Raw genomic sequence first — 56,141 nt, 5'->3', positions numbered from 1 at the left:
CGTCACTTCGGCCGGGCGGCGGAGGCCAGCTTCGTTAGCCAGCCGACGCTATCCATGCGATTGAAAAATCTGGAAAAAGAGCTGGGCGTTTCGCTGATTAACCGCGGCAACCATTTCGGCGGTTTTACCGCCGAAGGCGAGCGGGTGCTGGCGTGGGCCCGTGAGATCGTCTCGGTTTACCAGGGGCTGAAGCTGGAGGTGGAGTCGCTCAAGCACGGCTTGCACGGCACGCTGCGCCTTGGCGTGGTGCCGCAGTGCAGTATCTCGGTATCGGAAATGCTCAAGGCGGTCAGCGAGCGTTACCCGCATCTCGATTACCGGCTGGCGGTGCTGAGCGCCGATCAGCTGCTGGAGGCGCTGACGGCGCATACCGTTGACATCGGCATCGGCTTTTTCGAGCTGTCGACCTTAAAGGAGCTGCACTTCCAATCGCAACCGCTGGTGGAAACCGGCGTCGAGCTGGTATTTCATCCGCAACACTTTCCGAAGCTGGTGGGCGATACGCCGTTGCCGCTGGAGGCGGTTGCCGCTTTGCCGCTGTGCCTGGCCGAGCCGACGCGTTATTTCCGCCGCTATCTCGATCAACACTTCCGCGACGCCGGGTTGACGTTGCACACGCGGCTGGAGACCGCCTCGATCTTCCAACTGCTGGAGGGGATTTTCGTCGGCCTGGGCTGCGGGTTGTTTCCGCGCGGCCAGCTGCAATCGCCGCTGATGCCGGCGTTGCAGCGCCGTCCGGTGGCCATCGGCGCCATGCCGCGTCATGCGGCGGTGGTGGTCGATATGGCAGAGCGCGCCACGCCGTTGGCGCAAAAATTCTTCGACGCCGCCAGCGAGTGGCTGCGTCAGCAGAATGTCTAAAACGCGGCGTATTGCGGCCGGTAATCAGGCCGCGTAGCGGTCTTCAGTCGGCGGCGATGAAAGATTCGGCATCGCCCAGCGTTTGGCGCAGGCGATTTTCCCAGGCGTAGAGCGCGGCGGTGAGGATCACTTCCAGCGCCTGTGCCTGATTCAGACCGCTGTTGAACAACGGCTGCACGCTCTGCGGGGTGAATTTCTCCGGTGCGCGCGTCAGCTCGGCGGCGGTGTGGATCACCGCGCGTTTGACCGTGTCCTCGGTAGATGCCAATCCCTGAGGCAGCCCGGCGAACAGCGCCTGTACCAATCCGTCATCCTGCAATTCATGCGCCACCGTAGCCGCGCAGTAGCGGCTGCCGTTGATGCGCGAGACCGCCAGCGTCGCCAGCGCTTTCAATCGGCTCGACAACCCGCACCCTTCGGCATTGATGCCGTTAAACACGCCGTTGCGCTCACGCAGTGCGGCGGCATCGTGCGCCAGCAGCAGGTAATAAGATTCGGCGCGCGCCTGCGGGTGGCTCTGATCCAGCACGTCAAGCTGTTCGGCGGCGGCGGCTTCCGTGTCGATTGGCGGCAGTCGCGCAGTCCAGCTTAACTCTTCGGCACTGAAAGCGACGCCATCGGCGTCTTCGACGTTTGGGAAACCGGGCACCACCACCGCCGGTCGGCCGGCCAACGCCGCTACGCCCGCCACCACGCGCGCTTGGTAGCTGACAAAACCGATGACCTGCGAAAAGGTGACGATATCCGCCGGGCTCAGCCCGACGTCGCCAAGCTGCTGCAGCGCTCTGCGGCAAATCAGCGTGGGCTGGCTGGCGAGCTGGCGGGCGTATTGGGTGATCTGGGCGAGGCGGATATTGCTTTCCCGGGAGGCGTCCGGGCTGTGCAGCGGGGCGAGGCGGGCGGCGTAGTGGCTACAGAGCGACTGCACGCCGGTCACCTGAGCGACGGTCAGCGCGGTGCTGAGGCGATCATAGGGTGACAATGTCACGTGTCGTGATAGCGACACCTGGTCGGGAAACAGGGCGTGGTAACCGGCCTGCGAGGCGTTGAATACCCCGGCGCGGGCGCCGAGCGCAGCGTTTAACGCTTCATCGGCGAAGGCGCCCAACCCCAGCAGAAAACGATCGCGCAGGGTAGCCGCCTGCGGCTCCAGCGGCGCATCGCCCCGCACGCTGCTTTGGGTTTCGTGATACCACTGGGCATTATGTTGTCGACGGAGTCGTTCCATAGGGTCAATCCTTAATCATGAGCAACAGCCACCGGTGCGTGCGGCAGCGGCGGCTGGACAAAGAGTCAACATGCCCGCAGGCGGGGCGAAAGGCAGATTTAGCGCAGCTCATCGCAGCACAGCGCGTGGCCGTAAACAGAGAAACCGGCGGCCAGCGTGAGCAGAAACTGCGTGAGGCGGCGATGGCGAAGGCTGTTCATCAGTGCGATATCCTGTCGTATGAGAGGCTCAACGTAGGGGATATCCTCACCGATCGCCCTGGCGAGATAAAATAATGTTACGGACTAATCAATAACTGAAAGGAATAAAATATAAGGATATATAACAAGAATGTAATTTGTATGTGCGCTTTCTCGCTAAGCGGCAGGCACGCGCGGCAATAAAAAACCCGCCGCAGCGGGTTTGCATGTACAGCCGTGGCTCAGAAACGCCCGCCGTCGCGTCGCCAGGCGTCGGCGGTCAGCGCCTCGCCGAAGTGGCTGGCGATAAGTCGCTTGGTCAATTCGTGCAGCGGCGCCGCCAATACCTCGGCGGTGCTGCCGCGCTCGACGATTTCCCCTTCGTGCATCACCAGCACCTGGTCGCTGATATGCTTCATCATGCCGAGGTGCTGGGTGACATAGATATAGGAAATACCATGTTTTTCCTGCAGCTCAAGCATCAGGTTGATGATTTGCGAGCGCATCGACATGTCCAGCGAGGCCAGCGCCTCATCGGCGACGATCACTTTCGGCTGCAGGATCAGCGCACGCGCCAGCGCGACGCGCTGTTTCTGCCCGGAAGCCAGCATGTGCGGATAGTAGTAGGCGTGATCCGGCAGCATGCCGACCTGGCGTAATGTCTGGTTGATGCGCTGCTCGCGCTCGGCGGGTTCCAGACTGGTGTTCAGCCGCAGCGGCGCGTCCAGCAGCTGGCCGATGCGCTGGCGCGGATTGAGCGAGGTGCTCGGATCCTGAAAAATCATGCGAATGCGCTGGCTGCGATAGCGATAATCGCCGAATTCCAGCGGATGATCGTCGATCAGCAGTTCGCCGGCGGTCGGTTCCACCATGCCGGAGAGCATCTTCGCCAGCGTGGATTTGCCGGAGCCGTTCTCGCCGATTACCGCCAGCGTCTGGCCTTCGCGCAGGGTAAAGCTGACCGATTTCACCGCCTCGACGTGCTGGCGGCGGAACAGCCCGGTGCGGTAGCGGTAGGTTTTGCTCAGGTTGCGCACTTCCAACAGCGTTTCCATGTTATTGCTCCTCCATGTTCAGCGGGAAGTGGCAGGCGAAGAAGTGGTTTTTGACCGGGCGCAGGCGTGGTGTTTCGATGCACTTCTTCTGTGCGTAAGGGCAGCGCGGCCCCAGACGGCAGCCGATCGGCAGGTGTTCCAGCGAAGGAATGGCACCCGGCAGCGTGTTCAACCGGCTCTTGTGCGGCAGCGAGCGGCCGAAGTCCGGCATAGCGCGGATCAGCGCCTGGGTGTAAGGGTGGTGCGGCGCCGCCAGCAGCTCTTCGCACTGGGCGCTTTCCACCGTTTGCCCGCAGTACAGCACGTTCACCCGGTCGGCCCACTTGCTCATCATCTGCAAATCGTGGCTGATCAGCAAAATGGTGGTGTTGTTGTTCTGGTTGAGGCGCGCCAACAGGCGGAAAATCTGCGCCTGGGTGGTTGGCTCCATGGCGTTGGTCGGCTCATCGGCGATCAGCAGGCGCGGCTGGTTGGCCAGCGCGATGGCGATCATCACTTTCTGGCACTCGCCTTCGGTCAGCTCGTACGGGAAGCTGCCCATGATGTCGTCGTGATCCTTGATGCCGACGCGGTGCAGCAGTTCGATGGCGCGGCGTTTGCGCCAGTTGAAGCGCTGCCACCAGCGGCCCTTGTAGGTCCAGCCCGGAATGGCCTGCGCCAGCTGGCGGCCGATGCTCTCGGAAGGATCCAGACAGGACTGCGGCTCCTGGAAAATCATCGAGACGTTGTGGCCCACCAGCCTGCGCCGCTCGCGCGGGCTCAGCTGCAGCAGATCGATGTCGTCGAAGCGGAAACGGTCGGCGGTGACGCGCCAGTTGTCTTTGGTTACGCCGCAGATGGCTTTGGCGATCAGGCTCTTGCCGGAACCCGATTCGCCCACCAGGCCGCGCACCTCGCCCTCGGTCAGCGTCATGCTGACGCGATCGACCGCCTTGACCGGCCCTTCGGCGGTCATAAATTCAATCGTTAGATTGCGGATATCGAGTAACGGCATTATTCCACCCCGGCATTGATTGCGCGGCGCATACCGTCGCCTAACAGGTTAACCAGCAGCACGCTGACGAGGATGGCCGCGCCGGGCAGCATCACCGTCCAGGGCGCGACGTACACCAGCTCGAGCGAATCGCCGAGCATCGCTCCCCATTCCGGCGAAGGCAGCTGCGCGCCGAGATCGAGGAAGCCGAGCGCGGCGATATCCAAAATGGCCATCGACAGCGCGCGGGTGAACTCGGTCACCAGCACCGCCGCAATGTTCGGCATCACTGCGTACCACAGGATCTGCAGCGTGGAAGCGCCGTCGAGCCGCGCCGCCACCACGTATTCTTTATCCAGCTCGTCGTGCACCGCGCTGTAGATGGTGCGCACCATGCGCGGCAGCAAGGCGAGCCATACCGCCAGCATGGCGTGTTCAAGTTTAGGGCCGATAAACGCCACCACCACGATCGCCAGCAGCAGCGAGGGAATGGACAGCAGGGTATCGAGAATGTGGTTGAGCACCGCCGAGCGCAGCCCGTGAGTGACGCCGGCGAACACGCCGAGGATCACCCCGCAGAACGCCGCGGCCAGCGTCACCGCCAGCGCCGAGCCGAAGGTGGCGGCAGTGCCGGTCAGTAGCCGGCTGAGGATGTCGCGCCCGAGATCGTCGGTGCCGAGAAAGAACGACACGTTGCCGTAGCGCGACCAGGAAGGCGGCAGCAGCTGATAACCGAGGAACTGCTGATCCAGCGCGTAGGGCGCCAGCAGGCTACCGAACAGCGACAGCAGCAGCAGGGCGATCACGCCGTAAAAACCGATCATCGCCAGCGCGTCGCCGTAGAAAATCCGCCAGGTGTAGCGCAGCGGGCTCGGCATCTTTTTCTCGCGGTATACGTTATCGAAGGGCATACCATTCCTTATGTTTCAGCGGGTTGGTTGCCGCACCCAGAATGTCGGCCAGGACGTTAATGGTGATCACCAGCGTGCCGACCACCATGACGCCGGCGGAGATCGCCGCATAGTCCTGCTGGCGAATGGCGTTGATCAGCCACCGGCCGAGGCCCGGCCAGCTGAACACCACTTCGGTGATCATCGCGAGCGTGAGCATGGTGGAGAACTGCAGCCCCAGCTTGGGCACGATCGGCGGCAGCGCATTGTGCAACACGTGGCGGCGAATGATGGTGAAGCGCGACAGGCCGCGGGTGGCGGCGGCCTTGATGTAGTTTTGGCTCAGCACGTCGTCGGTGCTGATGCGCATCAGGCGCACCACTTCGGTGGTGGGCGCCACCGCCAGCGCGGCGATCGGCAGGATCATGTGGCGCAGGGCGCTGCCGATCATCTCGGCGCGGTACGGCGAGTCCGACAGCCAGGCGTCAATCAGCGCGAACCCGGTGATCGGCTTCACCTGATACAGCAGGTCGAAACGGCCGGAAACCGGCAGCCAGCCCAGGTGCAGCGAGAAGAACAGCATCAGCAGCAGTGCCAGCCAGAACACCGGCATCGAAAAGCCCAGCAGCGCGAAGGTGCTGATGGCGGTGTCCTGCCATTTGCCGCGCAGCACGCCGGCGATGATGCCCAGCGGAATGCCGATAAACAGCGCCAGGGCGAAGGCCAGCAGGCACAGTTCCATGGTAGCCGGGAACACTTCGCGCAGCTGTTCGCTGATCGCCTGGCCGTTGATGCTGGAGACGCCGAAGTCCCAGTGCAGCAGGCTGACGAAGTAGAACTGATAGGCGTCCAGCAGGGCGGCGCCGTTCAGCGGCGCGCGCGGCGTGAAATAGCTCAGGCTGAAGCTGACCAGCGTCAGGAAGAACAGCGTGATCAGCAGCAGCAGAATGCGGCGCAGGGTAAAGATAATCACTTTTTCACCTCCGGCGCGGATTCACGGTACACCCCGGCGAACGAGGCGTTGCCGAACGGGCTCAGCACCAATCCCTTGATGTCGTAGCGGTAGGCCTGCAGCCGCAGGGAAGAGGCCAGCGGCAGCACCGGCAGTTGCTGCTCGAGGATCTTCTGCGCCTTGCGGTAGTTGTCGATGCGCTGAGACAGCTGCTGCGACAACAGCGCGTTCTGCAACACCTCGTCGAAGCCCGGGTCACACCAGTGAGCATAGTTGGTTTGCGAACGGATTGCCGCGCAGCTCAGCAGCGGCCGGAAGAAGCTGTCCGGGTCGTTGCTGTCGGTGGCCCAGCCGGTCAGGGTCAGATCGTGGTTCATCTCCATCAGGCGCGCCTCCTGGAAGCGCCCCTCTACCGGCACGATGGTGACGTTGATGCCCACCTGGCCGAGATCGGCCTGGATCAGCTCGGCGGTTTTCAGCGGGCTCGGGTTGTAAGATTGCGAGGCGGTCGGCACCCACAGCTTCAGGTTCAGCTGGCCGACGCCGGCCTGCCGCAGCATCTCGCGCGATTTGGCCGGATCGTACTCGGTGACGTGCGCGTCGTTGTCATAGGCCCAGGAGGCGCGCGGCAGGATTGAGGCGGCGGTTTCCGCCGTGCCGTAATAGATCGACTGCATCAACCGCTGGTTGTTGATCGCCAGCGAGATCGCCTGGCGCACGTTGAGGTTGTCGAGCGGCGGTTTGCGGGTGTTGAACGCCAGGTAGGCGATATTCATCCCCGGGCGCAGCGTCAGGCGCAGGCGCGGATCGTCGCGCAGGATAGACAGCTGGCTGGCCGCCGGATAGGCCAGCACGTCGCATTCGCCGGTCAGCAGCTTGGAGAGGCGGCCGGTGCCGCCTGCGCCCAGATCGATCACCACCTGCGGCATGCGCGGCAGGCCTTTCCAGTAGGCGGCGTTGCGCGCCAGGCGAATATATTGCCCCGAGCGGTATTCATTGAGCAGGAACGGGCCGCTGCCGACCGGCTCGCGGTCGATCAGCTCCTGGTGGCCTTCGCGCGTCAGCGTGTCGGCGTATTCGGCGGACAGCACCGGCGCGTAGTGGGTCGCCAGGTGCCACAGGAACGAGGCGTCCGGCGACTGCAGGCGGATCTCCACCGTGTAGTCGTCGAGCTTTCTCACGTTCTGCACCGAATCGCCGAACTGCAGGCTGTCGAAATAGGGGTATTCGCCGCCGTTGACGTCGTGATACGGGTGCTTTTGGTCAAATACGCGCGCGAAGCTGAACACCACATCGTCGGCGTTCATCTTGCGGGTGGGCGTGAACCAGGCGGTGGTCTGGAACGGCACGTCCTTGCGCAGATGGAAGCGGTAGGTGGCGCCGTTGTCCAACACTTCCCAGCTTTGCGCCAGCTCGGGGATCAGCCGGTAGGTGTAGGGATCGACATCCAGCAGACGATCGTACAGCTGGGCGGCCAGGGTATCCACCGTCAGGCCGCTGCTGGCCATTTGCGGGTTAAAGGTATTCAGTATGCCGCTGACGCAATAGACAAAGCCGCTCTGGCGAATGTCCGGCAGCGGCGCCGCGGCGGGCGCGGGCGGTGTTGTCGCGGCCAAGGCGGAGCCGGTAAAGCACAACGACACTATCCAAAGGGGTAAACCACGCATAGAGGCTCATGGGTTAATCAGCAATAGCGTTAGTGTATCGCACTCTGACCGGCAGCCCAATCCATTGAGCAAAATCGCTGAGTTTTCTGCTACTTGATTAATCAGGTCGCCCAACGGCGTGAAAAAAATCTTATTTGATATGTTATAACATAACAAAATCATGATACCGTTCCCCGGCAAAGTCACAATAACGCAAGGGGATGTATGAACGAAGTTGCACTTCCACCACGCCGTTCGCTGCCGGACGCTCAGGCATGGCGCGGCGAAATGAGTGATGTCGGGCTCGATTGGGTCGGGATGCAAGGGATCGCACTGCCGCTGGAGCTGGCCGGCAAGCCACTGATGGCCAAAGTCGACGCCGGCATCAACCTGCGCGCCGAAGCGGCGGGCGAACGCGGTATTCACATGTCGCGCCTGTATCTGGCGCTGGATGAATTGACGCAGGGCGAGCTGACGCCGCAGCGCATCGGCCGAACGCTGCAGGCCTTTCTGGATTCGCAGCCGGAACACAGCGATCGCGCCAAACTGGCGATCGGCGGCGAGCTGCTGTTGTCTCGCCCGGCGTTGCTGTCGCCGCAGCGCGGCTGGAAGGCTTACCCGCTGCGCATCGAGGCGACCCTGACGAACACGCTGACGCTGGCGCTGACCGTCGGTGTGCCTTACTCCTCTACCTGCCCGAGTTCGGCGGCGCTCAGCCGTCAGTTGGCGCAGCAACAGTTTCAGTTTGATTTTGAACAGGTGGCGGAGCGGGTCAGCCAACGCCAGGTGAGCGAGTGGCTGTTGGAGCAGGGAATGCCGGCCACCCCTCACAGCCAGCGCAGCTGGGCCTGGGTCACCGTGACGCCCGAGAATGAACGGGCGTTCGAACCGGTGAAATTGATCGACCGCATCGAACACGCGCTGGGCACGCCGGTACAAACGCTGGTGAAACGCCGTGACGAGCAGGCCTTCGCGCTGGCCAACGGTCAGAACCTGATGTTTTGCGAAGATGCGGCGCGCCGTCTGTATCGCATGCTGCGCAGCCAGTGCGATTACCGCGCCTTCTCGCTGCGCGTCGAGCATCAGGAGAGCCTGCATGCCCACAATGCGGTGGCGGAGCTGAGCTGGCGGGGAGAAAATCATGCTGCGTAAAAATCCCAGCGGCCATCTGCCGCAGGTCTCGCCGCTGGCCTACATCGACCCCACCGCCATTATTTGCGGCCGGGTGATCGTCGAAGATTTCGTCTACGTCGGCCCTTATGCGGTGATCCGCGCCGACGAATTGAACGCCGCCGGCGACATGGAGCCGATCGTCATCGGCTCGCACTCCAATATTCAGGACGGCGTGGTGATCCACTCCAAGAGCGGGGCGGCGGTCACCATTGGCCGTTACAGCTCGATTGCCCACCGCGCCATCGTCCACGGTCCGTGTCGCATCGACGATCGGGTGTTTATCGGTTTCAACAGCGTGCTGTTCAACTGCCACATCCAGTCCGGCTGCGTGGTGCGTTACAACGCGGTGGTGGACGGCGTGACGCTGCCGGAAAACCGCTATATCCCCTCGACCGAGCGCGTAGGGCCGGACAGCGACCTGTCGCGCTATCGCCAGGTCGATCGCGGCGCGCTGCAGTTTTCGGAAGAAGTGGCCGCCACCAACGTCGAGCTGGTGCGCGGTTACCAGGCATTACGCAATGAATTTTAATGAGGCTCCCATGAAACAACTTCCCGTGACCGTGCTTTCCGGCTTTCTCGGCGCCGGCAAAACCACGGTGCTGAACCACATTCTGAACAACCGGCAGGGCATGCGCGTGGCGGTGATCGTCAACGATATGAGTGAGGTGAACATCGACGCCGCGCTGGTGGAAAATGCCGTGCATCTTGATCGCCAGGAAGAGAAGCTGGTGGAGATGAGCAACGGCTGCATTTGCTGCACGCTGCGCGAAGACCTGCTGGTATCGGTGCGTGAGCTGGCGCAGGACGGGCGTTTCGATTACCTGCTGATCGAATCGAGCGGCATCTCCGAGCCGCTGCCGGTGGCGGAAACCTTTACCTTTGAGGACGAAAAGGGCGAAAGCCTGTCGCAGTTCGCCCGGCTGGATACCCTGGTGACGGTGGTCGACGGGGTGAATTTCATCCAGCAGTACCAGCAGGCGCAAAGCCTGCAGGAGGCCGGCCAAAGCCTGGGCGAGGACGATCTGCGCAGCGTGGCGGATCTATTGATTGAGCAAATTGAGTTCTGCGACGTGATCCTGGTCAGCAAGACCGATCTGTTGACGCCAGCCCAGCAGGGCGAAGTGATGGCGCTGCTGGCCAGCCTGAACCCCGATGCCCGCATTGTGCCGATCGCGCCGGGCAAACTGCCGCTGGAGGCGGTGCTGAATACCGGCAGCTTCAGCTTTGAAAAGGCGCAGCAGGCGCCCGGCTGGCTGAAAGAGCTGCGCGGCGAACACGTGCCGGAAACGGAAAACTACGGCATCAGCAGCTTCGTCTACCAGGCGCGGCGGCCGTTTGCGCCGGACAAGTTTTACCGCGTGATCAACGGCGATTGGGGCGGCGGCAAGTTGCTGCGCTCGAAAGGCTTTTTCTGGCTGGCGACGCGGCCGCGGCAGGCCGGGCAGTGGAGCCAGGCAGGGGGCATCGCCCACTACGGCCTCGCGGGCACCTTTTGGCGCGCCATTCCGCAAGATAATTGGCCGCAGGATCCCGAAGCGCGGGCGCACATTCAGGAAAAATGGGTGGAGCCGTTCGGCGATATGCGCCAGGAACTGGTGTTTATCGGCCAGCATTTGCAGCAGGCGACGATCGTGCGTATGCTGGACGACTGCCTGCTGAGCGACGATGAAATGGCCGCCGGCGTGGGCTATTGGCTGGACATGGCAGACCCGTTCCCTGAGTGGTAATTGCGCAATCTTCGTGTGGTAATGAGAAAAATTCTCAACAAAGTGCTTTACAGACGATACTGATAACTATTATCATCGCCTGGCAGTTCACGGAAGGCCACAGTTTGCGGCTCTGATGTGGAAGGCACGACATTGCTCACATTGCTTCCAGTGTTTTTTAAGCCAGCTCGGGTGCTGGCTTTTTTTTTGCCTGTCTAAGACCGGAAACCTCGCTTGGCGAGCCGCCATGATCCACTTCTCTTCTCTTTGCGCCGCGTAACCTGGACGATCTCGACAGAAGTTCGGGGTTTCATGCATTCACAGTCACGTGACGGAATTTCATACTTCTTCTCATCGACGCGCTGGCTGCGTTTGGCCGGTCACTGTTAACCGTGAGGAGAATGCCTGTGATTACCCAACAAACCCCCATCAAGTCAGGATTTGGGCCCAAAACGACCGCCGGCGAGGTGCTCGCAGGCCTGGATCTGTCAGGCTCGCAGGCTATCGTCACCGGTGGTCATTCAGGTCTCGGTCTGGAGACGACGCTGGCGCTGGCCGGTGCCGGCGCACGTGTCATCGTTGCTTGCCGGGCACCGGCGGCAGCCAAAGAGGTGTTAGGACAGAGCGCCGGCGTCGAGATCGCCGAACTCGATCTCGCCGATTTGAACAGCGTGCGCCGCTTCGCCGCTGACTTTTCCGCATCGAGCCTACGGGCGGATATTGTCATCAACAACGCCGGAGTGATGGCATGCCCGCAGGCGCGGGTGGGGCAAGGTTGGGAAAGGCAGTTCGCCACCAACCACCTCGGCCACTATGCGCTGACCAACTTGCTGTGGCCGGCCATTGCCGATGGAGGGCGGGTGGTCACCGTCTCCTCCGCCGGGCATCACCATTCGGCGATCCGTTGGGAAGATGTGCAGTTCGAACGCGGTTACGACAAGTGGCTGGCGTACGGTCAGTCGAAGACGGCGAATGCCCTGTTCGCCGTCAGGTTGGATCTTCTGGGCCGCTCGCGGGGGATCCGCGCATTTAGCCTTCATCCTGGCAGTATTGCCACGCCGCTGCAGCGGCACATATCGAGAGCAGAGATGATAGCCCTGGGCTGGATGGACGAAGACGGCAATCCGGCCGATCCCGACGCTCTTAAAACGCCTCAGCAGGGGGCCGCTACTCAGGTGTGGGCCGCCACTTCACCGCAATTGCAAGGTTTGGGGGGCCTTTACTGCGAGGATGGTGATATTGCCGGCATCGCCCCGCACGACAGCCAGGCGCTGGTCGGCGTGAAGGAATACGCGATCGACCCGGAACAGGCGCAGCGTTTGTGGGCGCTTTCGGCATCGCTGACCGGCATTGATGCTTTCGCCTGACCAGGCCGCTAATCGGATAAGGGGGCGCCCATGATGTCGATGATGAAAGAAAAAAACTTGGCGATATCCAGCATGTTTTTCATGCTTGGGCTGTGTTTCGGTAGTTTGAGTTCAAGGATGGCGACGATCAAAGGAGGGCTTGCGTTGTCTGACGGCGTATTTGGCAGCGTACTGTTCGCCATGTCGGCCGGGGTGGTCTTGTCTCTGCCGATATCGGGATGGGCGATCGCCAAACTTGGCAGCAGGGTGGTCGGCGTCGCGGCCATACTGATCAACGCCATGCTTTTGCTTCTGGTGCCCTTCGCCGCGACGGTCCCTCAACTGGCGGCGTTGCTGTTTTTCTCCGGGTTCGCTTATAGCGCGGTCAATGTCTCGAACAATATGCAGGCCAGCATCGCCGAGGCGGTCAGCGGTAAAACCAGGTTGCCCTTCTTTCACGGCATATGGGGCGTGGCCGGGTTTGTCGGCGCAGGGATCGGGGCATTAATGATCGGCCGGGATGTCGCCTTGCCGCTGCACTTTGTGGGAATAGCGGCGGTGGCGTTGATGTCCGCCTTGCTGTGCCGGCGTGCGTTGTTCGACAAACCGGAGCTGGAACAGACCGGGCGTGCTTTTGCCATTCCTGACCGATCGTTGTTCAACTATGGCCTGATCGTTTTCTGTTCGATGGCTTGTGAGGGCATCATGTACGACTGGAGCGTCGTTTATTTTCAGGATGTCGTCTCGGTCGATCGAAAATACATCGGCCTGGGTTTTACGGTATTTATGGCGGCCATGACGATCGGTCGGCTCATGTTGAACCGGTTCGTTGATCGGATAGGAGTGAGAAGAACGTTACAGTGGGGCGGTATGCTGGCGTTCATCGGCATGACGCTAACGACCTGGTTACCGGGGTTGGTGACATCGATAATCGGTTTTTTCCTGGTTGGCCTGGGTATTTGCGCCATAATTCCGCTGGTTGCGGGGGCGGCTGCAAGGTCTTCTTCCATGGCACCAAGCGCCGCCATCGCGGCGGTGCTGACCATCGGCTTTCTGGGCACGCTAATCGGGCCGCCGTTAATCGGGTTCTTATCCGAAACTTTCGGTCTGCGTTATGCCTTTCTGGTCTGCGTCGCGTTGTCGCTCGGCGTCATTTACCGGGCAGGAAAAATACCGCAGTGATCTTGCAAGAAGGTGATTCATCGGCGGGACATCCCCGCGCAGTGAAGTGACCGTCGGGAAAGACCGACATCTCCAGGCGGCTGTTCTCAGGCCACATCTCTCAACCTGGGGTTAATAGCTGACGGCCGGGAAAGACCGGCACCCCATCTCCACGTTGTTATTCCTCGTCCGCTTCGCCGTTTTGTAGCAGCGCATGCTTTTTCAGCATGCCGCGCAGCTGGTGATAGGTGAGCCCCAGCAGCTGCGCCGCCTTGCGCTGATTGAAGCGCCCCTGCTGCAGCGCCGCTTCGATCAATGCCTTCTCCTGCTCGAGCTGCCAGTGTTTCAAATCCAGCGGCAGCGGCGGTAACGCGCCGGCGTCTTCAGGAACGGGCGCGACCGGCGTGGCCTCGCGTGGTGCAAACGGGTTGATGACGATGTCGTCCAGCGGGCTGTCGCTGTCGCCGTGGCGATAAACCGAGCGTTCCACCACGTTTTTCAGTTCGCGCACGTTGCCCGGCCAGCCATACTCGAGCAACGTTCGCCTGGCATGCTCGGTAAAGCCGGGAAACAGCGGCAGCGCCAGCTCGCGGCACATTTGAATGGCGAAATGCTCGGCCAACAGCATGATATCGGGCCGCCGTTGGCGCAGCGGCGGCAGCTGCACCACGTCGAACGCCAGCCGATCCAGCAGATCGGCGCGGAACTTGCCCGCCGCCGCCAGCGCCGGCAGATCGTCGTTGGTGGCGCACACCAGGCGCACATCCACCCGCAGCGGCTGGCTGCCGCCCACGCGCTCCAGCTGGCCGTATTCGATCACCCGCAGCAATTTCTCCTGCACCAGCATCGGCGCGGTCGCCAGCTCATCGAGAAACAGCGTGCCGCCGTCGGCGCGCTCGAAGCGCCCCAGATGGCGCTTTTGCGCGCCGGTAAACGCGCCGGCCTCATGGCCGAACAGCTCGGAATCCAGCAGGTTTTCATTCAGCGCCGCGCAGTTAAGCGAGATGAAGGGCCCTTGCCAGCGGTTGGAGAGGTAGTGCAGACGGTGAGCGATCAGCTCCTTGCCGGTGCCGCGCTCGCCGATCACAAGCACCGGCTTGTTCAGCTTGGCGACCTGGGAGACTTGCTCCAAGACTTCGACAAAGGCGTTTGCCTCGCCCAACAAATTCTCTGGCTGTTCGTTCATGATGAAATTCGCCAATATTTGGTGAAAATAATCACTCTACAGCAAGCGCGCAGAGAGTCAAAAAATAATATTCGTTATTTTTCAATTATATAAAAGTTGGCACGGGTTTTGATTATATCTTTGGGCAAGCTGTACGACTTAACGCGGCGCTTCAGACGCCATCAGAACCAAGAGGAAGTGAATTATGGGTATTTTTTCTCGTTTTGCCGACATCGTGAACGCCAACATCAACACCCTGCTGGACAAGGCGGAAGATCCGCAGAAGCTGGTGCGGTTGATGATCCAAGAGATGGAAGACACGCTGGTTGAAGTTCGCTCTACGTCGGCGCGCGCGCTGGCGGAGAAAAAGCAGCTGCTGCGTCGCATCGAGCAGGGTGAAAACCAGATAAGCGACTGGCAGGAAAAAGCCGAACTGGCGCTGCGCAAAGATAAAGAAGATCTGGCCCGTGCGGCGCTGATCGAAAAACAAAAGGTGGCCGATCTGATCGCCACGCTGACGCAGGAAGTGGCTACAGTAGAAGAAACGCTGGCGCGCATGAAGAGCGAAATCGGCGAGCTGGAAAACAAGCTGACCGAAACCCGCGCGCGGCAGCAGGCGCTGGCGCTGCGTCATCAGGCCGCGTCTTCTTCCCGTGACGTGCGCCGCCAGCTCGACAGCGGCAAGCTGGATGAGGCGATGGCGCGTTTCGAACAGTTCGAGCGCCGTATCGACCACATGGAAGCCGAGGCGGAAAGCATCAGCATCGGTAAAAAGAAGTCGCTGGACCAAGAGTTTGCCGAACTGAAGGCCGACGACGCCATCAGTGAGCAACTGGCGGCGCTGAAAGCCAAAATGAACCGCTCAGAGTAAGGCGAACCGCGGCCACACGCCGGAGGTGGCCGCCTATCCAGGACCCGATAAGAAGGAATAACAATGAGTGCTTTATTACTTGCCATTCCGCTGACAATTTTCGTGCTGTTTGTCGCGCCGATTTGGCTTTGGCTGCATTACAGCAATCGGCAACAGACCGGCATCCAGCTGAGTCAGCAAGAAATGCAGCGCCTGGCGCAGCTGGCGGAAGACGCCAAACGCATGCGTGAACGCATTCAGGCGTTGGAAGAGATCCTCGATACGGAACACCCGAACTGGAGACAGTCCTGATGAGCACGACGCTGGGCAGTAAAAAGCTTTATCGCGTTCCCGAAGAAGGCATGGTGAAAGGCGTCTGCGCCGGTTTGGCCCACTATTTCGACGTGCCGGTGCGCCTGATCCGCGTGATGGTGGTGCTGTCGCTGTTCTTCGGGCTGTTCTTCTTCACGCTGGTGGCCTATATCGCGCTGGTGTTCGTGTTGGATGAAGCGCCGGCCAGCCGTTTCGAAGGCGAGCATCAGAAGACGCCGCGCCAGCTGCTCGATCAGCTGGAGTATGAGCTGGGCAGCGGCGAGCAGCAGCTGCGTCAGGTCGAGCGCTACGTGACGTCCGATACCTTCGGCGTACAGAGCCGTTTCCGCAAGCTGTAACCCTTCTTGCGATACCCGGCCTGCACAGGCCGGGTATCTTCGCCGCCGTTATCCCGTGAATGTAACCTTAATCGTCTTGTGCCGGAGGGCATTGTCATGAATAAAATCGATGTCGCGAACACCGCCAAAACGGGTGGATTTAAACGAGGAGCGGCGGCAATGTTGAAGACATTGGCTAAAGTCATCATCATAGCGTTATTGAACTATGGCCCGGCGGGCGCCGCCGGCTGGCTGTTGAAGACCGTCGGCCGCAAACCGGTGCGCTTCGTGCTGGCGCTGGTGCTGGAACCGCTGTTCCGTAAAGGCCTGAACAAGGCATTCGGGCGTTACGTCAAGGAGAGCAATGAAACGACTGCAAAATGAGTTAACCTCGCTGGTCAACCGCGGAATGGATCGCCATCTGCGCCTGGCGGTGACCGGCCTGAGCCGCAGCGGCAAAACCGCCTTTATCACCGCCTTCGTCAACCAACTGTTGCATGTGCACAGCGGCGCGCGCATGCCGCTGTTTTCACCGGTGCGTGAAGAGCGCCTGCTGGGCGTCAAACGCATCCCGCAGCGCGATCTCGGCATCCAGCGTTTCACCTATGACGAAGGGCTGGCGCAGCTGTACGGCACGCCGCCGGCCTGGCCGACGCCGACGCGCGGCGTCAGCGAAATTCGTCTGGCGCTGCGTTACCGCTCCAACGACTCGCTGCTGCGCCACTTTAAAGACACCTCCACGCTGTACCTGGAGATCGTCGATTATCCCGGCGAATGGTTGCTGGATCTGCCGATGCTCGAGCAGGACTACCTGGCCTGGTCGCGCCAGATGACCGGGCTGCTGCAGGGCGAACGCGCCGAATGGGCCAAGCCCTGGCTTGAGCTGTGCAAGGCCTGCGATCCGCTGGCCCCGGCCGATGAAAACCGCCTGGCGGCGATCGCTCAGGCCTACACCGATTACCTGCTACGCTGCAAAAGCGAAGGGCTGCACTTCATTCAACCGGGGCGTTTCGTGCTGCCGGGCGATATGGCCGGCGCGCCGGCGCTGCAGTTTTTCCCATGGCCCGATGTGGCCGCGATCGGCGAATCGAAGCTGGCGCAGGCCGACAAACACACCAACATCGGCATGTTGCGCGCTCGCTTCAACTACTACTGCCAGTCGATCGTCAAAAACTTCTACAAAGAACACTTCGTCCGTTTCGATCGGCAAATCGTGCTGGTCGACTGCCTGCAGCCGCTCAACAGCGGCCCGCAGGCGTTCAACGACATGCGTCTGGCGTTGACCCAACTGATGCAGAGCTTCCATTACGGCAAGCGCACGCTGTTTCGCCGCTTGTTCTCGCCGACCATCGACAAACTGATGTTCGCCGCCACCAAGGCGGACCATATCACCGCCGATCAGCACGCCAATCTGGTGTCGCTGCTGCAACAGCTGGTGCAAGAGGCGTGGCAGAACGCGGCGTTCGAGGGCATCAGCATGGATTGCGTCGGCCTGGCCTCGGTGCAGGCGACCGAGAGCGGCATCGTCGATCATCAGGGGCAACGCATTCCGGCGCTGAAGGGCAACCGCCTGAGCGACGGCGCGCCGCTGACGGTGTTCCCCGGCGAAGTGCCCGCCCGCCTGCCGGGGCCGGCGTTCTGGCAGAGCCAGGGGTTCCACTTCGATGAGTTCCGTCCGCGCGCCATGAGCGTGGACACCCCGTTGCCGCACATTCGTCTGGATGCGGTGATGGAGTTTTTATTGGGAGACAAATTGCGATGAGCGAGCCGATCAAACCGCGTATCGATTTTGACGAGCCGCTGCAGCCGCCGCAGGAGCCGGCGTTGCGCGCCGGCGTCGCTTTCGATGCCGAACAGGCAGAAAGCTTTTTCCCGGCGGCGCCGGAGCTGCAGCAGGAAGAGGAAGAAGGGCGCGCCGAAGGCATCATCAATGCCGCGCTGAAACCTAAACGCAGCCTGTGGCGCAAAATGGTCACCGCCGGCCTGGCGCTGTTCGGCGTCAGCGTGGTGGCGCAGGGCGTGCAGTGGGTGCATACCGCCTGGGTGCAGCAGGACTGGATCGCCATGGGCGGCGGCGTGGCCGGCGGCCTTATCGTGTTCGCCGGCGTCGGTTCGGTGGTCACCGAGTGGCGGCGTTTGTATCGGCTGCGCCAGCGCGCGGAAGAGCGCGACGTGGCGCGCGAGCTGTTGCATAGCCACGGGCTGGGGCAAGGGCGCGAATTCTGCGAGAAGCTGGCGCGTCAGGCCGGGCTGGATCAGGGGCATCCGGCGCTACAGCGCTGGCAGGCGTCGCTGCATGAAACGCAGAACGATCGTGAAGTGGTGGAGCTGTACGCCAAACTGGTGCAGCCGGTGCTCGATAACCAGGCGCGGCGCGAAATCAGCCGCTCCGCCGCCGAGTCGACGCTGATGATCGCCGTCAGCCCGTTGGCGCTGGTGGATATGGCGTTTATCGCCTGGCGCAACATCCGTTTGATCAACCGCATCGCCGCGCTGTACGGCATCGAGCTGGGCTACTTCAGCCGCATTCGTCTGTTCCGGCTGGTGGTGTTGAACATCGCTTTCGCCGGCGCTTCCGAGCTGGTGCGCGAAGTGGGCATGGACTGGATGTCGCAGGATCTGGCGGCGCGGCTGTCGGCGCGCGCGGCGCAGGGCATCGGCGCCGGGTTGTTGACCGCACGGCTGGGCATCAAGGCGATGGAACTGTGCCGCCCGCTGCCGTGGCTGGAAGGGGAAAAGCCGAAGCTTGGCGATTTCCGCAGCCAGCTGATCGGCCAGTTGAAAGACACGCTGAAAAAGAGCGACGGCAAGGCCAAATGACCCCACGACGGCGCTCTCAGGAGCGCCGTTTTCTCAACGGCGCCGACGCCGAACGTAATCGAGACTTGACGACAGTCGATCCCCCTGTGAGTGCATGATAAATCTCTGCAAAATTAATTCTGGTTGTGATAACTCTCTGTTTGTAGGCTAAAATGACGCCGATGCTGTTATCCGCTTGCGTTTAAAATCAGCAGCCACGGCAATAAATCAGAGTTCTGTCAACTTTTGCTGACAGATCGCTTCTACCGCCCGGTGCGAGGGAGTATCATCATTGTCAACGATCCCCGCACCTGCAGAGATAAGGCCAACACTGATGCGTTTGGAAGTATTTTGCGAAGACCGCCTCGGTCTCACTCGAGAATTACTCGATCTTTTGGTATCGCGCAGCATTGACTTACGTGGCATCGAGATCGATCCCATCGGCCGCATTTACCTCAATTTCTCCCAGCTGGATTTCGATACTTTCCGCGCGCTGATGGCGGAGATCCGCCGCATCGCCGGCGTGACCGACGTGCGCACCGTCAGCTTTATGCCTTCCGAACGCGAGCATCGCGCGCTGCGTGCGCTGCTGGAATCGATGCCGGAACCGGTGTTCTCTATCGATATGAAGGGCAAGGTCGAGCTGGCCAACCCGGCGGCGCAGGCGCTGTTCAGCCTGAACGAAGACAAGATCCGCAACCAGACCGCCGGAGCGCTGATCGGCGGCTATAACTTCAGCCGCTGGCTGGAGAGCGAGCATACGGCGCCGCACTCCGAGCGGGTGGTGATTCGCAGCCAGGACTTCCTGATGGACATCACGCCCATCTATCTGGAAGACGAACAGCAGCAGCCGGCCGCGGTCGGCGCGGTGGTGATGCTGAAGTCCACCGCGCGCATGGGCCGCCAGCTGCAAAATCTCTCGGTGAACGACGATACCGAATTCGACCACATCGTCGCGGTAAGCGCCAAGATGCGCCACGTGCTGGAGCAGGCGCGCAAGTTGGCGATGCTCGATGCGCCGCTCCTGATCGTCGGCGATACCGGTACCGGCAAGGATATTTTGGCCCGCGCCTGCCATTTGCGCAGCCCGCGCGGCAAACAGCCGTTCCTGGCGCTGAACTGCGCTGCACTGCCGGATGACGTGGTGGAGAGCGAGCTGTTCGGCCATGCGCCGGGCGCTTATCCCAACGCGCTGGAAGGCAAGAAAGGCTTCTTCGAGCAGGCCAACGGCGGTTCGGTGCTGCTGGATGAGATCGGCGAAATGTCGCCGCGCATGCAGACCAAACTGCTGCGTTTCCTCAACGACGGCACCTTCCGTCGCGTTGGCGAAGAGCATGAGGTGCACGTCGACGTGCGCGTGATCTGCGCCACCCAGAAAAACCTCACCGAGCTGGTGCAGCGCGGTGAATTCCGCGAAGACCTCTATTACCGCCTCAACGTGCTGACCATCACCATCCCGCCGCTGCGCGAGCGTCCGCAGGACATCATGCCGCTGACTGAGCTGTTCGTGGCGCGCTTCGCCGATGAGCAGGGTGTGGCGCGGCCCAAGCTGGCGAGCGATCTGGGCGGCTTCCTCAGCAAGTACGGCTGGCCGGGCAACGTGCGCCAGCTGAAAAACGCCATCTACCGCGCGCTGACGCAAACCGAAGGCTATGAGCTGCGGCCGCAGGATATCGTGTTGCCGGAGTTCGAGGTGGAGATGTCGCTGGGCGACGAGGTGCTGGACGGCTCGCTGGACGACATCAGCAAGCGTTTCGAGCGCTCGGTGCTGACGCGCCTGTATCGCACCTATCCCAGCACCCGCAAGCTGGCGAAGCGCCTGGGCGTTTCTCATACCGCCATCGCCAACAAGCTGCGCGAGTATGGCCTGAGCAGCCGTAAAGGCGGCGCCGAGGGCGAGGAATAAGAAAGGCGCCTTGCGGCGCCTTTAACGGGTTTCCAAAGCCGGCGTTCGCCGGCTTTGTTATTTCAGCGCAGCCAGCGCTGCGTCGTAGTCCGGCTCGGTGGTGATTTCGTTCACCAGCTCGCTGTACAGCACGTTGTCCTGGCCATCCAGCACCACGACCGCACGCGCGGTCAGGCCTGCCAACGGGCCTTCGGCGATTTCGACGCCGTACGCCTGCTTGAACTCGGCGCCGCGCAGGGTGGATAGGGTGACCACGTTGCTCAGGCCTTCCGCACCGCAGAAGCGAGACTGCGCGAACGGCAGATCGGCGGAGATGCACAGCACCACGGTGTTATCCAGGCCGCTGGCCAGCTGGTTGAATTTACGCACCGAAGTCGCGCAGACGCCGGTATCGATGCTTGGGAAGATGTTCAGGACTTTGCGTTTACCCGCGAAGCTGCTCAGCGCTACGTCTGACAGGTCTTTGGCAACCAGTGAGAAGGCCTTGGCCTGTTCGCCCTGCTGTGGCAGTTTGCCCGCTACGCTGACCGGATTGCCTTGAAAATGTACTGTCTGAGTCATTGCTAGATTCCTTTTACAGGTGTTTATACAAAGGGTATGAACCTGATGAAACGGCGCACCGGCAACGGCATTTAACATCAGGTTCACACCCTGGCGCCAGTTTATGACAACCGGGGCGGATTGGATATCAAAGTTTGCTAAATAGTTGTATATATTAGGCTGTTCTATAAAACATCACCGGCGCATCAGCCTGGCTGAATGCGCAGTTTTCGCTCAGGAGCCGTTATGAGAGACATGCGTTTTTACCCGGAAGCCTGGCCGCTGCATACCGCCTTCGTGATTGCGCGCGGCAGCCGCACCGAAGCCCGGGTGGTGGTGGTCGAAATCGAACAGCAGGACGTGCGCGGCATCGGTGAGTGCACGCCGTACCCGCGCTACGGCGAAAGCGAAGAGTCGGTGATGGCGCAGCTGGCGGAGATGGCGCCGGCGATCGCACAAGGCATGACCCGCGAACAGCTGCGGGTGCAGATGCCGGCGGGCGCCGCCCGCAACGCGCTGGATTCGGCGCTGTGGGATCTCGAGTGCCGCCTGCACGGGCAGAGCCTGTGGCATCTCAGCGGCGTGACGGCCCCGGCGCATATCCGTATGGCGCAGACCGTCAGCATCGGTACGCCGGAAGCGATGGCCTTCGCCGCGCGTGAACTGGAGCAGCAGGGCGCTACGCTGCTGAAGATCAAACTCGACGATCACTATATCAGCGAACGATTGGTCGCGATCCGCGCCGCGGTACCCCAGGCGACGCTGATCGTCGACGCTAATGAATCCTGGCAGGCGGAAGGGTTGGCGGCGCGCTGCCAGCTGCTGGCCGATCTCGGCGTGGCGATGCTGGAGCAGCCGCTGCCGGCCGGTGACGACGCCGCGCTGGAGCACTTTATTCATCCGCTGCCGATCTGCGCCGATGAAAGCTGCCACACCCGCGCCGATCTACCTCGGCTGGCGCAGCGCTATCAGATGGTCAACATCAAACTGGACAAAACCGGCGGCTTGACCGAGGCATTGGCGCTGGCGCAGGCCGCGCGCGAACAAGGGTTCGCCATCATGCTCGGCTGCATGTTGTGTACGTCGCGGGCGATATCCGCCGCCTTGCCGCTGGCGCCGGCGGCGCGCTTCGTCGATCTGGACGGCCCGACCTGGCTGGCGCGGGACGTCGAACCGGGCCTGGCGTTCGAATGCGGGGCGATCGTCGATATCGCCCCGTAGGGATTAATTCGGGTAGGTCAGCAGCTCGGTCATCGCGTCGATGTAGCGCTCGCTGGCGTCATCGGCGGAGATCGGCGGGAATTCGGCGGTGATGCACGGCAGAGACAGATCCGCGCACCAGCTGCCGAACGAACCGGGCGTTTCATAACCGACGCTGGTCACCAGCGGTAGCTCGAACTTGTGCGCCAGCCAAACGCCAAGCCGCGAGCTGGCGGGATCTTCGATGCAGGCCAACGGCTCATGGAACGACACCACCCAGTGCGGCTTCAGGCGATGGATCAGGTGACACAGCGCCTGAGTTTCCGGTTCGGAACCGGGGCGCCCGCCGGTGGAGAGCTTGACGTCGCGCACTGGCGCCGCGCTGTTCCAGCGGTAGACGGTGTCGCCGGAGCGCCAGTTGGCGGCCGGGAAATTGCGGTTCAGATCGACGCCGTTGGCATTGGCGCGCAGCCCCAGCTGGCAGCCGTCGGGGTTGACCGCCAGCACCACGTGGTGCCGCAGCCGCTCGGGGGCGATGCTGCGCAGCGCGCAGGACAGGGTCACGATGGCGGCGCTCTCATCGCCGTGGGTGCCGGCGATGATAAGCCCGGTCTCCGGGCCGCTGACCGCCGCCGGGAAATAGAGCAGCGGCGCGCCCAGCAGCGAGCTGCCGTAGTTCTCTCCTGCGACGGCCAACTGGCCACGTTCACTGCGCGGTCGATGTTCGGTCATGGTGTAGTCCCTGAGTAAAAGGCCGGAGTCATTGTCATTTTATTCAGTGTATTACGCTTTGAGGCATCTTTCCCATCGCAATTGTGCGGCGTTTGCGCGATCTGTGACGCGGCGGCGGCGAAAACGCCAATTAAACCGCACCTGGCCTGACGCTGTTGTTATACTAACGGCAGTGCTAAGCCAATCACCCGCAAGAGGATTTAACATGCCAGTAGCCAGAATCATCGCCAGCTATAGCGAAAATGAAAATGACACCATCACGCTGCTGTGCGGCGTGGACGCTGAAAACCAGATCCGTCAGGGGGAGTGGTTCGGCGTGGTGAAAAACGACGACGGGCGCGGGGACGAATCGAATTATCCGTTCACCCTGCATATCGATTACCAGAAAGATGTCTTCTACCTTGATTACGGCTACGACGACGCCGACGCGCGCCAGCTGCAAAAAACCGATATTTCGGCCCGTCCGCTGGCCGAGAAAGGCTTTTTCACCGTGTTCGATGAAGAAGAAGGCGAAGAGTTCAGCTACCGCATCAACAGCATCCACCTGTACGACTGACGGTCGCTGCTGCAAACACCGCCCGTGCCGCCCTGCGCCGCACGGGTTTTTTATCGCCTGAATCGCACTTTTTGCAACTTCTCGGCCGTGAGCGCTAGGCCGGACGGATCTTGTGCTATATGATAAAAAATTCAGATGGTTAACGGGGGAACATCATAATGACGGGAAGAAAAATGCAACGAGGTTTTCGTTTGGCGCTTTGCGCGGCGGCGATCGGCGCCTGTATGAGCAGCGCCATGGCGGCGCAGGTTCCCCCGGGCACCGCGCTGGCGGCCAAACAGGAAATCGTGCGCCACATTAAAGACGAACCGGCCTCGCTCGATCCGATTAAAGCGGTTGGCCTGCCGGAGGCCCAGCTGGCGCGCGATTTGTTCGAAGGGCTGGTCAATCAGGACGCAAACGGGAAAGTGATCCCCGGCGTCGCCACGCGCTGGCAGACCAACGACAACCAGACTTACATTTTCCATCTGCGTAAAGACGCGCGGTGGTCAAACGGTGACCCTGTCACGGCGAAGGATTTCGTCTACAGCTGGCAGCGGCTGGTAGAGCCGAAAAACCTGTCACCGTTCGCCTGGTTCGCGCAGTTGGCGGGGATCCAGAACGCCGAGCAGATCATCAGCGGCAAATTGCCGGCCGATCGCTTGGGCGTGTCGGCGCCGGACGACTACACGCTCAAAGTGCAGCTGGACAAGCCGGTGCCTTATTTCGTTAGCCTGACGGCCAACTTCAGCCTGTTCCCGGTGAATAAGGCGGTGGTGGAAAAATACGGCAACGACTGGACCAAGGTCGGCAATCTGGTGGGCAACGGCGCATTCAAACTGCAGGAGCGGGTGGTGAACGAGAAGCTGGTGCTGACGCCTAACGATCATTACTGGGATCATGCGCATACCGTGCTGACCAAAGTGACCTTCGTACCCATCAACCAGGAATCCAACGCCACCAAGCGTTACCTGGCAGGTGACATCGATATCACCGAATCCTTCCCGAAAAACATGTATCAGAAGCTGCTGAAAGACATTCCGGGGCAGGTGTACACGCCAGATCAGCTCGGCACCTATTACTACGCGTTCAACACCCAGCGCGCGCCGACCAACGACGTGCGGGTGCGCCAGGCCTTGTCCTACGCCATCGATCGCAAGATTATCGCGGAAAAAGTGCTGGGCACCGGCGAAAAACCGGCCTATCACTTCACGCCGGACGTGACCGCCGGGTTCAAACCGGAGGCGAGTTTGCTGCAACAGCAATCGCAGGCGGAGCTGGACGCGCAGGCCAAGGCGTTGCTGCAGGCGGCCGGCTACGGCCCGAACAACCCGCTGAAGCTGACGTTGCTGTATAACACCTCGGAAAGCCACCAGAAGATCGCCATCGCCGTGGCCTCGATGTGGAAGAAGAAGCTCGGCATTGACGTCAAGTTGCAAAACCAGGAGTGGAAAACCTATATCGACAGCCGCAACACCGGTAATTTCGACGTGATCCGCGCCTCCTGGGTGGGTGACTATAACGAAGCGTCGACCTTCCTGTCGCTGCTGACTTCGACCCACAGCGGCAACATCGCCAAGTTCAAGAACGCGGACTACGACAAGCTGCTGGCGCAGGCGGGGCGGGAAACCAATCCGGCGGCGGTGACCGCCGATTACAACAAGATGGAGCAGATCATTGCCGACCAGGCGCCGATCGCGCCGATTTACCAGTACACCAACGGCCGCCTGATCAAACCGTGGGTAAAAGGCTACCCGATCACCAACCCGGAAGACGTAGCCTACAGCCAGACGATGTATATCATCAAACACTGAGTCGATTTATTTATCGCCCCTGCCTAATGCGGGGGCTTTATTTTATCGACGATGCAACGAAGACGATAATTAATTTTCCCACGCGATAAACCCCGTTTAATAATAAACAGGGTTGCCATCATCATATGATTATTTCGTTATTTCAGAGAGAGGTTACGCTTATAGACAGTCCCGCATGGCATCCACCACCACGCGGCCGCTCATGTCGGTCTGGGTGATGCGGTAGCTGGTGGGGTACGAACGTCGGGTGCTGAAACGATCGTGGACGGAGACCTTGCCAATCTGCAGGCCGGCGGCGTTCTTCACCACAAACTCACTGATCTCTTCCTGGCCCTGGTTTTGCAAATGGATATTACTGATTTTTTCCAGCGTATCGCTGGCGTTTATTTTTAAATGGTCGCGTAACATAACTACCTCCTCGTAGTGAGAAAAGTATATGCCCCTAAAATTTGCGCTGAAACAGCTTTGTGTTGATTTATTATTATCATTTTGAATTAAAAATGATAGCAATATGTTAAGTCATAATAATAACGGCATTACCAGCGCTTTATCGGCGATATTGCCTGATTTGTCGGCAAAGGTTTATTTCATTGCCGTTATTATTAGTCTGCATTAATGGGGAAAAGCGCCTGCCTGGCCGCCGGGGCGGGAAAGACGCAGGCGACGTTGTGCCCGCAGCCGGGAACGATCGTTAACCGATGCGGCTTATCCGGCGCCAGGTAACGCCGGTCATAGTCGGCATAGGCCAGGGCCCGCTGCAAACGGTAGGGGCCCTGCAACTGGGCGGCGCAGGATTTGTCGAGTATCCGATAGTAGGCGCCCGGCGCGGTGCCGGTATCACCGGCGGCGGCCAGGTAGGAGATATCCGCAGCGGCATAGCGCCCGCGGGCCGCATCGGCAGTGCGCTGCAGGTGAGCGGGAAGCGATTCCAGGCCGTATTTCCACCGGTTGGCCTGTGGACACTGGCCGGCGTTCTGCGTTTGCCAACGGAAGCGGCAGGCTGTTCCACTGTCGCAGCTTCCCCCATATGTTGGCTGGGGGCGCAGATTATCAAAATAGAGCCAGCTGCCGGGATCGGCCACCACATAGCGCAGCCGCACCCCGCCTGGCAGATGGGCAAAGCCGACATAATGTTGCACGAACTGGGCGCCGGCAGAGAAACCGGCCAGGGTGATCGTCTGCAGCGACGGCCAGCGCCGTTTCATATCGGCCAGCAGGTTATCCATGGCGTTGAACGAACCGGTCTTCCCGGCATTATCCAAACCGCCCTCGATCCAGGAACCGCAGCGCCACAGGGCGTCGCCGTCTTGCGGCTGGGGCAGACCGGCGGAATGGCAGTGGACGGCGAGTTTTTCCGGCACCTGGAACAGCGGGGCGGCCAGTAAGGCATCGTCTCCCGCTCCTGCCGCCTGCGCGGCGTCGATCGCCGCTTGCAGCGTTTTAACGGCGTCGCGTGGATGACCGTGCATCACCACCAGTGCGTTATGCGGCTGGGCGCTGTGCTTCTGGGCGACATAGTAAGAAAAATTGCCGCCGGCCGTCGTGACCCGTAAAGGGGTAGACATGCGTTCCAGCGCCGGCTCCGCGCGCAGCGGTTGGCTGGCGAACAGCAGCAGCGCCGCCATAGTACAGAACAGGCACCGCAGCACAGCCAGGTTCAATGCAAAATGTCTTGCGCCTGATTCACTACTTCCCGCCATCGTCGTTCCTCACCCGTTCGCAAATGTGGCTTCGCCTGAAGTATAGAGCACGCTTTTTGTCCGGCGTGAAAACTGGCGTTACAGCTTGGCCTTTGATCTCCAAGGTGTTAACGCTAGACTCAGCAACATAAGCAAGACTGAGGGGATAAATGAATGGATGTGATTGAGGGGAGCGAGCTGCAGGTCGCCGATGCGGTTTACGCTTATCAGCTGGACGGTAAGGGCGGCGTCACGCCGATCGAGCAGGATGACAAGATCACCTGCGACGCGCCGTGCTGGCTGCATCTCGATTATGCGCACCCGGCCAGCGCCGAATGGCTGAGCACCACGCCGCTGCTGCCGGATTCGGTGCGCGAGGCGCTCTCAGGCGAAAGCTCGCGGCCGCGCGTCAGCCGCCAGGGTGAAGGCACCATGATCACCCTGCGCAGCATTAACTTCAACGCCAACTCCCGGCCGGATCAACTGGTGACCATCCGCGTGTACATCACCGATAAACTGATTATCTCCACCCGGCACCGCAAGGTGTACTCCATCGATCAGGTGGTGAACGATCTGCAGAGCGGCGCCGGGCCGACCAACAGCGGCAGCTGGCTGGTGGAGATTTCCGATGCGTTGACCGATCACACCAGTGAATTTATCGAGGATCTGCACGACAAGATTATCGATCTGGAGGACGCCTTGCTGGAGCAGCAGGTGCCGGAGCGCGGCCAGCTGGCGTTGATCCGTAAACAGCTGATCGTGCTGCGCCGTTACATGGCGCCGCAGCGCGACGTCTTCGCTCGGCTGGCCAGCGATCGCCTGCCATGGATGAGCGACGACGATCGCCGCCGCATGCAGGACATCGCCGATCGCCTGGGGCGGGGATTGGACGATCTGGACGGCAGCATCGCGCGCACCGCCATCTTGTCCGATGAAATCACCACGGTGATGGCCGACGCGATGAACCGCCGCACTTACACCATGTCATTGTTGGCGATGGTATTTCTGCCGACCACCTTCCTGACCGGGTTGTTCGGGGTCAACCTTGGCGGCATTCCGGGCGGCGGTAATCCCCTCGGTTTTGCGGCATTTTGCCTGATGCTGGTCGGGTTGGTGCTTGGCGTCGCTTGGTGGTTGAAGCGCAGCCGCTGGCTGTAGGCAAAAATGACGAAAACCCGGTTAACATTGAGCAATATCAACATTTAGCCGGGGGAAATGGGGCATGATCTCTCTCGCAGGTGAATGCAACGTCAAGCGATGGGCGTTGCGCTCCATAATTGTCTTACTTTCTTATTTTTGAATTACTGCATAGCACATTTGATTCGTACAATGCCGGTTTAATCACCGGCATTTTTTTATTCGGCTTTTACTCTGCTTCAGGCCGCGCTTTCATCCCAGAAGCTGGCTTCAATCTTGTGCCCATCCAAATCCCGAACAAAGCAGCCGTAGTAAGCCTCACCGTAGTGCGGCCGCGAACCGGGCGCGCCTTCATCGACGGCGCCGGCCAGCAGCGCCTGCCGATGGAATTCATCCACCTGTTGCTTGCTGGTCGCGAAAAAGCCGACGTGCGTGCCGTTGCCGGGCGCGGCAGGCCGGCCGTCAATCGGCACCTGCAGCCAAAACTCCGGGTAGTCGCGACCGTAACCGATGGCGCCGGGATGTTCCAACACGCGTCGGCAACCCAAGGCGGCCAGCGCACGATCGTAAAAGGCCGCGGCGGCCTCGAAATCGTTGGAGCCTAGCGAGACGTGGGACAGGCAGGGGGTAATATTCATTGCGCTCTCTCCAATTGACTGTATAAATAAACAGTATAGGGTAAAAGCGGCACTGCCCAGTAAATTTTGCGCAAACTGTGAACAGGATCGAGATCGTCGAGAGCGGGGAATGTCGCCGCTTGCAGAGGGCAAGCGGCGAGAGGGGCTTATTTGATTTCCAGCACGTTCAACCGCTCTGGCGCTGGCACCGCGTCGTCTGAGTCTTCCGGCTGCCAACCGACCGGTTGCATCGGGATGTCTTCGCGATCGAAGGCCAAATCGCCGCCGTCTACCACGGCGCTACCGTGGTGAATGCCTTTGAAATCGAACAGATTGATATCGCTCAGGTGCGAAGGCACCACGTTTTGCATGGCGCTGAACATGGTTTCCAATCGGCCAGGGTAACGCTTGTCCCAGTCGCGCAGCATGTCGCCGATCACCTGGCGCTGCAAATTAGGCTGCGAGCCGCACAGGTTGCACGGAATGATCGGGAAGGCTTTGGCGATAGAGAAACGCTCGATGTCTTTCTCGCGGCAATAGGCCAGCGGGCGGATGACCACGTGTTTGCCGTCGTCGCTCATCAGCTTGGGCGGCATGCCTTTCATTTTGCCGCCGTAGAACATGTTGAGGAACAGCGTTTGCAAAATGTCGTCGCGGTGGTGGCCCAGCGCGATCTTGGTGGCACCCAGTTCGGTGGCGGTGCGGTACAAAATGCCGCGACGCAGGCGCGAGCACAGTGAACAGGTGGTTTTGCCTTCCGGAATCTTGTCTTTGACGATGCTGTAGGTGTTCTCTTCGACGATCTTGTACTCCACCCCCAGGCTTTCCAGGTAGGCGGGCAGAATATGCTCCGGGAAGCCGGGCTGTTTCTGATCGAGGTTCACCGCGATTAACGAGAAGTTAATCGGCGCGCTCTGCTGCAGGTTGCGCAGGATCTCAAGCATGGTGTAGCTGTCTTTACCGCCGGACAGGCAGACCATGATGCGGTCGCCTTCTTCAATCATATTGAAATCGGCGATCGCTTCGCCCACGTTGCGGCGCAGGCGCTTTTGCAATTTATTCAGGTTGTACTGCTCTTTTTGGCTAACGGATTGCTTTTCTGACATTTAAATCGTGCTCATTCTCAATGGGGGGCACTAGGGGCATGGCGTTGTAGACCGCGAGTTTACCATTCAACCGGCCAATTTTGATCATTATTCATCATCCAGCTTCCACGCGCCCGACGCGAGGCCTGTATGGTACGGATTGTGGCGATGAATGCCAGCAGGTTTTTCGGCTCACAGCATTCGCCGTCATTTGAACGACGGCTTCGAGGGAACGTTGTTTCACGGTGCGGGTCTCATCTCAGTCAGAACTTACACCGAGAGGCACAGAGAGCATGAAAGGAATCACTGTTGTTGGACTTTGCGCATCGTTTTTTGCTTACGCAGAAAACGCACTGGCGTTTGACACGATGCCTGTTGGTTTGAGCGAACCGACCGAAACCGTCGTACTGGTACCGCGAGAGCAAAAAGAGCGTCTTGATGGCAAGGATAAGGGAGATGCACTTTATTGTTACTATGACGGGAAACTATTTTCGCTGGGCGCCACGTTCAAAGACAAGGTTTGTGCTTTAGCGGAGATTAGAACGGATAAGCCATTCTCGACACGCGTCATGGCGCAATGGATAAAAGAAAAAAGCGCGGCTCGTTAAGTGTGAGGCCCTTGAGCATTGAGGGCCACCGCTGATTCAAACGGCATGTGAAAAACAGGGCGCGAATCGCTCGCGCCCTGAAGGGGATTACTCAGTGGCGGATTTTTCCGCCTTGCCGGCCAGCAGGCTGAGGAAGTCGTATTTCTCCTTCAGCTCTTTCTCGGCGGCCTGATACAGCGCGCTGGCCACTTCCGGCTGCTGCGAGTTCAGGCGGCGGAAGCGCTGTTCTTTCAGCAGCGTTTCCGACAGGCTGCTGCTCGGCGGCCGGGAGTCCAGCGCCAATGCGGCCTTGCCCTCGGCGCTGCGGCGCGGATCGAAGCGGTACAGCGGCCAGAAGCCGGTGGCGGTCAGCTGTTTCATCTGATCGTGGCTGAGCGCCAGATCGTAGCCGTGCTCTTCGCACGGGCTGTAGGCGATGATCAGCGACGGGCCCGGATAGGCTTCGGCCTCCTGAATCGCTTTCACCGTTTGGTTAAGCTGCGCTCCCAGCGAGATCTGCGCGACGTAGACATGGCCGTACATCATCATGCTGACGCCCAAATCCTTGCGCGCCTTGCGCTTGCCGTGTTCACCGAACTTGGTCACCGCACCGAGCGGCGTGGCCTTCGACTGCTGGCCGCCGGTGTTGGAGTAACATTGGGTGTCGAGCACCAGCACGTTGACGTTTTCCGTCAGGCTGAGCACGTGATCCAAACCGCCGAAGCCGATGTCGTAGGCCCAGCCGTCACCGCCGATTAGCCAGATGGATTTTTCCACCAGGTAGTCGGCGTCGGCCGCCAGCTGGCGCGCGTCTTCGCCTTCGAGACTCGCCAACAGCGTGCGCAGTTCGGCGATCTGCTTACGGCGCGGCTCCGGCGCCACGTCGTCCATCTGCAAGGCATTGACCAACTGCTCCGGCAGCTGCGGCGCCAGCGAATTCAGCAGGCGCAGCACCCGTGCGCGATGTTGATCGACCGTCAGACGGAAGCCCAGGCCAAATTCGGCGTTGTCTTCGAACAGCGAGTTGGCCCACGCCGGCCCGCGCCCTTCGGCGTTGGTGGTGTAAGGCGTGGTCGGCAGGTTGCCGCCGTAGATCGACGAACAGCCGGTAGCGTTGGCGATCAGCAAACGGTCGCCATAGAGCTGGGTCAACAGCTTGATGTACGGCGTTTCGCCGCAGCCGGAACAGGCGCCGGAATACTCGAACAGCGGCGTGATCAGCTGCGAAGTGCGAATGTCGATGCGCTCCAGCTGCGTCGGATCGATTTCCGGCAGCTGCAGGAAGAAGTCGTAGTTGTCTTTCTCAGCCGTCAGATTATCGAGGCGCGAAGCCATGTTGATGGCCTTGATCTCCGGGTTCTGGCGATCTTTCGCCGGGCAGACCTCGACGCACAGGTTACAGCCGGTGCAATCTTCCGGGGCTACCTGCAGCACGTATTTCTGGCCGCGCATATCGCGCGCTTTGACATCCAGTGACTGCAGGGAAGCAGGGGCGTGCTCCATCTCCGCCGGCTGAACCACCTTGGCGCGAATGGCGGAGTGCGGGCAGGCGGCGACGCAGTGGTTGCACTGGGTGCACAGGTCGGGCTGCCATACCGGGATCTCTTCGGCGATGTTGCGCTTTTCCCATTGGGTGGTGCCCACCGGCCAGGTGCCGTCCGGCGGGAAGGCGGAAACCGGCAGCGCATCGCCCAGCCCGGCCAGCATCGCGGCGGTGACGGTTTTGACGAAGTCCGGCGCGGTGTCCGAGACCACCGGCGGGCGCATCGGGCTGCTGGCGTCGACCGGCTGCAGCGGGATCTCGGTCAGCGCGGCGCGGGTGGCACCCAGCGCCTGCCAGTTGCGCTCGACGATCTCCTGGCCCTTGCTGCTGTAGCTGCGGGCGATGGCGTCCTGCAGCTGTTGCAGTGCCACGTCGCTCGGCAGGATCTGCGTCAGGTGGAAAAACGCCATCTGCATTACGGTGTTGATGCGCGCGCCGAGCCGGCATTCGCGCGCCAGCTTGGCGGCGTTGATGATATAGAAACGCGCCTGGCGTTGGTGCAACAGCGCCTGAACCTCCTGCGGCAGGCGCGACCAGACCTCGTCGGCGCCGTAAGGGGTGTTGAGCAGGAAGGTGCCGCCGGGCTTCAGGCGTTCAACCATTTGGTACTTATCGATAAATTGCAGCTGGTGGCAGCCGACGAAGTCCGCGCGGCTGACCAGGTAGGCCGAGTTGATCGGCTGCTCGCTGACGCGCAGGTGCGACACCGTCAGGCCGCCGGCCTTTTTGGAGTCGTAGACGAAATAGCCCTGGGCATACAGCGGCGTGGCGTTGCCGATGATCTTGATGTTGTTCTTGGTGGCCGAGACCGAGCCGTCGCTGCCCAAACCGTAGAACAGGGCTTCCAGCGAGGCGCGCTGTGGCAGGATTTCGTCGCTCAGCGGCAGTGAAAGCCCGGTGACATCATCGAAGATGCCGACGGTAAAGCGCGGACGCGGCTGCGGCTGGGCCAGCTCGCGGAACACCGCCAGCGCGCAGTCCGGGCCGAACTCTTTCGACGACAGGCCGTAACGGCCGCCGATCACCCGCGGCAGCGTGGCGCGCTCACCCCGGCTGTAGGCTTCCGCCAGCGCGGTCATCACGTCCAGATACAGCGGTTCGGCCAGCGCGCCCGGCTCTTTGGTGCGATCGAGCACCGCGACGCTGCGCACGCTGTCCGGCAGCGCGCTGAGCAGATACTGGGCGGAGAACGGCCGGAACAGGCGCACCTTCAGCACGCCGACTTTCTCGCCGCGGGCCAGCAGGGTGTCAATCACCTCTTCGCAGGTGCCGGCGGCGGACCCCATCACCACCACTACGCGCTCGGCCTGCGGGTGGCCGTAATAGTCGAACGGCCGATAGTGGCGGCCGGTAAGGGCGGCGAAGGCCGCCATGGCGTCGATCACGTGCTGGCCGGTGGCGTCATACCACGGGTTGGTGGCTTCGCGCGATTGGAAATAGGTGTCCGGGTTGGCCGAAGTGCCGCGCACCACCGGATGATCCGGCGACAGCGCCCGGCTGCGGTGAGCGTCGATCGCCGCCTGCGGCAGCATTTGCCGCAGCGTATCGTCGCTGAGCGGCACGATCTTGTTGATTTCGTGCGAGGTGCGGAAGCCGTCGAAGAAATGGATAAACGGCACGCGTGCGTTGAGGGTGGCGGTCTGAGAGATCAGCGCGAAGTCCTGCGCCTCCTGCACGTTGCCGGCACACAGCATGGCGCAGCCGGTCTGGCGCACCGCCATTACGTCCGAATGGTCGCCGAAGATAGACAGCGCGTGCGTGGCCACGGTGCGCGCGGCGACGTGCAGCACGAACGGCGTCAGCTCGCCGGCCAGCTTGTACAGCGTCGGGATCATCAGCAGCAGGCCCTGCGATGAAGTGAACGAGGTTGACAGCGCGCCGGTTTGCAAGGCGCCGTGCACGGTGGCGATCGCGCCGCCTTCCGACTGCATTTCCACCACCCGGGGGATGTCGCCCCAGATGTTTTGCCGGCCATCGCCGGACCAGGCATCCGCCTGTTCCGCCATGGTGGAACTCGGCGTGATAGGGTAGATGGCAATCACTTCGTTGGTGCGATAGGCCACGGAAGCGACTGCATTATTACCATCTGTAGTTATCATCGACGTTACCTTTTCATTGCTCACAAAGCCGCGAAAGCGCACTTTCGCAGTAATGGAAAAAAGTCTAACAGAGGGTTTGAACATGGCTTTATCGTGTTTGTGTGGCGGGTGATAAATCGTCAAAGGCGTATTTCCTCGCCGATTGGGTGCCGGCGGCAATAAATTGTTTTCACCGTTTAAAGACAATTTATTTCCGGCGCGTCATAATTGCGTATCGGCAAACTGACAGAAGAAAACCATGAGCGCATTTATGTATTTGACGATGGCGATAGTCGCGGAAGTGATCGCCACCACCATGTTGAAAGCCTCCGAAGGCTTTACCCGCCTGTGGCCGTCGGTGCTGGTGGTGCTGGGCTACGGCGTGGCATTTTGGGGGCTGTCGATGGTGGTCAAGAGCATGCCGCTGGGCATCGTCTATGCGATCTGGTCGGGCATGGGCATCGTGCTGGTGTCGGTCGCGGCGGTATTCGTTTATCAGCAAAAATTGGATTGGCCGGCGATCGTCGGTATGGGATTAATTATTGCCGGCGTGCTGGTGATTAATTTACTGTCCAAAGCTTCGGTGCACTGAGTGTTATTTTAATGTGAAAAAAGGCCGGCGTGACAGCAAGTCGCGCCGGTTGAAGAATTCAGCCATCATTCACTGAAAATAGTGGAATGCTAATTACTTAGCGCCGCCAGCATAGACGCAAATATCCTCCTCTCCGGTAGCAAAAAATGCGCCGTCATACTGAAAGCACGCGAAGATAATGAATATCGATATTGCGGGAGAAATCTCCCCGTCGGCAGCGGTGACGTTATCACTTTCTGCGTGCGGCCAGGGCCGGGTAGCGGGTGGCGCCGTCACGTTTGGCACCGCGCGCCGGTGTGGAAATATTCTGCAAACAAAATAAATGTCCGGTCGGCGCAAAAAAACGACAAATAATGGCTGGAATATATTTTCATTATTTATATATCGAGCTAGATTAAACAAGTTTGCATCAAAGATAGCGAAACGTGTCCGCCAAGTGACGCGCGTTATCAGCAATGGCGATTTTACACAGCGCAGTTCCGGGTTCAGGAGTGGGATAATGACGACATCAAAATGGCTGCTTGCCAGCGCCGTGCTGCTTTTAGCCGCCTGCAGCAGCAATAACGAAGAGCCAGTACAGCAGGGCAACAGTGCCAGAATCAATACGTTGCAGACCAGCGCCGGTTGCGCGGCGGTCGGCGGCGTCACCACCATCGCGCACAACCTGAACGGTGAAGCGCTGCGCATGTGCCAAATGCCGAACGGCAAGCAGTGCGAAGAACGCACGCTGGGCCTGGGCAGCTGCGCCGGGTAAGCCCGCGGCGCCAGGCTCAGCGTGCAGGATCAATACACCCAATCGCGCAGGGTATAGATAAGCGTGTGGCCGCTGCCGTTGAGCGTCAGCTGCTGGGCGTTTAGCGTCACTTCGGCGCCGTTTTCCAGCACGGTGCCGATCACCCGATCCCAGCGGTTGCGCTGTTCATCAGGGCACAGCCTGCGCGTCGTGGCCAGCGGTTTCACCGTCAGCACGCCGTCGCGTAATTGCCCCTGGCCGAAGAAGCGGTTGCACATCGTGCCGGAGACATGCAGGCTCTCACCGAACTCCAGATTGAGCAGGCCGCCACCCGCCGGTGATTTCGCCGTTTCGCCATCCACGCTCTGCAACACAAAGTTGTGATGTAACAGATCGCCTGGCGTGACGGCCGTGTGTGGTTTCATGCTGCACCCCGCTAAGGCCAGCGCCGCAAGGGCGGCTACCGTGGTTTTTCTCATCGCGTTCTCTCAAATAAACAGGGCGCCGCAAGGGCGCCCCGAGGTTACGCTCAGGCGTTCAACTGGTTCGGGCAGGCTTCGCCGCGTTCCAGCTGGCTGATGTTCTGCAGCGTGGTTTGCGAAATGCTGGTCAGCGCCTCTTCGGTCAGGAAGGCCTGATGGCCGGTAAACAGCACGTTGTGGCAGGCCGAGAGGCGGCGGAACACGTCGTCCTGAATCACGTCGTTCGACTTGTCTTCGAAGAACAGATCGCGTTCGTTCTCGTAAACGTCCATCCCCAGCGCGCCGATTTTCTGCTGCTTCAGCGCGTCGATGGCGGCGGTGGAGTCGATCAGCGCGCCACGGCTGGTGTTGATCACCATCACGCCGTTTTTCATCATCGCGAAGGCATCGGCATTCAGCAGATGGTGGTTTTCCGGCGTCAGCGGGCAGTGCAGGGTGATCACGTCGGACTGCGCGTACAGCGTTTTCAGATCGACATACTCCGCGCCCAGTTCCAGCGCCTGTTCGCTCGGGAAGGGATCGTAGGCCAGCAGCTTCATGCCAAAGCCTTTCAGAATGCGCATCGTCGCCACGCCGATTTTACCGGTGCCGATCACCCCGGCGGTGCGGTTGTGCATGTTAAAGCCGATCAGCCCTTCCAGCGAGAAGTTGGCGTCGCGGGTGCGTTGATAGGCGCGGTGAATACGGCGGTTCAGGCACATCATCATGCCTACCGCGTGCTCTGCCACGGCCTCCGGCGAATAGGCCGGCACGCGCACCACCTTGATGCCCAGTTCCTGGGCGGCGTCCAGATCGACGTTATTAAAACCGGCGCAGCGCAGGGCGAGAATTTCGACGCCCAGCGCCGCCAGTTCTTCGAGCACTTCACGGCTGCCGTCGTCGTTAACGAAGAGGCACACCGCCTTGCAACCGGCGGCCGTTTTGGCGGTTTTTTTACTGAGTAAAAAGTCGAAGAATTCCAGCTCGTAGCCAAACTGCTGATTCACCAGTTCGAGATATTTACGGTCATACTGTTTAGTACTGTATATCGCCAATTTCATCGTGGTTTCTCCACCGTGATTTTGTGATCAATTTAACAGATTTTAGTAAATTCGACAATTGGTTAGCAGTTTGTCCCGCACGGGGGTTGTTCGATCAGACAGGGGAGTGAAACCGGCCCGCATTGGGCCGGTTCACTCGATGTTAGCGAGCGATTTCCGTGTAATGATGCTCATCGTAGTCATGGGTCAAATACCCGTTGACGGCATCGTTAAAGGCGATCCAATGCGGTGTTTTCTGGTGCGCCGAAAGCGCCGCCTTATCGTCCCAGTTTTCGATCAGCGCATAGCTGTTTTCATCGTTCTGGCATTGCCAAAGCTGGTAAAAAGAGCAGCCGGTTTCTTTATTGGATTCCTGCACCATGGTGTTGAGCAGGCTGAGAAACGCGGGGCGCTTGTCCGGGTTGACCTGAAAAAAGACGTTAAGCGTGATCATGATTTATTTCCTCGGTCGATAATGAAACTGGAATTTCCAGGGGGCAGCGTTGTGCTGACAGCGAGGATTTTACGGACTTGATGGCTGACTAAAAGTGAAATAAAGTTCGTTAATCATTCACTTTTGGTGAAGGTTTGATATGTTTAAACGTGCCCAGTTAGCCACCTTTTGCATGGTGGTTGAGTCGGAGAGTCTCACGGCAGCGGCGGAGAGGTTGTTTTGCGTGCCCTCTAACGTGACCAAGAAATTAAAAGAGTTGGAAACGGCGTGTGGCGTTACGCTATTTGATCGTGAGCGCAATCGGTTGTCGCTCACGCCGGAAGGCCGAGCGCTTTACCATAAGGCCAAGCGCTTTTTGGCTATCGAAGAGCGGGCGCGAGCGCAGCTTGAACAGGATCCGGTGCAGGGCGAACTGAAGCTTGGCGCGCTTGATATCGCCTTGAGTCATCATCTGCCGCAAAAGTTGGCGCATTACCGTGCGCAGAACCGCCGCGTTCAGTTGAGCGTGGTGCAGGGCTATTCGCTGGATCTGGAGTTTCAATTGCAAAAAGGAACTCTGGACGTGGTGTTTTCAGATGGGCCGATAGAACATCCGCAGCTGCAGAGCCGGCGTGCTTTTCAGGAGCGTTTGGTCTTCATTGGCGGGGCGTATCAGCCAACTTTGTTGGCAAGAAGCGATCTCTATGTTTATTCGCGGCAATGCCACTATCGCCATCTGGTGGACGCCTGGCTGCAGAAGCAGCAAATCATCCCCGCCGCGCTGCTGGAGGTGGAATGCTACGACGTGATATTCGCCTGCGTCACCGCGGGGTTGGGGTATGCGTTTGTCCCTGAAAGCCTGGCGCGACAGCGGGAGGTTGCGTATATCGAGTGCGGTAATGAAATGCGCAGCGATATTTATGCTATCTGGCGTAAAGCGAGCGACAGCCGCATAGTTCAGGCTTTTATTGAGGCCGTGATTTGAAATTAGCGGCAAAAAAATCCCCACGGGGGTGTGGGGAATGGCTTCTCTAGTACACAGTTAGCTAGCAGCTAAACTTTTATTAGAATGGTTGCAAGACTATTAATCATCAACGGTAACGACAATAACAAAAGTCTGAAAACTGTCCTATTTATGTGATGTATATGTAACGAAAATCTACAACCCCGCACACGTTTGCGCCAAAAAGGTGCAAATCGCTTCTGGAACCGCACTCAGCTTCACCCTATGTCAAATTCGTGCCATCATTATTGTCAATTCAGGCATAGACTTAACGAATGCCTAACTCAGGAACAAGCAATCATTTAATGACCAGGCGATTGAAAGTATTCATAGGGACGGTGGCGGGCTGTGCAATTCTGGTGTTGGCGTTGTGGCAAACCCTGCCGCGCTGGCTGCCGGGAGTGCTATCGCATTGGTTACCGGCGGGGAGCCGGCTGGAATTGCAGGGCAATTTGCACTGGCGCCAGGGCGGCCTGGCGTTGGCGGGGGCGCGTTTCACCGCGCAAGATTGCCTGCTGGCCAACGTCGGGCCGACGCGGCTTGCTTATCACCAGGGCCGCTGGCAGCTGTCGAGCGATAAGGTCAGCGTCGACAGCGCCTGTTTGTCAAAACTGCCGGGCGGCGACGCCAACAGCGCGCCGCTGGCGCTCGATCAGCTGCAGCGGGAGCTGCCGTCGCTGGATCTCACCCTTAGTGACCTGACGCTCATTCCCTGGCAGCGCTATGCCGGCAAGCTGCAGCTTTCCTCCGGCCCTGACGGGCAACGCCTGCATTATCAGGGGCCGAATCTCAGCGCCGAGGCGCAGCTGGATGAAAAACAGCAGCTGACGTTGCAAAGTCTGACCATTGTCCCGCCCAACAGCGCGCAACCGCTACACCTCGCCGGCAAGATAACCATTCCGCTGGATTTGGCCAGCCTGCCGACGCAGGGGGCGTTGCAGGGGGAAATGCAGACCGCCTATCTGGAAAAGCCGGTGTTGCTGGACATGCGCTGGCAACAGCAGCAGGGCGTGTTGACGGTGAGCGAAAAAGGCGACGATCGCCCGCTGGCGGTGTTGCCGTGGGAAGTCGCGCCGCAGCGGCTCAGCATCAAGCAGGGCGAGTGGCGTTGGCCGTACAGCGGGCAGCCGTTGAGCGGCGGCCTGAACATCGCGCTGCACGACTGGAGCAAAGGGTGGGATGAAACGGAGATCAGCGCGCGGCTGAACGTGATCACCGCCGGCCACAACGGCAAGGGCAATGCGGTGCTCACCCTCGGGCCGGGCAAGGTAGGGTTGACCGACAGCGATCTGCGCTTCCAACTGACCGGCCAGGCCAATCTGGCCGATTTCTCCACCACCGCGTCGATCCCGGGCGTGATTGGCGGCAGCATTCTTAATCCGACGCTGGTGCTGCAGCCGGGGTCGCTCCTGCGCCTGTGGGGCAAGGTGACGCCGGAAATGAAGCTGGAGGAGGCGCGTTTACCGCTGGCGGGCGTGAAGGTGACCGCCGCCGGTATCACCGGCCGCCTGCAGGCGATTTTGAGCGCCAGCGACAGTTATTGGGGGCGTTTCAAGCTGCACCTGGACGGCCAGGCGCAGGATTTCTGGCCGGACAAGGGTGACTGGCAGTGGCGCTACTGGGGCAATGGCCGGTTGCCGCCGCTGCAGGCCGCCTGGGACGTTGCCGGCAGCGGCCGCTGGCAGGACAGCGAGCTGGTGCTCGACAAACTCTCCACCGGCTTCGACAAATTAAAGTACGGTCTGGTGACGGTCGCCGCGCCGCGCCTGAGCCTCAACCAACCGCTGCGCTGGCGGCGCGATGAACAAAACCCGCAGTTCAACGGCGAGCTGCAGCTGGCGGCGGATAAGGTCAGCTTCAGCGACGGCGGCCATCTGCCGGCGCCGGTGCTGGCGCTGCAGCTGAACGGCCGTTCGCCGGACAGTTTCCAGCTGCAAGGCAAACTGCAGGCGCAGCAGATCGGGCCGATCGCGCTGCGCGGCCGCTGGGACGGCGAACGCCTGCGGGGCGAAGGCTGGTGGCCGAAACAGTCGCTGAAGGTCTTCCAGCCGCTGCTCGCGCCGGATCTCAATCTCACGCTGCGCGACGGCGAGTTTTATGCGCAGTCGGCGTTTTCCGCCGCCCGCGAGCAGGGCTTCGAAGCCGGCGGCCACTGGGTGGTGAAAAACGGCGGCATGTGGCTAAAGGACGGCGAAATGAGCGGTCTGGATTTCATCCTGTCGTACCGGTTCAAGCAGCATCAGTGGCTGCTGGGTGCCAAACAGCCGGTATCGCTGCGCATCAAGTCCTTCACCAACCTGTTCGAGATGCAGAACATTTCCGCCGATCTGCAGGGCACTTATCCCTACAGCGAAAGGCAGCCGCTGACGTTGAGCAACGTCGGCGTGGACATGCTCAACGGGCATATCAGCCTGTCGGCGCTGCGGTTGCCGCAGCATGACGCCGCGGTGCTGAAGCTGGACAAGGTCGATCTCAGCGCGCTGTTCACCGCCCTGAAACCGAAGCAGTTCGCCATGTCCGGCCGCGTCGACGGCGAGCTGCCGCTGTTCCTGAACCACCCGAAATGGCTGGTGCAGAACGGCTGGATCGCCAACGCCGGCACGCTGACGCTGCGGCTGGACAAAGACATGGCCGACGCCATCGGCAGCAACAACCTGGCGACCGGCGCGGCGATCGACTGGCTGCGCTATATGGAAATCAACCGTTCGCACGCCCGGGTCGATCTCGATAACCTGGGCGAGCTGACGCTGAGCGCGCGCATCGACGGCATCAACCCGCAGAAGAGCGCCAAGCGCGAGGTGATCCTGAACTATCGCCATCAGGAAAATGTGTTTCAGCTGTGGCGCAGTTTGCGCTTCGGCGACAATTTACAGGAGTGGCTGGAGCAGGCCCTCTCACAACCTGGGGAACAACAATGAAAATCATGAGTGTGCCGGCGCTGGCAGCGCTGCTGTGCGTTTCGCTGCTGAGCGGCTGCGTGCCGCGCATCGAGGTGGCGACGCCGAAGGATCCGATCACCATCAATATGAACGTCAAGATCGAGCATGAAATTCATATCAAGGTGGATAAGGACGTCGAGAACCTGCTGAAAACCCAAAGCGGTCTGTTCTAGGAGCCGACATGAAAAAACGTTATTTGTGGCTGGCCGGCGCCGCCTGGTTGTTCAGCGGCGTGGTGATGGCGCTGACGCTGGATGAGGCGAAGCAGCAAGGGCGGGTAGGCGAAACCCTGAGCGGCTACATTGCGCCGGTGAAGCAGGACGCGGAAACGCTGGCGCTGGTGAAGCGCATCAACGCCGGCCGCGCCGAGAAGTATCAGGAAGTGGCGGACGGCAACCACATCGCCGTTGACGAAGTGGCGCGCATGGCCGGGCAGAAGCTAGTGACGCGGGCGCAGAGCGGTGAGTATGTGCGCGGCATCAACGGCCAGTGGCTGCAGAAATAAAAAAAAGCGCGCCGTCTGGCGCGCCAAGAGATACGGATAGATGATTATTATGAGGGTAGTGCAGGTTTGACAGGACGTGCGTCTTGTCCGGCAGGGGCGTGGCGCCCCTGCGCAGGGTCTTAGGCAGCAACCACCTGAGACAGGGCCGCCTTGGCGTCTTCCTGGGCTTTGGTCGCCACTTCCGGGCCGTAGGCGATGCCTTCCGCGAAGACGAACTCCACATCGGTGATGCCGATGAAGCCCAAGAACAGACGCAGGTAAGGTTCTACCAGGTCGGTTGGAGTGCCTTTGTGGATGCCGCCGCGGCTGGTCAGGATCACGGCGCGTTTGTTTTTCACCAGGCCTTCCGGACCGTTTTCGGTGTAGCGGAAGGTTACGCCGGCGCGGGCAACCAGATCGAAATAGTTTTTCAGCTGGGTCGGGATGTTAAAGTTGTACATCGGCGCGGCAATCACGATGACGTCATTGGCCTGCAGCTCGGCGATCAGCTCGTCCGACAGGGCCAGCGCTTCTTGTTGACGCGGGGTCAACGGAGCATCGGAAGGACGCAGCGCGCCGACCAGCTCACCATCCAGCACCGGGATTGGCTGCGCGGCCAGATCGCGTACGGTGATGGTGTCGCCGCTGTGGGCGTTGCTCCATTGCTCTACGAAGAAATCGGCCAGTTGGTTAGACTGAGAGTAGGTCGCCAGGATGCTTGATTTCAGAACCAATACTTTGCTCATCGATAATTCCTTACGTTGTGACAGTGACATCAGGACTCAGCGTCCCTTGCATGAAGTACATGCTATTCACATTCCCCCAACAGTGATAGCGCAATATTTCGAGATCTTCGTTCGATTTTATTGAATGACATGGCGACGCTTTACTCGCGGAAGTAGGGGGAGAAAGCCGTTTGTGATAGGCTGTGCGGCTAAAGTAAAAAAATCGCTAAAAAAACACCAAACCGTTGCTAAGCCTGCCTTGGCGGCGAAGAAACAAGGAACACCGAACGTGAAATCTCCGCTCGAGGCACTGCCGGCCCAACTGGGTGAGCTGATGCTCCGCGATCAACAACGCCTGCGTCGTCGCCTGCAGGGCGCACGAAAAATCAAAAATCCCGATGCCCAGCTGGCGGTTGCCGCCGAAGTAGAAAGCGACATCGCGGCGGCGCGGCAAAAAGTGCAGGCGCGCGCCGCGTCTTGCCCGCGCATTACCTATCCGGAAAGCCTGCCGGTCAGCCAAAAAAAGCAGGACATTTTAAACGCCATTCGCGATCACCAGGTGGTGATCGTCGCCGGGGAAACCGGCTCGGGGAAAACCACCCAGCTGCCGAAGATCTGTCTGGAACTGGGACGCGGGGTGAAAGGGCTGATCGGCCATACCCAGCCGCGCCGCCTGGCGGCGCGCACCGTTGCCAACCGCATCGCCGACGAGCTGGAAACCCCGCTCGGCGGCAGCGTCGGCTACAAGGTGCGCTTCAACGATCAGGTGGGGGAAAATACTCTGGTCAAGCTGATGACCGACGGTATCTTGCTGGCGGAAATTCAGCAGGACCGCCTGCTGATGCAGTACGACACGCTGATCATCGATGAAGCGCACGAACGCAGCCTCAACATCGACTTTATTCTCGGCTACCTGCGCGAACTGTTGCCGAAGCGCCCGGATCTCAAGGTGATTATCACTTCGGCGACCATCGATCCGCAGCGCTTCTCGCGCCATTTCAACAATGCGCCGATCATCGAGGTTTCCGGCCGCACCTACCCGGTGGAGGTACGCTACCGCCCGGTGGTCGACGACGGCGACGATACCGATCGCGACCAGCTGCAGGCGATTTTCGATGCGGTGGACGAGCTTGGGCGCGAAGGGCCGGGCGACATTCTGATCTTCATGAGCGGCGAGCGCGAGATCCGCGATACCGCCGACGCCCTGAACCGCCTCAATCTGCCGCATACCGAGGTGCTGCCGCTGTATGCGCGCCTGTCGAACAGCGAGCAGAACCGGGTATTCCAGTCGCACCACGGCCGGCGCATCGTGCTGGCCACCAACGTGGCGGAAACCTCGCTGACGGTGCCGGGCATCAAGTACGTCATCGATCCGGGCACCGCGCGCATCAGCCGCTACAGTTTCCGCACCAAGGTGCAGCGCTTGCCGATCGAACCGGTGTCGCAGGCCTCCGCCAACCAGCGTAAAGGGCGCTGCGGTCGCGTATCGGAAGGGGTGTGCATCCGTCTGTACTCCGAGCAGGATTTCCTCTCGCGGCCGGCGTTTACCGATCCGGAAATTCTGCGCACCAACCTGGCGTCGGTCATTCTGCAGATGACCTCGCTGGGGCTGGGCGACATCGCCGCGTTTCCGTTCGTCGAGGCGCCGGACAAGCGTAATATTCAGGATGGCGTGCGCCTGCTGGAAGAGCTGGGGGCGATCGCCACCGCCGATAACGGCCACTATCAGCTGACGCCGCAGGGCCGCCAGCTGGCGCAGTTGCCTATCGACCCGCGTTTGGCGCGCATGGTGCTGGAGGCGCAGAAGAGCGGCAGCGTACGCGAGGTAATGATCATCACCGCCGCGCTGTCGATTCAGGATCCGCGTGAGCGCCCGATGGACAAGCAGCAGGCCTCGGATGAAAAACACCGCCGCTTTGCCGATAAAGACTCGGACTTCCTGGCGTTCGTCAACCTGTGGGATTATCTGCAGGAGCAGCAAAAAGCGAACTCTTCCAGCCAGTTCCGCCGGCTGTGCCGCAACGATTTCCTCAACTACCTGCGGGTGCGCGAGTGGCAGGATATCTATACCCAGCTGCGCCAGGTGGCGAAAGAGCTGGGGCTGCCGATCAACAGCACGCCTTCCGACTATCGCAGCGTGCACACCGCGTTGCTGACCGGCTTGCTGTCGCACATTGGCCAGAAGGATGCGGACAAGCAGGAATTTACCGGCGCGCGCAACGCCCGTTTCTCGATCTTCCCCGGCTCCGGCCTGTTCAAGAAGCCGCCGAAGTGGACCATGGTGGCCGAACTGGTGGAAACCAGCCGCCTGTGGGGGCGCATCGCCGCGCGCATTGAACCGGAATGGATTGAGCCGCTGGCTCAGCACCTGGTGAAACACAGCTACAGCGAGCCGCACTGGTCGAAATCGCAGGGGGCGGTGATGGCCAGCGAAAAGGTCACGCTGTTCGGTCTGCCGATCGTCGCGGCGCGCCAGGTCAATTACGGCGCCATCGATCCGCTGCTGTGCCGCGAGCTGTTTATCCGCCATGCGCTGGTGGAGGGCGACTGGCAGACGCGCCACGCCTTCTTCCGCGAAAACCAAAAGCTCCGCGCCGAAGTGGAAGAGCTGGAGCATAAATCGCGCCGCCGCGACATTTTGGTAGACGACGAAACGCTGTTCGGCTTCTACGATCGCCGCATCCCCAACGACGTGGTTTCCGGCCGTCATTTCGACAGCTGGTGGAAGAACGCGGCCAAACAGCAGCCGGACCTGCTGAACTTCGAAAAAGAGATGCTGATCAAGGACGGCGCCAACAAGATCAGCGCGCTCGACTACCCGAATTTCTGGCATCAGGGCAACCTCAAGCTGCGGCTGAGCTACCAGTTCGAGCCGGGCACCGACGCCGACGGCGTGACGGTGCACATTCCGTTGCCAATCCTCAACCAGGTGGAGGAGCAGGGCTTCGAATGGCAGATCCCCGGCATCCGCCGCGAGCTGGTGATTGCGCTGATCAAATCGCTGCCGAAGCCGGTGCGCCGCAACTTCGTGCCGGCACCGAACTACGCCGAGGCGTTCCTTGGCCGCGTCACTGCGCTGGAATTGCCGCTGCTGGACGCGCTGGAGCGCGAGCTGCGCCGCATGACCGGCGTGACCGTGTCACGTGATGATTGGCAGTGGGATCAGGTGCCCGATCACCTGAAGATGACCTTCCGCGTGGTGGGCGAGAAAAACCAGACGCTGCGCGAAGGCAAAGACCTGGCCGCGTTGCGCCTGCAGCTGAAAGAGAAGGTGCAGGAGACGCTGTCGGCGGTGGCCGACGACGGGCTGGAGCAGAGCAATCTGCATGTCTGGAGCTTTGGCCAACTGCCGGCGTTTTACGAGCAGAAGCGCGGCGGCTATTCGATGAAGGCTTACCCGGCGCTGGTGGATGAAAAGGACAGCGTGGCGATCCGCCTGTTCGACAGCGAAAGCGAGCAGCAACAGGCGATGTGGCAGGGCACGCGCCGCCTGCTGTTGCTGAATATTCCTTCGCCGATCAAATACCTGCATGAAAAGCTGCCGAACAAGGCCAAGCTGGGGCTCTATTTCAACCCGTACGGTAAGGTGCTGGAGCTGATCGACGACTGCATTTCGTGTGGCATCGACAAGCTGATCGCCGAACACGGCGGCCCGGTCTGGCAAGAGGAAGGCTTTGCCCGCCTGCAGGAGCAGATCCGCGCCGAGCTGAACGACACGGTCGTCGAGGTGGCCAAGCAGGTTGAGCAGATCTTGACGGCGGTCTTCAACATCAACAAACGGCTGAAAGGCCGGGTGGACATGTCGTTGGCGCTGGCGCTGTCGGACATCAAGACCCAGCTCGGCGGGTTGGTCTACCGCGGTTTCGTGACCGGCAACGGCTGGAAACGCCTGCCGGACACGCTGCGTTACCTGCAGGCGATCGAGCGTCGGTTGGAAAAACTGGCTATCGATCCGCATCGCGATCGCGCGCAGATGTTGCGGGTGGAGCAGGTGCAGCTGGCGTGGCAGCAGTGGCTGAACAAGCTGCCGCCGAAGCGACAGCAGGAGGAAGAGGTAAAAGCGGTGCGCTGGATGATCGAAGAGCTGCGCGTCAGCCTGTTCGCGCAGCAATTGGGCACGCCTTACCCGATCTCCGACAAGCGTATTTTGCAAACTATCGAGCAGCTTTCGGGCTAAGCTCAGATGCGCCGGCCGGCAAGCGGCCGACACACCACAGGCTCAACAGGCCGCACAGCAGCAGCGTGGCGGCCAAATCCTGCCCGCGTGCCGCGATCGTCAACCCCAGGCCGATCAGCAGATAGTACAGCAGCCCGAATAACGCGCCGGCGGTGCCGAGTTGCTCCCGGTAGCGGGTCAGCGCCTGGCTCAGCACATTCGGGATAGCCAACCCGAACGCCAGCATCACCAGCGCGCAGGGAAGCAGCATCCAGAGGCTGTGTTGCCACCAGAACAATGCCACGCCGCTGGCCATCGCCAGCAACCCGCCCAGCAGGATCTGACGCTTGGCGCTGACGCCGCGCGCTAGCAGGTGGCGGTTCAACAGCGCTCCCGCCAGGCTGCCCAGCGCCAGCATCACGCCCGAGTAGCCAAACTGCTGGCTACTCAACCCAAGCCTTTCGAACATGAACGGCGCCAGGCTGAAGTAGCTGAACACCATGATATTGAAGCTGGCGACCAGCAGTGCCGAACACCAGATATGCCGATCGCGCAGCATCGTCGTCAGGGCAATGCCCGGTGCGGCGGCCGTTGCGGTCTGCCGCTGCTGCGTTTCCGGCAATGTGCCGTAGCTCCACAGCAGCAGCGCCAGCGCCCAGGCCGCCTGTGCGATGAAGATCGCCGCGCTGCCGCCCCAGGCGACCAGCGCGCCGCCGGCAAACATTCCCAGCAGCGGGCTGATGGAAAGCGCGATGCCGACCAGCGCGAACATGCGCCCCAGCGCCGGGCCTTGATAGACGTCACGCAGCATGGTTTGCGTGACGATTGAACCGACCGCGGCACCGAAGGCGATCAGCGCACGGGCGACCAGCAACAGCGTGAAGCTGCCGCTCAGCAGCGCGATGCCGGCGCCGACCAAATAGAGCGCCAGGCCGGCCAGCATCGCCGGACGGCGGCCGAACCGATCGCAGAAGGCTCCCCAAAAGGCGACGCCGAGGGCGAAGGCGAAGAAATAGATGGATAACGTCTGCCCGGCCTGCGCGGCGCTGATGCCGAAATCGCTGCGGATGGCGGTAAGCGCCGGGCTGTACAGCGTTTCCAGGATCTGCGGCGTCATGATGGCGGTGACGAGCAGCGGTAAAGATAAGCGTTGCATGATGCACATTCTCCCTAAAAGTTAATGCGGCCAGTATAGGGAGCGACGCTTTGTTCGATTACAATCATTAGGACAAAAAACAACGGATATAGGACAATCTGATGGCGCTGATTCAACAGCATCACCCGTTCGACCCGGATCGGCTGCCGGCACCGGTGCTCGGCATTGCGGCCGAACTGGCGGAGCACGACTCCGGGCTGCATTGGCATCAGCGCTCGCAGCTGCTGTATGCGCCGCAGGGGTGCATGACGGTCACGTTGGCGCAGCAGTGGCTGATTCTGCCGCCGACGCGCGGCGTCTGGATACCGGGCGGCATTGCGCATCGGGTGCAGCTGCGCGGCCGCGTCGCGTATCGCTCGCTGTATTTCGATCCGGCGCTGACCACCGCAATGCCGCCACAGGCTGCGGTGCTGGCGGTGAACCCGCTGCTGGCGGCGATCGTCGAGCGCATCGCGCACTGGCCGCTGGACTCTGCGTTGGCGCAGCCCCAGGCGCGCGATTTGCTGGCGGTGCTGATCAATGAGCTGAGCGAGGCGCAGCGCGAGAATACCCAGCTGCGGCTGCCGCAGGATAGGCGTCTTGCCGCCTGGCTGGCCACGCTGCCGGAGAGTGACGAGTTGCCGGGGTTGGCGGCGTTGGCGCAGCGCTTGAATCTGCACGCCAAAACGTTGACGCGGCTGTTTGTGCGGGAAACCGGCCTGAGCTATCAGCAGTGGTGCCAGCAGTGGCGGTTGATGCGCGCGATCGAACTGCTGGCGACGTTGCCGTCGGTCAGCGCGGTGGCGCAGCGGTTGGGGTTTTCCAGCGACAGCGCGTTTATCGCCTTTTTCCGTCAGTTCACCGGCACCACGCCGCGGCGCTATATGCAAGGGGGCTGAAAAGCACAACGGCGCATAATGCGCCGCTGAGAGAGGATTACTTGCCTGCGGCCAGGGCGTCCAGCGCTTCGCGGATGCCGGGCACCGCCAGGGCGCGGTTATCGGCGCGATAGCGATCTTTCGCCGCCGGCGCCGAACTTTGGATGGCGATCAGCTGCCAGCCGTCGGCGGTTTTCAACAGCAGCGGTGAACCGCTGTCGCCGGGCAGGGTATCACATTGGTGCGACAGTACGCCTTGCTGGGCCCAGCCGGTCACCTTGCAGTTTTGGTGGCTGTAAAGGTCATCCAGATGGTCTTCCGGGTAACCCGCCTGAGTAATCAGCCGTTTGGCCTGTTTCAGGGCCTGGGTCAGCGCCTTGCTGTCGCCTTGCCACAGCGGCAACGGTGCGATCGGCAGCGGCTTTTTGTCTTTCAGACGGATCAGCGCAAAGTCATAGGCGGCGGCGGCGGGCGGCACGATCCAGCCATCACCGTCCGGCTTCAGCTTTTTGCCCAGTTTGCTGTCGACCAGTGTCTCGATATTGCCGGTTTGATACTGCCAGGATTTATCGCCTGCCACGAAGCGTAGCGCGATGGCTTTATCCAGTTGTCCGGGCGGCGCCAGCACGCAGTGGCCGGCGGTCAACGCCAGGTGCGGGGAGATCAGCGTGGCGGTGCACAGATTGCCGCTGGCGGTTTCGACCTGGCCGATGGCCTGCCACGGCTGGGCGGCGGTATCCGTGACCTTGATTCGTTCATCTTTGCCGAAAAACAGGCGCGTTTGCTCGGCCTTGGACGGGCCGTCGGCGCGTGCCGCCTGAGCAGCGATGAGCGGGAGTGAGCACAGCAACAGTAAAACGGATATGCGCATAGATCTCTTGCCTGACAAATACGGATCATCCATAAACACACTGAATGCTAACTATAGACTGATTTAGCAGCCATGTGGATGGGCAATAATTGATTTTTCAATAATTTCCCGCCGGCGACGCGGCAGGCTACAGGTAAAAAAAGACGGCGATCAGTCCACAAAGGATCAGGGCGGTCAGAACGATCTCGAACAGGTAGCGGCGCAGCATCAATGAGAACCCCCCGATGAAAAAACACCCGGCGAACCGGGTGTCGTACACGTCAAGCCTGAAGCGGTGAGGGGACCCTCACGTCATTACGCTTTTTTGTGGCTGGCTTTCTTGTGGTGCTTTTTAGCCGCCTGGGCTTTTTGAGCCGGGGCTTTCTTACCGGCTTTTTTGTGATGCTTTTTGGCCGCCTGAGCTTTCTGAACCGGGGCTTTCTTGCCGTGGTGTTTCACCTGAGCTTTAGCCGGCGCAGCGGTGGCGGTGGTTGCGGTAGCCGCAGGTGCGGTGGTGGCAGCCTCGGCAGCGAAAGCCACGGAAGACAGACCCATTGCAGCGGCAACAACCAGAGCTAATACTTTTTTCATCGCAGAATCCTCAACATGACTTTTGGGTATCAACCCCACTGCGGGGCCGTTGAGATGATAGTAGGCAAACGGCGCCCGGCTTTCCGTGAGTGATTGGTTTCGGCTTGTAACCTAATGTACAGGGCGGCGGCGGCAAGGGGGATTGCTGCTATAATGACCGCCAGGCGCGATAAAAGGGATTTAAAATGAAAGAGATAACGATTCGCTGTGGCGTGACTGAACAGGGCGAGGTGCCGCTGGCCTATGAGGACTGGGGCGATGAGGCGCACCCGCCGCTGCTGCTCATCATGGGCATCGGTGCACAGCTGCTGCTGTGGCCTGACGATTTCTGCCGCGCCCTGGTGGCCAAGGGATTTCGGGTGATCCGTTATGACAACCGCGACGTTGGCCTTTCCGGCAAAACGCAGGCGCAACGCACGCAACCGTTGTGGCTGCTGATGCTGCGCGCCCAGCTCGGTTGGCAAACGCCGGTGCCTTATACCCTGGCGGACATGGCGGCGGACGCGACGCATCTGCTCGATCACCTGCGTATCCCACAGGCCCACGTCTTGGGCGCCTCGATGGGTGGCATGATCGCGCAGGTGCTGGCCGCCGACTATCCGCAGCGCGTCGCCTCGTTGTGCATCTTGTTCTCCAGCACCAATCAACCGCTGTTGCCGCCGCCGGCACCTTCGCTGCTGTGGCTGTTGGTGCGCCGGCCTGCGGCCGATCTGACGCTGCAGCAGCGCCGCGAGGGGATGAAAGCCTTCCTGCGCGCGCTCGGCACCCGGTTTTACCCGCCGGAGGAGGCGGAGCTGGATGCGTTGGTGCATCGGCTGTTAAAGCGGGGCGTGGATCCGGAAGGCATGCAGCGGCAACTTTCCGCGTTGCTCGGCAGCGGCGACCTGCGTCGCTACAGCCGGCGCATTGCCGCGCCGACGCTGGTCATTCACGGCGATCGCGATCGGCTGGTGCGCAAGGCGGGCGGGGTGGCGATCGCCCGCGCGGTCGCCAACGCCAGATTACATATTATGCCGGGCATGGGGCATGACCTGCCGGCCCCTTTGAGGCCGCAGCTGGCGGCGATGATCGCCCGTCATGCGCTGGGATGAGAGGCCGGAACGCCGGCATTTTTTGCTATTTTAGTTACAACATACAAATGGAGGGAGGCCACCCGCCACTCTGTAGCCAAGGCGATGTCGGCACAGAACGTGCGTTATGAAGCATTATCCGGTCTTGCAGGCGGGAAAAGGGCGCGGCAGGGCCGCGCCAGCGGAGATTACAGGTAGCGGTTTTCCAAATGCTGACGGAAATAGCGTGGGTTGAGCGCTTCGCCGGTTGCGTTGGCGATCAGCGTCTCGGTCGGGAAACGGCTGCCGTGGCGCCAGATGTTGTGCTGTAGCCAGTGGAACAGCGGCTGCAGGTTGCTGGCGGCGATGTCCTCGCCGAGAGAAGGCAGGGCCTGACGCACGCTGTGGAACAGCTGCGCGGCGTACATCGCGCCGAGCGTGTACGTCGGGAAGTAGCCGAAAGCGCCGTCGGTCCAGTGAATATCCTGCATGCAGCCGTTGCGGTAGTTGCCAATGGTGTCGAGGCCGAGGTAAGCATGCATCTTCTCATTCCACAGCGCCGGAATGTCTTCCACTTCGATATCGCCTTCGATCAGCGCTTTTTCAATTTCGTAGCGCAGGATGACGTGGGCAGGATAGCTCACCTCGTCGGCGTCGACGCGGATCAGGCCCGGTTTAACGCGCTGGTTGAGGCGAATGAAGTTGGCTTCTTCCAGCGCCGGCTGTTCGCCAAACTGCGCGGTAACCAGCGGACGCAAGATTTTCAGAAATTCATTGCCGCGCGCCAGCTGCATTTCGAACAGCAGGCTCTGCGATTCGTGGATAGCGGTGGAACGGGCCAGGGCGACCGGCTGGCCGAGTAGATCGCGCGGCAGGTTCTGCTCGTAGCGGGCGTGGCCGGTTTCATGCACGATGCCGAGCAGCGCGGTCAAAAACTCTTTCTCGTTGTAACGGGTGGTGATGCGCACATCTTCCGGCACGCCGCCGCAGAACGGGTGGGCGCTGACGTCGACGCGGCCGTTGTCGAAGTTGAAACCGAGCAGTTTCATCACGCTGAGGCTCAGCTGGCGCTGGGTGTCCACATTGAACGGGCCCTGCGGCGTCTGGCAAGGCTCATTGGCCTGTTTGGCCACCACGCGCTGCAGCAGATCCGGCAGCCAGGTTTTCAGATCGCCGAAGATGCGGTCGAGATCGCTGCTGCGCATGCCCGGTTCATACAGGTTGAGCAGGGCGTCGTAACGGCTGGTGCCGGCCGCCTGTGCGCGGATCTGCGCCTCTTCCCGACTGAGCTTGACCACCTCGCGCAGGTTCTCGACGAAGCCGTCCCAATCGTTGGCCGGGCGCTGGGCGCGCCAGGCGTGTTCACAGCGCGCGCCGGCGAGCGACTTGGCTTCGACCAGCGACGCCGGCAGCAGCACGGCGTCTTCATATTGGCGGCGCATTTCGCGCAGGTTGGCGCGATCGAGTTCGTCCAGCGTCTCTTGCTGTGCGCGATCCAACAGTTCGCCGGTGCTTTGTGCCGTTAAAATCTGGTGCTGCAGCACGCTCAGCTCGGCCAGCGCTTCGGAGCGCGCCTTGCTGCCGCCAGGCGGCATCATGGTTTGCATGTCCCAACCGGCGATGGCGGACAGGTGGCCGAAACGCGACAGCCGGCTGAACAGGGCGCGCAGGTGATCGTAAGCAGACGTGTTGGAATGTGCAGATGTCATTATTATTCGGCTCCAATGAGAAGGTCCGGCGGTATTACGCCAGATCGGCTTTTAAACTGAATGTCGGCTTCACCGGCCAGCAGAAACGGAAGCTGGCGCCGCCGAGCGAACTGCCTTCGACGAACACCTGTCCCTGGTAGGCGACGGCGATGGAATGGACGATGGCCAGCCCCAATCCGCAGCCGCCGGTAGCGCGATCGCGGCTGGGGTCGAGACGGACGAAAGGTTCAAACACCCGTTCGCGCTCTTCCGGCGGGATACCCGGCCCGTCATCCTCGACCTGCAGGCAGGCGAGGTCGCCGTCAAACCACAGCCCCACGCGCAGACGCTGTTCGGAATAGCGCAGCGCGTTGTTGACCAGGTTGTCGAGCACGCGCTCCATCAGGCGCAGATCGACGCCGCCGAAGTCGCCGACGTGCGGGATATCGAGCTGGATGTCGCGTTCCTGATGAATAAGACGGATATCATCGACCTTGTCCTCGAGCCACTTTGGCAGATCGATGGGTTCAATGTTTAACGCAACCTGCGGACGGTCCAGACGGGCATAGGTCAGCAGCTCGTCGATCAGCGACTCCAGCTGGCCGATATCGCGGTTCAGCGCCTGCTGCTCGCTTTCGGACAGGTTATCGCTCATTTCGAGCCGGTAACGCAGGCGCACCAGCGGCGTGCGCAGCTCGTGGGCGATGCCGTCGATCAGCTGTTTCTTGCTGGCGATCAGGGTGTTGACGTTGTCGGCCATCTGGTTGAACGCCACGCCGAGCCGGCTCAGGCTGGAGGTGGGATCGAAGTGGGTACGTTCATCCAGATGCCCGGCGCCGAGCCGCTGGGCGGCGTTTTCCAGCTTGAGCAGGTCTTGCCAGTGCGGCCGCATCCACAGAAACACCGGCAGCGCCAGCGACATGCCGATAAACACCAGCAACACCAGATCCAGCAGGCGCATCTGATGCAGATAGAACAGATAAGGAATGGGGCCGACCACCAACACGTAGTGGCTGCGCGGAATGCGCTGCATAAAGGTGTACTGATCGTCGAGGGCGATGATTTCCCCCAGCCGCAGCCGTTTTTTCAGATCCTCGCTCAGCTCCTGTTTGCCGAGCGGCTCGATATGCAGCTTGAACGACAGGTTGAGATCCAGCGTGGCGATGGTCTTGTTCCAGTCCTTCAGCGGGATTTCGCGCAGCTCGCTGCGCATCAGATACAGCGAACTTTTCATCAGGTCGTCCATCGACTGGCGACCGGCGCGCTCGGCGGTCACTTTGTACACCAGGCCGACCAGCATCGCCATCACCAGAAAACAGACGAACAGCAACAGGAAGAACTGGACGAAAAGTTTTCTCATTGTTGCACCGATGCCCAGGCGTTAGGGGCGAACAGATAACCTTTATTGCGCACGGTCTTGATACGGAACGGCTCCAGCGCATTGTCGTACAGCTTGCGGCGCAGGCGGGAGATCGCCACGTCGATGCTGCGGTCCATACCGTCATAGCTCACGCCGCGCAGGTTTTGCAGCAGCGCCTCGCGATCCATGATCTGCCCGGCGTGGGTCGCCAGTTCCCACAGCAAATCGAAATCCGAGGTGGACAGGGTGACGGTTTCTTCGCCCAGCGTGACCTGCCGGTTGACCGGATCGATGCACAACAGCCCGAAATGCAGCGCGTTGTGCTGGGTGAGCGGCTGAACCGACTCTTCTTTCGGCTGCTGGCTGTGTTGGCGCAGGTGCAAACGCAGGCGCGCCAGCAACACCGCCGGCGGCGTGGTTTTCAGGATATAGTCGTTGGCGCCCATCTCCAGCGACAGGATATGGTTCATGTCGCTGTCGAGCGAGGTGAGCAGCACGATCGGGCCGGGGAAGGTGGGGCGCAGATCGCGGCACAGCGTCATGCCGTCTTTGCCGGGCAGCATGATGTCCAACAGCACCAAATCGGGTTGCTCGCGCTCGATGCGCGCCTGCGCGCTGTCGCCGCGCGGTTCGATCAGCACCTCGATGTCGTGTTTGCCCAGATAGGCGGCGATCAGTTTGCCGACTTCAGGATCGTCTTCCACAAAAACAATTTTATGCATATGCCCGTGTTTTAATAAGAAAAGCGGATTTCAGCATAGCGCGGCCTGCGAGGATGCGCCATGCGGATCTTTGCGTCAGCGCAGCGGCCGCCCGCCGTCGACGCCGTGGGTGCGGCCGGTCACGTAGCGGCTCTCCAGCAGGTAGTTCACCAGGTTGACCACTTCGCTCTCGCCCGGCGCTACCTTCATCAGCGACTTCGCCAACGCCTGCTGGCGATAGGCTTCATCGTCGCCCGCATTGAAGATGATCAGCGCCGGCGCGATGGCGTTGACCTTGACCTCCGGCGCCAGCTTGCGGGCAAACGAACGGGTCATATTGTCCAGCGCGGCCTTGCTGGCGGCGTAGGCGATGTGTTTGTCGCTGCCTTTTTCCACCACATAGTCGGTCAGATGGATGATGTCGGCACCGGCCTGGCCCTGGCCGGTCAGGCAGGATTCGAGCAGCTGATTGAGCAAATAGGGCGTATAGACGTGAATCTGCAGCATCGCCGCCATTACCTGCTCCGGCGGCACCTCCGGCGACTCGGCCTGCCAGGCGCTGGCGTTGTGGATCACCGCGCGCAGTTTGGGCGCCACCTGCCGCACCCGGTCGGCGAAAAGGTAGATGCCTTCGTGCGTGGAAAAGTCGCCCTGAATGCAGCAGGCGCCCAAGGCTTTCAACTCGGCCATCGCCGGATATTCGCTGCGATAGGCGATGATGACGGGAACGCCGCGCTCGAGAAACGCTTTGGCGAGCGCCAGCCCGATGCGCCGCGCGCCGCCGGTAATCAGCACCGGGGCAGAGTTGGGGTGTTCCATTGATTAAAGCTCCTGGACAGACTGGCAAACAATAGGGGAATTATGCCATTATACGGCGGAAAGTCGTTAAAGCTTCGCATGATTATCCATTTCTGGATGTAAGATCCCCAATGCATTTCAGGTTGTCGCCCGGCGGCGGCTTGAAAGACCACGGGTTAACACTGGCCATGAGAGGAATGAGGGGATGAACAGCAATCACCTTGCATCCATCGCGCGCAGTGAGAAAATCTGTTTCGACTACATGGATTTTCTGTCCGCATCGTGCAGGAAGCACTGGCGCTTTGTTGATGCTATTTATGGTGTGATGCCGATCTTCGGCATGGTGTTGAAATCGCGCGTGACCACGTCACAAACGCGCAAAGAGCAGTTGAAAGAGCTGGCGCTGCAGGTGGTGTCAACGCAGGTCAGCGATGAAAC

Annotated in this window: 54 protein-coding genes (2 of these 54 cut by a window edge); 28 read left to right on the top strand and 26 right to left on the bottom strand. The window is 60.7% G+C overall.

Annotation, left to right across the window (positions count from 1 at the left end; translation table 11 throughout):
• On the top strand, window positions 1–861 hold the 3' portion of the coding sequence (locus tag QOL81_RS01540) for a LysR family transcriptional regulator (protein ID WP_025303008.1). The gene continues 45 nt to the left of window position 1, outside the view; the window shows 861 of its 906 coding nt (coding positions 46–906); its start codon lies off the left edge, out of view; its stop codon occupies window positions 859–861.
• 43 nt (window positions 862–904) lie between these two features.
• Here QOL81_RS01540 and QOL81_RS01535 read toward each other — a convergent pair whose 3' ends face one another.
• The 6 genes from QOL81_RS01535 to sapA all read right to left on the bottom strand — a co-directional run bounded on the left by QOL81_RS01535 (window position 905) and on the right by sapA (window position 7,805).
• On the bottom strand, window positions 905–2,089 hold the full coding sequence (locus QOL81_RS01535; protein WP_070915149.1) for a CMD domain-containing protein: 1,185 nt from the start codon (window positions 2,087–2,089) through the stop codon (window positions 905–907).
• Between the two features lie 421 nt (window positions 2,090–2,510).
• On the bottom strand, window positions 2,511–3,323 hold the full coding sequence (gene sapF / locus QOL81_RS01530; RefSeq protein WP_033648455.1) for a putrescine export ABC transporter ATP-binding protein SapF: 813 nt from the start codon (window positions 3,321–3,323) through the stop codon (window positions 2,511–2,513).
• 1 nt (window position 3,324) lies between these two features.
• Complete coding sequence (sapD, locus tag QOL81_RS01525) at window positions 3,325–4,317, bottom strand: putrescine export ABC transporter ATP-binding protein SapD (RefSeq protein ID WP_019452674.1); 993 nt, start codon at window positions 4,315–4,317, stop codon at window positions 3,325–3,327.
• Window positions 4,317–5,207, bottom strand: a complete 891-nt coding sequence (gene sapC, locus QOL81_RS01520) for a putrescine export ABC transporter permease SapC (protein WP_060418571.1) — start codon at window positions 5,205–5,207, stop codon at window positions 4,317–4,319. Before sapC ends, sapD begins: the two co-directional genes overlap by 1 nt.
• Window positions 5,194–6,159 carry a putrescine export ABC transporter permease SapB gene (gene sapB / locus QOL81_RS01515; RefSeq protein WP_004930575.1) on the bottom strand — a complete coding sequence of 322 codons (966 nt, stop codon included), beginning with the start codon at window positions 6,157–6,159 and terminating at the stop codon, window positions 5,194–5,196. Before sapB ends, sapC begins: the two co-directional genes overlap by 14 nt.
• Window positions 6,156–7,805 (bottom strand): ABC transporter substrate-binding protein SapA, encoded by a 1,650-nt coding sequence (gene sapA / locus QOL81_RS01510; protein ID WP_070915151.1) that lies wholly within the window; start codon window positions 7,803–7,805, stop codon window positions 6,156–6,158. Before sapA ends, sapB begins: the two co-directional genes overlap by 4 nt.
• 204 nt (window positions 7,806–8,009) lie before the next feature.
• Here sapA and folE2 point away from each other — a divergent pair, with 204 nt between their 5' ends.
• From folE2 to QOL81_RS01485, 5 genes are all read left to right on the top strand, one after another.
• Window positions 8,010–8,936, top strand: coding sequence for a GTP cyclohydrolase FolE2 (gene folE2, locus QOL81_RS01505; protein WP_070915153.1), 927 nt, complete (start codon window positions 8,010–8,012; stop codon window positions 8,934–8,936).
• Window positions 8,926–9,486 (top strand): LbetaH domain-containing protein, encoded by a 561-nt coding sequence (locus tag QOL81_RS01500; RefSeq protein WP_025303003.1) that lies wholly within the window; start codon window positions 8,926–8,928, stop codon window positions 9,484–9,486. The genes folE2 and QOL81_RS01500 overlap by 11 nt, the downstream gene beginning before the upstream one ends.
• 10 nt (window positions 9,487–9,496) lie before the next feature.
• Entirely contained in the window at window positions 9,497–10,684 is a 1,188-nt protein-coding gene (gene zigA, locus QOL81_RS01495; RefSeq protein WP_060418580.1) for a zinc metallochaperone GTPase ZigA, read from the top strand.
• Between the two features lie 386 nt (window positions 10,685–11,070).
• On the top strand, window positions 11,071–12,030 hold the full coding sequence (locus tag QOL81_RS01490; RefSeq protein ID WP_080480337.1) for an SDR family NAD(P)-dependent oxidoreductase: 960 nt from the start codon (window positions 11,071–11,073) through the stop codon (window positions 12,028–12,030).
• Between the two features lie 30 nt (window positions 12,031–12,060).
• Window positions 12,061–13,191, top strand: a complete 1,131-nt coding sequence (locus tag QOL81_RS01485) for an MFS transporter (RefSeq protein ID WP_060418584.1) — start codon at window positions 12,061–12,063, stop codon at window positions 13,189–13,191.
• A 157-nt stretch (window positions 13,192–13,348) separates the two neighbouring features.
• Here the strand turns inward: QOL81_RS01485 and pspF are convergent, their stop codons facing one another.
• Window positions 13,349–14,356 (bottom strand): phage shock protein operon transcriptional activator, encoded by a 1,008-nt coding sequence (gene pspF / locus QOL81_RS01480; RefSeq protein ID WP_060419675.1) that lies wholly within the window; start codon window positions 14,354–14,356, stop codon window positions 13,349–13,351.
• A gap of 184 nt (window positions 14,357–14,540) precedes the next feature.
• Between pspF and pspA the strand changes: the two genes are divergently transcribed.
• The 7 genes from pspA (at window position 14,541) to tyrR (ending at window position 20,540) form a co-directional block, all read left to right on the top strand.
• On the top strand, window positions 14,541–15,206 hold the full coding sequence (pspA, locus tag QOL81_RS01475) for a phage shock protein PspA (RefSeq protein ID WP_049270855.1): 666 nt from the start codon (window positions 14,541–14,543) through the stop codon (window positions 15,204–15,206).
• A gap of 63 nt (window positions 15,207–15,269) precedes the next feature.
• Complete coding sequence (gene pspB / locus QOL81_RS01470; protein WP_039565931.1) at window positions 15,270–15,497, top strand: envelope stress response membrane protein PspB; 228 nt, start codon at window positions 15,270–15,272, stop codon at window positions 15,495–15,497.
• Entirely contained in the window at window positions 15,497–15,856 is a 360-nt protein-coding gene (gene pspC, locus QOL81_RS01465; RefSeq protein WP_004930552.1) for an envelope stress response membrane protein PspC, read from the top strand. Before pspB ends, pspC begins: the two co-directional genes overlap by 1 nt.
• 96 nt (window positions 15,857–15,952) lie before the next feature.
• Window positions 15,953–16,219, top strand: coding sequence for a phage shock protein PspD (gene pspD / locus QOL81_RS01460; RefSeq protein WP_072035771.1), 267 nt, complete (start codon window positions 15,953–15,955; stop codon window positions 16,217–16,219).
• Entirely contained in the window at window positions 16,200–17,597 is a 1,398-nt protein-coding gene (locus tag QOL81_RS01455; RefSeq protein ID WP_033632929.1) for a YcjX family GTP-binding protein, read from the top strand. Before pspD ends, QOL81_RS01455 begins: the two co-directional genes overlap by 20 nt.
• The gene (locus tag QOL81_RS01450; RefSeq protein WP_180547284.1) at window positions 17,594–18,655 is read left to right on the top strand and encodes a YcjF family protein; all 1,062 of its coding nucleotides are present in this window, start codon (window positions 17,594–17,596) and stop codon (window positions 18,653–18,655) included. Before QOL81_RS01455 ends, QOL81_RS01450 begins: the two co-directional genes overlap by 4 nt.
• 313 nt (window positions 18,656–18,968) lie before the next feature.
• Complete coding sequence (gene tyrR, locus QOL81_RS01445; RefSeq protein ID WP_038880356.1) at window positions 18,969–20,540, top strand: transcriptional regulator TyrR; 1,572 nt, start codon at window positions 18,969–18,971, stop codon at window positions 20,538–20,540.
• A gap of 57 nt (window positions 20,541–20,597) precedes the next feature.
• Here tyrR and tpx read toward each other — a convergent pair whose 3' ends face one another.
• Entirely contained in the window at window positions 20,598–21,101 is a 504-nt protein-coding gene (gene tpx, locus QOL81_RS01440; protein WP_004930536.1) for a thiol peroxidase, read from the bottom strand.
• Between the two features lie 225 nt (window positions 21,102–21,326).
• Here tpx and ycjG point away from each other — a divergent pair, with 225 nt between their 5' ends.
• Complete coding sequence (gene ycjG, locus QOL81_RS01435; protein ID WP_060418587.1) at window positions 21,327–22,301, top strand: L-Ala-D/L-Glu epimerase; 975 nt, start codon at window positions 21,327–21,329, stop codon at window positions 22,299–22,301.
• Window positions 22,302–22,304: 3 nt separating this feature from the next.
• Here ycjG and mpaA read toward each other — a convergent pair whose 3' ends face one another.
• The gene (mpaA, locus tag QOL81_RS01430) at window positions 22,305–23,012 is read right to left on the bottom strand and encodes a murein tripeptide amidase MpaA (RefSeq protein ID WP_142109977.1); all 708 of its coding nucleotides are present in this window, start codon (window positions 23,010–23,012) and stop codon (window positions 22,305–22,307) included.
• Window positions 23,013–23,217: 205 nt separating this feature from the next.
• On the opposite strand from mpaA, the gene QOL81_RS01425 reads away from it, so the two are divergent.
• Entirely contained in the window at window positions 23,218–23,568 is a 351-nt protein-coding gene (locus tag QOL81_RS01425; RefSeq protein WP_025302994.1) for a hypothetical protein, read from the top strand.
• A gap of 158 nt (window positions 23,569–23,726) precedes the next feature.
• On the top strand, window positions 23,727–25,361 hold the full coding sequence (locus QOL81_RS01420; RefSeq protein ID WP_060418593.1) for a peptide ABC transporter substrate-binding protein: 1,635 nt from the start codon (window positions 23,727–23,729) through the stop codon (window positions 25,359–25,361).
• A gap of 159 nt (window positions 25,362–25,520) precedes the next feature.
• Here the strand turns inward: QOL81_RS01420 and QOL81_RS01415 are convergent, their stop codons facing one another.
• Window positions 25,521–25,769 (bottom strand): hypothetical protein, encoded by a 249-nt coding sequence (locus QOL81_RS01415; RefSeq protein WP_004930507.1) that lies wholly within the window; start codon window positions 25,767–25,769, stop codon window positions 25,521–25,523.
• A 194-nt stretch (window positions 25,770–25,963) separates the two neighbouring features.
• Entirely contained in the window at window positions 25,964–26,986 is a 1,023-nt protein-coding gene (locus tag QOL81_RS01410) for a hypothetical protein (protein ID WP_070915161.1), read from the bottom strand.
• A gap of 228 nt (window positions 26,987–27,214) precedes the next feature.
• On the opposite strand from QOL81_RS01410, the gene zntB reads away from it, so the two are divergent.
• A complete protein-coding gene (zntB, locus tag QOL81_RS01405) occupies window positions 27,215–28,198 on the top strand; it encodes a zinc transporter ZntB (protein WP_063990004.1) in 984 nt (327 codons plus the stop codon).
• Window positions 28,199–28,416: 218 nt separating this feature from the next.
• Here the strand turns inward: zntB and QOL81_RS01400 are convergent, their stop codons facing one another.
• Entirely contained in the window at window positions 28,417–28,815 is a 399-nt protein-coding gene (locus QOL81_RS01400) for a VOC family protein (RefSeq protein WP_060418601.1), read from the bottom strand.
• A gap of 146 nt (window positions 28,816–28,961) precedes the next feature.
• Window positions 28,962–29,900 carry a tRNA 2-thiocytidine(32) synthetase TtcA gene (ttcA, locus tag QOL81_RS01395; protein ID WP_060418604.1) on the bottom strand — a complete coding sequence of 313 codons (939 nt, stop codon included), beginning with the start codon at window positions 29,898–29,900 and terminating at the stop codon, window positions 28,962–28,964.
• A gap of 272 nt (window positions 29,901–30,172) precedes the next feature.
• On the opposite strand from ttcA, the gene QOL81_RS01390 reads away from it, so the two are divergent.
• Complete coding sequence (locus QOL81_RS01390) at window positions 30,173–30,487, top strand: hypothetical protein (protein WP_060418606.1); 315 nt, start codon at window positions 30,173–30,175, stop codon at window positions 30,485–30,487.
• 87 nt (window positions 30,488–30,574) lie between these two features.
• Here QOL81_RS01390 and nifJ read toward each other — a convergent pair whose 3' ends face one another.
• On the bottom strand, window positions 30,575–34,108 hold the full coding sequence (gene nifJ, locus QOL81_RS01385) for a pyruvate:ferredoxin (flavodoxin) oxidoreductase (RefSeq protein WP_197756967.1): 3,534 nt from the start codon (window positions 34,106–34,108) through the stop codon (window positions 30,575–30,577).
• Between the two features lie 238 nt (window positions 34,109–34,346).
• On the opposite strand from nifJ, the gene ssmE reads away from it, so the two are divergent.
• Window positions 34,347–34,679 (top strand): multidrug efflux SMR transporter SsmE, encoded by a 333-nt coding sequence (gene ssmE, locus QOL81_RS01380; protein ID WP_060418612.1) that lies wholly within the window; start codon window positions 34,347–34,349, stop codon window positions 34,677–34,679.
• A gap of 499 nt (window positions 34,680–35,178) precedes the next feature.
• On the top strand, window positions 35,179–35,433 hold the full coding sequence (locus QOL81_RS01375) for a DUF333 domain-containing protein (protein WP_015377999.1): 255 nt from the start codon (window positions 35,179–35,181) through the stop codon (window positions 35,431–35,433).
• A 29-nt stretch (window positions 35,434–35,462) separates the two neighbouring features.
• Here QOL81_RS01375 and hslJ read toward each other — a convergent pair whose 3' ends face one another.
• From hslJ to QOL81_RS01360, 3 genes are all read right to left on the bottom strand, one after another.
• Entirely contained in the window at window positions 35,463–35,891 is a 429-nt protein-coding gene (gene hslJ, locus QOL81_RS01370; RefSeq protein WP_060418615.1) for a heat shock protein HslJ, read from the bottom strand.
• Between the two features lie 50 nt (window positions 35,892–35,941).
• Window positions 35,942–36,934, bottom strand: a complete 993-nt coding sequence (locus QOL81_RS01365) for a 2-hydroxyacid dehydrogenase (RefSeq protein WP_038880333.1) — start codon at window positions 36,932–36,934, stop codon at window positions 35,942–35,944.
• A gap of 142 nt (window positions 36,935–37,076) precedes the next feature.
• Complete coding sequence (locus QOL81_RS01360) at window positions 37,077–37,367, bottom strand: putative quinol monooxygenase (RefSeq protein WP_060439845.1); 291 nt, start codon at window positions 37,365–37,367, stop codon at window positions 37,077–37,079.
• 139 nt (window positions 37,368–37,506) lie between these two features.
• Between QOL81_RS01360 and QOL81_RS01355 the strand changes: the two genes are divergently transcribed.
• The 4 genes from QOL81_RS01355 (at window position 37,507) to QOL81_RS01340 (ending at window position 41,793) form a co-directional block, all read left to right on the top strand.
• On the top strand, window positions 37,507–38,331 hold the full coding sequence (locus QOL81_RS01355; RefSeq protein ID WP_141959350.1) for a LysR family transcriptional regulator: 825 nt from the start codon (window positions 37,507–37,509) through the stop codon (window positions 38,329–38,331).
• A gap of 323 nt (window positions 38,332–38,654) precedes the next feature.
• A complete protein-coding gene (locus QOL81_RS01350; RefSeq protein ID WP_060418618.1) occupies window positions 38,655–41,267 on the top strand; it encodes a YdbH family protein in 2,613 nt (870 codons plus the stop codon).
• Window positions 41,264–41,461 (top strand): YnbE family lipoprotein, encoded by a 198-nt coding sequence (locus QOL81_RS01345; protein ID WP_060418622.1) that lies wholly within the window; start codon window positions 41,264–41,266, stop codon window positions 41,459–41,461. The genes QOL81_RS01350 and QOL81_RS01345 overlap by 4 nt, the downstream gene beginning before the upstream one ends.
• An 8-nt stretch (window positions 41,462–41,469) precedes the next feature.
• Window positions 41,470–41,793: a YdbL family probable chaperone protein gene (locus QOL81_RS01340; protein ID WP_060418625.1), complete on the top strand. Its 324-nt coding sequence runs from the start codon at window positions 41,470–41,472 to the stop codon at window positions 41,791–41,793.
• A 119-nt stretch (window positions 41,794–41,912) separates the two neighbouring features.
• Here QOL81_RS01340 and azoR read toward each other — a convergent pair whose 3' ends face one another.
• Window positions 41,913–42,518, bottom strand: a complete 606-nt coding sequence (azoR, locus tag QOL81_RS01335) for an FMN-dependent NADH-azoreductase (protein WP_019452650.1) — start codon at window positions 42,516–42,518, stop codon at window positions 41,913–41,915.
• 268 nt (window positions 42,519–42,786) lie between these two features.
• On the opposite strand from azoR, the gene hrpA reads away from it, so the two are divergent.
• Complete coding sequence (hrpA, locus tag QOL81_RS01330) at window positions 42,787–46,674, top strand: ATP-dependent RNA helicase HrpA (RefSeq protein WP_072265384.1); 3,888 nt, start codon at window positions 42,787–42,789, stop codon at window positions 46,672–46,674.
• Here hrpA and QOL81_RS01325 read toward each other — a convergent pair.
• Entirely contained in the window at window positions 46,652–47,809 is a 1,158-nt protein-coding gene (locus tag QOL81_RS01325; RefSeq protein ID WP_169318462.1) for an MFS transporter, read from the bottom strand. The genes hrpA and QOL81_RS01325 overlap by 23 nt on opposite strands.
• A gap of 101 nt (window positions 47,810–47,910) precedes the next feature.
• On the opposite strand from QOL81_RS01325, the gene QOL81_RS01320 reads away from it, so the two are divergent.
• Window positions 47,911–48,687: an AraC family transcriptional regulator gene (locus QOL81_RS01320; RefSeq protein WP_087762738.1), complete on the top strand. Its 777-nt coding sequence runs from the start codon at window positions 47,911–47,913 to the stop codon at window positions 48,685–48,687.
• Window positions 48,688–48,724: 37 nt separating this feature from the next.
• On the opposite strand, the gene QOL81_RS01315 is transcribed toward QOL81_RS01320, so the two are convergent.
• The 3 genes from QOL81_RS01315 to asr all read right to left on the bottom strand — a co-directional run bounded on the left by QOL81_RS01315 (window position 48,725) and on the right by asr (window position 50,107).
• Entirely contained in the window at window positions 48,725–49,537 is an 813-nt protein-coding gene (locus QOL81_RS01315; protein ID WP_049198285.1) for a trypsin-like serine peptidase, read from the bottom strand.
• 127 nt (window positions 49,538–49,664) lie between these two features.
• Window positions 49,665–49,745, bottom strand: coding sequence for a small membrane protein YdgU (gene ydgU, locus QOL81_RS25775; protein ID WP_455677416.1), 81 nt, complete (start codon window positions 49,743–49,745; stop codon window positions 49,665–49,667).
• Window positions 49,746–49,831: 86 nt separating this feature from the next.
• Window positions 49,832–50,107: an acid resistance repetitive basic protein Asr gene (gene asr / locus QOL81_RS01310; protein ID WP_025302975.1), complete on the bottom strand. Its 276-nt coding sequence runs from the start codon at window positions 50,105–50,107 to the stop codon at window positions 49,832–49,834.
• A gap of 185 nt (window positions 50,108–50,292) precedes the next feature.
• On the opposite strand from asr, the gene QOL81_RS01305 reads away from it, so the two are divergent.
• Window positions 50,293–51,198 (top strand): alpha/beta fold hydrolase, encoded by a 906-nt coding sequence (locus QOL81_RS01305; protein ID WP_159318073.1) that lies wholly within the window; start codon window positions 50,293–50,295, stop codon window positions 51,196–51,198.
• Between the two features lie 167 nt (window positions 51,199–51,365).
• Here the strand turns inward: QOL81_RS01305 and QOL81_RS01300 are convergent, their stop codons facing one another.
• From QOL81_RS01300 to folM, 4 genes are all read right to left on the bottom strand, one after another.
• Window positions 51,366–52,865 (bottom strand): carboxypeptidase M32, encoded by a 1,500-nt coding sequence (locus tag QOL81_RS01300; protein ID WP_283439588.1) that lies wholly within the window; start codon window positions 52,863–52,865, stop codon window positions 51,366–51,368.
• Between the two features lie 34 nt (window positions 52,866–52,899).
• Window positions 52,900–54,204 (bottom strand): two-component system sensor histidine kinase RstB, encoded by a 1,305-nt coding sequence (gene rstB, locus QOL81_RS01295; RefSeq protein ID WP_019452643.1) that lies wholly within the window; start codon window positions 54,202–54,204, stop codon window positions 52,900–52,902.
• On the bottom strand, window positions 54,201–54,926 hold the full coding sequence (rstA, locus tag QOL81_RS01290) for a two-component system response regulator RstA (protein WP_049198289.1): 726 nt from the start codon (window positions 54,924–54,926) through the stop codon (window positions 54,201–54,203). The genes rstB and rstA overlap by 4 nt, the downstream gene beginning before the upstream one ends.
• A 75-nt stretch (window positions 54,927–55,001) precedes the next feature.
• Entirely contained in the window at window positions 55,002–55,724 is a 723-nt protein-coding gene (gene folM / locus QOL81_RS01285) for a dihydromonapterin reductase (protein ID WP_038880299.1), read from the bottom strand.
• A gap of 184 nt (window positions 55,725–55,908) precedes the next feature.
• Between folM and QOL81_RS01280 the strand changes: the two genes are divergently transcribed.
• A protein-coding gene (locus tag QOL81_RS01280) for a hypothetical protein (protein WP_038880297.1) crosses the window boundary here: on the top strand, window positions 55,909–56,141 show its 5' portion. 178 nt of this gene lie beyond the right edge of the window; the window shows 233 of its 411 coding nt (coding positions 1–233); it begins with the start codon at window positions 55,909–55,911; its stop codon lies off the right edge, out of view.

This window comes from Serratia sp. CC22-02 (assembly GCF_900182895.1).
GTDB classification, from domain to species: domain Bacteria; phylum Pseudomonadota; class Gammaproteobacteria; order Enterobacterales; family Enterobacteriaceae; genus Serratia; species Serratia nevei.
Note: the sequence above shows the minus strand (reverse complement) of the source record. Positions and strands in the feature narration are given on the sequence as shown.

Excerpts from the sequence above, each read along its gene's own strand:
- QOL81_RS01535 (WP_070915149.1), bottom strand. The coding sequence starts at position 2,089 with ATGGAACGACTCCGTCGACAACATAATGCCCAGTGGTATCACGAAACC.
- sapF (WP_033648455.1), bottom strand. The coding sequence starts at position 3,323 with ATGGAAACGCTGTTGGAAGTGCGCAACCTGAGCAAAACCTACCGCTAC.
- sapD (WP_019452674.1), bottom strand. The coding sequence starts at position 4,317 with ATGCCGTTACTCGATATCCGCAATCTAACGATTGAATTTATGACCGCC.
- sapC (WP_060418571.1), bottom strand. The coding sequence starts at position 5,207 with ATGCCCTTCGATAACGTATACCGCGAGAAAAAGATGCCGAGCCCGCTG.
- sapA (WP_070915151.1), bottom strand. The coding sequence starts at position 7,805 with ATGCGTGGTTTACCCCTTTGGATAGTGTCGTTGTGCTTTACCGGCTCC.
- folE2 (WP_070915153.1), top strand. The coding sequence starts at position 8,010 with ATGAACGAAGTTGCACTTCCACCACGCCGTTCGCTGCCGGACGCTCAG.
- QOL81_RS01500 (WP_025303003.1), top strand. The coding sequence starts at position 8,926 with ATGCTGCGTAAAAATCCCAGCGGCCATCTGCCGCAGGTCTCGCCGCTG.
- zigA (WP_060418580.1), top strand. The coding sequence starts at position 9,497 with ATGAAACAACTTCCCGTGACCGTGCTTTCCGGCTTTCTCGGCGCCGGC.
- QOL81_RS01485 (WP_060418584.1), top strand. The coding sequence starts at position 12,061 with ATGATGTCGATGATGAAAGAAAAAAACTTGGCGATATCCAGCATGTTT.
- pspF (WP_060419675.1), bottom strand. The coding sequence starts at position 14,356 with ATGAACGAACAGCCAGAGAATTTGTTGGGCGAGGCAAACGCCTTTGTC.
- pspA (WP_049270855.1), top strand. The coding sequence starts at position 14,541 with ATGGGTATTTTTTCTCGTTTTGCCGACATCGTGAACGCCAACATCAAC.
- pspB (WP_039565931.1), top strand. The coding sequence starts at position 15,270 with ATGAGTGCTTTATTACTTGCCATTCCGCTGACAATTTTCGTGCTGTTT.
- pspC (WP_004930552.1), top strand. The coding sequence starts at position 15,497 with ATGAGCACGACGCTGGGCAGTAAAAAGCTTTATCGCGTTCCCGAAGAA.
- pspD (WP_072035771.1), top strand. The coding sequence starts at position 15,953 with ATGAATAAAATCGATGTCGCGAACACCGCCAAAACGGGTGGATTTAAA.
- QOL81_RS01455 (WP_033632929.1), top strand. The coding sequence starts at position 16,200 with ATGAAACGACTGCAAAATGAGTTAACCTCGCTGGTCAACCGCGGAATG.
- QOL81_RS01450 (WP_180547284.1), top strand. The coding sequence starts at position 17,594 with ATGAGCGAGCCGATCAAACCGCGTATCGATTTTGACGAGCCGCTGCAG.
- tyrR (WP_038880356.1), top strand. The coding sequence starts at position 18,969 with ATGCGTTTGGAAGTATTTTGCGAAGACCGCCTCGGTCTCACTCGAGAA.
- tpx (WP_004930536.1), bottom strand. The coding sequence starts at position 21,101 with ATGACTCAGACAGTACATTTTCAAGGCAATCCGGTCAGCGTAGCGGGC.
- ycjG (WP_060418587.1), top strand. The coding sequence starts at position 21,327 with ATGAGAGACATGCGTTTTTACCCGGAAGCCTGGCCGCTGCATACCGCC.
- mpaA (WP_142109977.1), bottom strand. The coding sequence starts at position 23,012 with ATGACCGAACATCGACCGCGCAGTGAACGTGGCCAGTTGGCCGTCGCA.
- QOL81_RS01425 (WP_025302994.1), top strand. The coding sequence starts at position 23,218 with ATGCCAGTAGCCAGAATCATCGCCAGCTATAGCGAAAATGAAAATGAC.
- QOL81_RS01420 (WP_060418593.1), top strand. The coding sequence starts at position 23,727 with ATGACGGGAAGAAAAATGCAACGAGGTTTTCGTTTGGCGCTTTGCGCG.
- QOL81_RS01415 (WP_004930507.1), bottom strand. The coding sequence starts at position 25,769 with ATGTTACGCGACCATTTAAAAATAAACGCCAGCGATACGCTGGAAAAA.
- QOL81_RS01410 (WP_070915161.1), bottom strand. The coding sequence starts at position 26,986 with ATGGCGGCGCTGCTGCTGTTCGCCAGCCAACCGCTGCGCGCGGAGCCG.
- zntB (WP_063990004.1), top strand. The coding sequence starts at position 27,215 with ATGGATGTGATTGAGGGGAGCGAGCTGCAGGTCGCCGATGCGGTTTAC.
- QOL81_RS01400 (WP_060418601.1), bottom strand. The coding sequence starts at position 28,815 with ATGAATATTACCCCCTGCCTGTCCCACGTCTCGCTAGGCTCCAACGAT.
- ttcA (WP_060418604.1), bottom strand. The coding sequence starts at position 29,900 with ATGTCAGAAAAGCAATCCGTTAGCCAAAAAGAGCAGTACAACCTGAAT.
- QOL81_RS01390 (WP_060418606.1), top strand. The coding sequence starts at position 30,173 with ATGAAAGGAATCACTGTTGTTGGACTTTGCGCATCGTTTTTTGCTTAC.
- nifJ (WP_197756967.1), bottom strand. The coding sequence starts at position 34,108 with ATGATAACTACAGATGGTAATAATGCAGTCGCTTCCGTGGCCTATCGC.
- ssmE (WP_060418612.1), top strand. The coding sequence starts at position 34,347 with ATGAGCGCATTTATGTATTTGACGATGGCGATAGTCGCGGAAGTGATC.
- QOL81_RS01375 (WP_015377999.1), top strand. The coding sequence starts at position 35,179 with ATGACGACATCAAAATGGCTGCTTGCCAGCGCCGTGCTGCTTTTAGCC.
- hslJ (WP_060418615.1), bottom strand. The coding sequence starts at position 35,891 with ATGAGAAAAACCACGGTAGCCGCCCTTGCGGCGCTGGCCTTAGCGGGG.
- QOL81_RS01365 (WP_038880333.1), bottom strand. The coding sequence starts at position 36,934 with ATGAAATTGGCGATATACAGTACTAAACAGTATGACCGTAAATATCTC.
- QOL81_RS01360 (WP_060439845.1), bottom strand. The coding sequence starts at position 37,367 with ATGATCACGCTTAACGTCTTTTTTCAGGTCAACCCGGACAAGCGCCCC.
- QOL81_RS01355 (WP_141959350.1), top strand. The coding sequence starts at position 37,507 with ATGTTTAAACGTGCCCAGTTAGCCACCTTTTGCATGGTGGTTGAGTCG.
- QOL81_RS01350 (WP_060418618.1), top strand. The coding sequence starts at position 38,655 with ATGACCAGGCGATTGAAAGTATTCATAGGGACGGTGGCGGGCTGTGCA.
- QOL81_RS01345 (WP_060418622.1), top strand. The coding sequence starts at position 41,264 with ATGAAAATCATGAGTGTGCCGGCGCTGGCAGCGCTGCTGTGCGTTTCG.
- QOL81_RS01340 (WP_060418625.1), top strand. The coding sequence starts at position 41,470 with ATGAAAAAACGTTATTTGTGGCTGGCCGGCGCCGCCTGGTTGTTCAGC.
- azoR (WP_019452650.1), bottom strand. The coding sequence starts at position 42,518 with ATGAGCAAAGTATTGGTTCTGAAATCAAGCATCCTGGCGACCTACTCT.
- QOL81_RS01325 (WP_169318462.1), bottom strand. The coding sequence starts at position 47,809 with ATGCAACGCTTATCTTTACCGCTGCTCGTCACCGCCATCATGACGCCG.
- QOL81_RS01320 (WP_087762738.1), top strand. The coding sequence starts at position 47,911 with ATGGCGCTGATTCAACAGCATCACCCGTTCGACCCGGATCGGCTGCCG.
- QOL81_RS01315 (WP_049198285.1), bottom strand. The coding sequence starts at position 49,537 with ATGCGCATATCCGTTTTACTGTTGCTGTGCTCACTCCCGCTCATCGCT.
- ydgU (WP_455677416.1), bottom strand. The coding sequence starts at position 49,745 with ATGCTGCGCCGCTACCTGTTCGAGATCGTTCTGACCGCCCTGATCCTT.
- asr (WP_025302975.1), bottom strand. The coding sequence starts at position 50,107 with ATGAAAAAAGTATTAGCTCTGGTTGTTGCCGCTGCAATGGGTCTGTCT.
- QOL81_RS01305 (WP_159318073.1), top strand. The coding sequence starts at position 50,293 with ATGAAAGAGATAACGATTCGCTGTGGCGTGACTGAACAGGGCGAGGTG.
- QOL81_RS01300 (WP_283439588.1), bottom strand. The coding sequence starts at position 52,865 with ATGACATCTGCACATTCCAACACGTCTGCTTACGATCACCTGCGCGCC.
- rstB (WP_019452643.1), bottom strand. The coding sequence starts at position 54,204 with ATGAGAAAACTTTTCGTCCAGTTCTTCCTGTTGCTGTTCGTCTGTTTT.
- rstA (WP_049198289.1), bottom strand. The coding sequence starts at position 54,926 with ATGCATAAAATTGTTTTTGTGGAAGACGATCCTGAAGTCGGCAAACTG.
- folM (WP_038880299.1), bottom strand. The coding sequence starts at position 55,724 with ATGGAACACCCCAACTCTGCCCCGGTGCTGATTACCGGCGGCGCGCGG.